This window comes from Coleofasciculus sp. A1-SPW-01 (assembly GCF_040217205.1).
Classification (GTDB): Bacteria; Cyanobacteriota; Cyanobacteriia; order Cyanobacteriales; family Coleofasciculaceae; genus Coleofasciculus; species Coleofasciculus chthonoplastes_A.
Genome location: NZ_JAVJNP010000159.1, coordinates 1 through 57,671 on the forward strand (window position 1 = coordinate 1; position 57,671 = coordinate 57,671).

At 46.2% G+C, this 57,671-nt stretch carries 45 protein-coding genes and 1 tRNA gene (1 of these 46 running past the window's edge); 27 read left to right on the forward strand and 19 right to left on the reverse strand.

Translation table 11 applies throughout. The annotated features are described in order from the left end of the window. Nucleotides 1-198 precede the first annotated feature (198 nt). Complete coding sequence (locus RH949_RS23790) at nucleotides 199-1,680, reverse strand: M16 family metallopeptidase (RefSeq protein ID WP_446356616.1); 1,482 nt, start codon at nucleotides 1,678-1,680, stop codon at nucleotides 199-201. A 176-nt stretch (nucleotides 1,681-1,856) separates the two neighbouring features. Further along, nucleotides 1,857-3,449 (reverse strand): M16 family metallopeptidase, encoded by a 1,593-nt coding sequence (locus RH949_RS23795; RefSeq protein ID WP_446356618.1) that lies wholly within the window; start codon nucleotides 3,447-3,449, stop codon nucleotides 1,857-1,859. 341 nt (nucleotides 3,450-3,790) lie between these two features. On the opposite strand from RH949_RS23795, the gene RH949_RS23800 reads away from it, so the two are divergent. The 6 genes from RH949_RS23800 to RH949_RS23825 all read left to right on the forward strand — a co-directional run bounded on the left by RH949_RS23800 (nucleotide 3,791) and on the right by RH949_RS23825 (nucleotide 13,620). Then, entirely contained in the window at nucleotides 3,791-4,405 is a 615-nt protein-coding gene (locus RH949_RS23800) for a TetR/AcrR family transcriptional regulator (RefSeq protein WP_006098675.1), read from the forward strand. 129 nt (nucleotides 4,406-4,534) lie between these two features. Beyond that, nucleotides 4,535-4,843 carry a type II toxin-antitoxin system RelE family toxin gene (locus RH949_RS23805; RefSeq protein WP_446356620.1) on the forward strand — a complete coding sequence of 103 codons (309 nt, stop codon included), beginning with the start codon at nucleotides 4,535-4,537 and terminating at the stop codon, nucleotides 4,841-4,843. Continuing rightward, complete coding sequence (locus RH949_RS23810; RefSeq protein WP_006098725.1) at nucleotides 4,840-5,076, forward strand: type II toxin-antitoxin system Phd/YefM family antitoxin; 237 nt, start codon at nucleotides 4,840-4,842, stop codon at nucleotides 5,074-5,076. The genes RH949_RS23805 and RH949_RS23810 overlap by 4 nt, the downstream gene beginning before the upstream one ends. A 38-nt stretch (nucleotides 5,077-5,114) precedes the next feature. Beyond that, entirely contained in the window at nucleotides 5,115-6,428 is a 1,314-nt protein-coding gene (locus RH949_RS23815; RefSeq protein WP_446356623.1) for a P-loop NTPase fold protein, read from the forward strand. Between the two features lie 215 nt (nucleotides 6,429-6,643). Further along, nucleotides 6,644-12,133 carry an nSTAND1 domain-containing NTPase gene (locus RH949_RS23820; RefSeq protein ID WP_446356625.1) on the forward strand — a complete coding sequence of 1,830 codons (5,490 nt, stop codon included), beginning with the start codon at nucleotides 6,644-6,646 and terminating at the stop codon, nucleotides 12,131-12,133. 998 nt (nucleotides 12,134-13,131) lie between these two features. Further along, on the forward strand, nucleotides 13,132-13,620 hold the full coding sequence (locus tag RH949_RS23825) for a hypothetical protein (RefSeq protein WP_006098553.1): 489 nt from the start codon (nucleotides 13,132-13,134) through the stop codon (nucleotides 13,618-13,620). A 634-nt stretch (nucleotides 13,621-14,254) separates the two neighbouring features. Here the strand turns inward: RH949_RS23825 and RH949_RS23830 are convergent. Beyond that, the gene (locus tag RH949_RS23830) at nucleotides 14,255-14,698 is read right to left on the reverse strand and encodes a DUF4332 domain-containing protein (protein WP_446356627.1); all 444 of its coding nucleotides are present in this window, start codon (nucleotides 14,696-14,698) and stop codon (nucleotides 14,255-14,257) included. 145 nt (nucleotides 14,699-14,843) lie between these two features. Between RH949_RS23830 and RH949_RS23835 the strand changes: the two genes are divergently transcribed. Together RH949_RS23835 and RH949_RS23840 are read left to right on the forward strand one after the other, a co-directional pair. Next, complete coding sequence (locus RH949_RS23835) at nucleotides 14,844-16,931, forward strand: thioredoxin domain-containing protein (RefSeq protein ID WP_446356629.1); 2,088 nt, start codon at nucleotides 14,844-14,846, stop codon at nucleotides 16,929-16,931. Nucleotides 16,932-17,087: 156 nt separating this feature from the next. Continuing rightward, entirely contained in the window at nucleotides 17,088-18,077 is a 990-nt protein-coding gene (locus RH949_RS23840; RefSeq protein WP_446356678.1) for an Rpn family recombination-promoting nuclease/putative transposase, read from the forward strand. A gap of 75 nt (nucleotides 18,078-18,152) precedes the next feature. On the opposite strand, the gene RH949_RS23845 is transcribed toward RH949_RS23840, so the two are convergent. The 3 genes from RH949_RS23845 to RH949_RS23855 all read right to left on the reverse strand — a co-directional run bounded on the left by RH949_RS23845 (nucleotide 18,153) and on the right by RH949_RS23855 (nucleotide 22,944). Then, nucleotides 18,153-18,623 carry an N-acetyltransferase family protein gene (locus tag RH949_RS23845; RefSeq protein WP_446356631.1) on the reverse strand — a complete coding sequence of 157 codons (471 nt, stop codon included), beginning with the start codon at nucleotides 18,621-18,623 and terminating at the stop codon, nucleotides 18,153-18,155. Nucleotides 18,624-18,634: 11 nt separating this feature from the next. Continuing rightward, entirely contained in the window at nucleotides 18,635-21,130 is a 2,496-nt protein-coding gene (locus RH949_RS23850) for a CPBP family glutamic-type intramembrane protease (RefSeq protein WP_446356633.1), read from the reverse strand. 143 nt (nucleotides 21,131-21,273) lie between these two features. Further along, the gene (locus tag RH949_RS23855; protein ID WP_446356635.1) at nucleotides 21,274-22,944 is read right to left on the reverse strand and encodes an alpha-glucosidase; all 1,671 of its coding nucleotides are present in this window, start codon (nucleotides 22,942-22,944) and stop codon (nucleotides 21,274-21,276) included. A gap of 193 nt (nucleotides 22,945-23,137) precedes the next feature. Between RH949_RS23855 and RH949_RS23860 the strand changes: the two genes are divergently transcribed. Together RH949_RS23860 and RH949_RS23865 are read left to right on the forward strand one after the other, a co-directional pair. Then, nucleotides 23,138-23,500 (forward strand): hypothetical protein, encoded by a 363-nt coding sequence (locus tag RH949_RS23860; RefSeq protein ID WP_446356637.1) that lies wholly within the window; start codon nucleotides 23,138-23,140, stop codon nucleotides 23,498-23,500. A 219-nt stretch (nucleotides 23,501-23,719) separates the two neighbouring features. Beyond that, entirely contained in the window at nucleotides 23,720-25,771 is a 2,052-nt protein-coding gene (locus RH949_RS23865; protein WP_446356639.1) for an NACHT domain-containing protein, read from the forward strand. 75 nt (nucleotides 25,772-25,846) lie between these two features. Here the strand turns inward: RH949_RS23865 and RH949_RS23870 are convergent, their stop codons facing one another. From RH949_RS23870 to RH949_RS23895, 6 genes are all read right to left on the reverse strand, one after another. After that, nucleotides 25,847-26,080, reverse strand: coding sequence for a DUF433 domain-containing protein (locus tag RH949_RS23870; protein WP_006098613.1), 234 nt, complete (start codon nucleotides 26,078-26,080; stop codon nucleotides 25,847-25,849). Between the two features lie 206 nt (nucleotides 26,081-26,286). Next, the gene (locus tag RH949_RS23875) at nucleotides 26,287-27,018 is read right to left on the reverse strand and encodes a TVP38/TMEM64 family protein (protein WP_446356642.1); all 732 of its coding nucleotides are present in this window, start codon (nucleotides 27,016-27,018) and stop codon (nucleotides 26,287-26,289) included. A 136-nt stretch (nucleotides 27,019-27,154) separates the two neighbouring features. Next, complete coding sequence (locus RH949_RS23880) at nucleotides 27,155-28,129, reverse strand: hypothetical protein (RefSeq protein WP_446356644.1); 975 nt, start codon at nucleotides 28,127-28,129, stop codon at nucleotides 27,155-27,157. 334 nt (nucleotides 28,130-28,463) lie between these two features. Continuing rightward, entirely contained in the window at nucleotides 28,464-28,982 is a 519-nt protein-coding gene (locus tag RH949_RS23885) for a phage tail protein (RefSeq protein ID WP_446346802.1), read from the reverse strand. Beyond that, nucleotides 28,983-29,141 carry a hypothetical protein gene (locus tag RH949_RS23890; protein WP_157453020.1) on the reverse strand — a complete coding sequence of 53 codons (159 nt, stop codon included), beginning with the start codon at nucleotides 29,139-29,141 and terminating at the stop codon, nucleotides 28,983-28,985. 3 nt (nucleotides 29,142-29,144) lie between these two features. After that, the gene (locus tag RH949_RS23895) at nucleotides 29,145-30,845 is read right to left on the reverse strand and encodes a CHASE2 domain-containing protein (protein WP_446356647.1); all 1,701 of its coding nucleotides are present in this window, start codon (nucleotides 30,843-30,845) and stop codon (nucleotides 29,145-29,147) included. 527 nt (nucleotides 30,846-31,372) lie between these two features. Between RH949_RS23895 and RH949_RS23900 the strand changes: the two genes are divergently transcribed. Together RH949_RS23900 and RH949_RS23905 are read left to right on the forward strand one after the other, a co-directional pair. Further along, entirely contained in the window at nucleotides 31,373-32,260 is an 888-nt protein-coding gene (locus tag RH949_RS23900) for a DUF928 domain-containing protein (RefSeq protein WP_157453019.1), read from the forward strand. A gap of 155 nt (nucleotides 32,261-32,415) precedes the next feature. After that, a complete protein-coding gene (locus RH949_RS23905) occupies nucleotides 32,416-33,255 on the forward strand; it encodes a DUF928 domain-containing protein (protein ID WP_006098403.1) in 840 nt (279 codons plus the stop codon). Nucleotides 33,256-33,350: 95 nt separating this feature from the next. On the opposite strand, the gene RH949_RS23910 is transcribed toward RH949_RS23905, so the two are convergent. The 3 genes from RH949_RS23910 to RH949_RS23920 form a co-directional block, all read right to left on the reverse strand. Continuing rightward, a complete protein-coding gene (locus RH949_RS23910; protein WP_006098716.1) occupies nucleotides 33,351-34,337 on the reverse strand; it encodes a 3'(2'),5'-bisphosphate nucleotidase in 987 nt (328 codons plus the stop codon). Between the two features lie 557 nt (nucleotides 34,338-34,894). Further along, nucleotides 34,895-35,701 (reverse strand): inositol monophosphatase family protein, encoded by an 807-nt coding sequence (locus tag RH949_RS23915; protein ID WP_446356650.1) that lies wholly within the window; start codon nucleotides 35,699-35,701, stop codon nucleotides 34,895-34,897. A gap of 136 nt (nucleotides 35,702-35,837) precedes the next feature. Then, nucleotides 35,838-37,322 carry a BCD family MFS transporter gene (locus tag RH949_RS23920; RefSeq protein ID WP_446356680.1) on the reverse strand — a complete coding sequence of 495 codons (1,485 nt, stop codon included), beginning with the start codon at nucleotides 37,320-37,322 and terminating at the stop codon, nucleotides 35,838-35,840. A 261-nt stretch (nucleotides 37,323-37,583) separates the two neighbouring features. Here RH949_RS23920 and RH949_RS23925 point away from each other — a divergent pair, with 261 nt between their 5' ends. The 8 genes from RH949_RS23925 (at nucleotide 37,584) to RH949_RS23960 (ending at nucleotide 48,393) form a co-directional block, all read left to right on the forward strand. Further along, the gene (locus tag RH949_RS23925) at nucleotides 37,584-37,835 is read left to right on the forward strand and encodes a hypothetical protein (RefSeq protein WP_044204771.1); all 252 of its coding nucleotides are present in this window, start codon (nucleotides 37,584-37,586) and stop codon (nucleotides 37,833-37,835) included. Further along, on the forward strand, nucleotides 37,832-38,062 hold the full coding sequence (locus RH949_RS23930; protein ID WP_006098479.1) for a hypothetical protein: 231 nt from the start codon (nucleotides 37,832-37,834) through the stop codon (nucleotides 38,060-38,062). The genes RH949_RS23925 and RH949_RS23930 overlap by 4 nt, the downstream gene beginning before the upstream one ends. 139 nt (nucleotides 38,063-38,201) lie before the next feature. Then, on the forward strand, nucleotides 38,202-39,149 hold the full coding sequence (locus tag RH949_RS23935; protein ID WP_446356652.1) for an aldo/keto reductase: 948 nt from the start codon (nucleotides 38,202-38,204) through the stop codon (nucleotides 39,147-39,149). A gap of 281 nt (nucleotides 39,150-39,430) precedes the next feature. Continuing rightward, nucleotides 39,431-43,933 (forward strand): ribonucleoside-triphosphate reductase, adenosylcobalamin-dependent, encoded by a 4,503-nt coding sequence (nrdJ, locus tag RH949_RS23940; RefSeq protein WP_446356654.1) that lies wholly within the window; start codon nucleotides 39,431-39,433, stop codon nucleotides 43,931-43,933. Nucleotides 43,934-44,081: 148 nt separating this feature from the next. Beyond that, nucleotides 44,082-44,306: a DUF167 domain-containing protein gene (locus RH949_RS23945; RefSeq protein ID WP_006098428.1), complete on the forward strand. Its 225-nt coding sequence runs from the start codon at nucleotides 44,082-44,084 to the stop codon at nucleotides 44,304-44,306. Between the two features lie 781 nt (nucleotides 44,307-45,087). Next, on the forward strand, nucleotides 45,088-46,011 hold the full coding sequence (locus RH949_RS23950) for an NF038130 family PEP-CTERM protein (RefSeq protein ID WP_446356656.1): 924 nt from the start codon (nucleotides 45,088-45,090) through the stop codon (nucleotides 46,009-46,011). Nucleotides 46,012-46,464: 453 nt separating this feature from the next. Further along, complete coding sequence (locus tag RH949_RS23955; protein WP_446356658.1) at nucleotides 46,465-47,481, forward strand: NF038130 family PEP-CTERM protein; 1,017 nt, start codon at nucleotides 46,465-46,467, stop codon at nucleotides 47,479-47,481. Between the two features lie 201 nt (nucleotides 47,482-47,682). After that, entirely contained in the window at nucleotides 47,683-48,393 is a 711-nt protein-coding gene (locus tag RH949_RS23960; protein ID WP_044204764.1) for a hypothetical protein, read from the forward strand. Between the two features lie 88 nt (nucleotides 48,394-48,481). Here the strand turns inward: RH949_RS23960 and RH949_RS23965 are convergent, their stop codons facing one another. Next, nucleotides 48,482-49,753, reverse strand: coding sequence for a lipid-A-disaccharide synthase-related protein (locus RH949_RS23965; protein ID WP_446356661.1), 1,272 nt, complete (start codon nucleotides 49,751-49,753; stop codon nucleotides 48,482-48,484). Between the two features lie 287 nt (nucleotides 49,754-50,040). Here RH949_RS23965 and RH949_RS23970 point away from each other — a divergent pair, with 287 nt between their 5' ends. The 7 genes from RH949_RS23970 (at nucleotide 50,041) to coaBC (ending at nucleotide 54,303) form a co-directional block, all read left to right on the forward strand. Then, complete coding sequence (locus RH949_RS23970) at nucleotides 50,041-50,217, forward strand: hypothetical protein (RefSeq protein WP_157453018.1); 177 nt, start codon at nucleotides 50,041-50,043, stop codon at nucleotides 50,215-50,217. Nucleotides 50,218-50,527: 310 nt separating this feature from the next. Then, on the forward strand, nucleotides 50,528-50,989 hold the full coding sequence (locus RH949_RS23975; protein WP_006098661.1) for a hypothetical protein: 462 nt from the start codon (nucleotides 50,528-50,530) through the stop codon (nucleotides 50,987-50,989). A 475-nt stretch (nucleotides 50,990-51,464) separates the two neighbouring features. Continuing rightward, nucleotides 51,465-52,058 carry a hypothetical protein gene (locus tag RH949_RS23980; protein ID WP_446356663.1) on the forward strand — a complete coding sequence of 198 codons (594 nt, stop codon included), beginning with the start codon at nucleotides 51,465-51,467 and terminating at the stop codon, nucleotides 52,056-52,058. Further along, nucleotides 52,055-52,426 carry a DUF1818 family protein gene (locus tag RH949_RS23985; protein ID WP_446356665.1) on the forward strand — a complete coding sequence of 124 codons (372 nt, stop codon included), beginning with the start codon at nucleotides 52,055-52,057 and terminating at the stop codon, nucleotides 52,424-52,426. Before RH949_RS23980 ends, RH949_RS23985 begins: the two co-directional genes overlap by 4 nt. A 190-nt stretch (nucleotides 52,427-52,616) precedes the next feature. Beyond that, nucleotides 52,617-52,690: transfer RNA gene (locus RH949_RS23990), tRNA-Pro, on the forward strand. A 204-nt stretch (nucleotides 52,691-52,894) separates the two neighbouring features. Next, the gene (gene isiD, locus RH949_RS23995; RefSeq protein WP_044204758.1) at nucleotides 52,895-53,107 is read left to right on the forward strand and encodes a protein IsiD; all 213 of its coding nucleotides are present in this window, start codon (nucleotides 52,895-52,897) and stop codon (nucleotides 53,105-53,107) included. Continuing rightward, on the forward strand, nucleotides 53,104-54,303 hold the full coding sequence (coaBC, locus tag RH949_RS24000) for a bifunctional phosphopantothenoylcysteine decarboxylase/phosphopantothenate--cysteine ligase CoaBC (RefSeq protein ID WP_446356668.1): 1,200 nt from the start codon (nucleotides 53,104-53,106) through the stop codon (nucleotides 54,301-54,303). The genes isiD and coaBC overlap by 4 nt, the downstream gene beginning before the upstream one ends. A 55-nt stretch (nucleotides 54,304-54,358) precedes the next feature. Here coaBC and RH949_RS24005 read toward each other — a convergent pair whose 3' ends face one another. The 3 genes in view from RH949_RS24005 to RH949_RS24015 are tightly spaced (at most 10 nt apart) and all read right to left on the reverse strand, a layout consistent with a single transcriptional unit that may run on beyond the window. After that, the gene (locus RH949_RS24005; RefSeq protein WP_006098669.1) at nucleotides 54,359-55,126 is read right to left on the reverse strand and encodes a response regulator; all 768 of its coding nucleotides are present in this window, start codon (nucleotides 55,124-55,126) and stop codon (nucleotides 54,359-54,361) included. Nucleotides 55,127-55,136: 10 nt separating this feature from the next. Further along, entirely contained in the window at nucleotides 55,137-55,583 is a 447-nt protein-coding gene (locus RH949_RS24010; protein ID WP_006098453.1) for a response regulator, read from the reverse strand. Beyond that, nucleotides 55,567-57,671 carry the 3' end of a protein kinase domain-containing protein gene (locus tag RH949_RS24015; protein ID WP_446356671.1) on the reverse strand. The gene runs 3,871 nt beyond the window's last position, so the window shows 2,105 of its 5,976 coding nt (coding positions 3,872-5,976); its start codon lies beyond the right edge, outside the window; it ends in the stop codon at nucleotides 55,567-55,569. The genes RH949_RS24010 and RH949_RS24015 overlap by 17 nt, the downstream gene beginning before the upstream one ends.

Genomic DNA, 57,671 nt, shown 5'->3' on the forward strand with positions numbered 1-57,671 from the left:
AAACCAATTTACTTCTTGTGATTACAGGCTTCGTAGTGAGGGAACTTTAGCCCTCTCCGGCTAGGCGTTGAAGCACTAAAGTGCTCACTACAAACCAATTTACTTCTTGTGATTACAGGCTTCGTAGTGAGGGAACCTTAGCCCTCTCCGGCTAGGCGTTGAAGCACTAAAGTGCTCACTACAAACCAATTTACATCACTAACTGCTTTGTTCGGGAATGGTGATATCTAACGATGTAACATTGTTCGACAGACTGGTTAAGGGAGGCTGAATCGCATCCGTATTCCCAACGACTAATGTAACCAGTTGATTGGGTTGGAGATATTTTTGCGCCACCCGTTGCACATCTTCAATTGTCGTCTCTTTCACCTTCTGCTGATAGCGGAAAAGAAAATCTTCGGGGTACCCATAATATTCATACCGCATCAGCCGCGATAAGGTTTGGCTGGGATCTTGGAAGTTAAACACAAATGAGTTCAAAACTTGGTCTTTAGCAGACTCAAGTTCTTCCGGGGTGACAGGCGTGGTGCGGATTTTCTCTATTTCTGAACGAATCGCTTGAATCAAGGATACAGTAGCTTCGGAACGAGTTTGTCCACCCGCAACAAACATCCCAGGATAGTCATGGCGAGGACTCCAGAAGCCATAGACGGAATAGGCTAACCCTTGGCGCGATCGCACTTCATTAAATAACCGCCCGCCAAACCCGTTGAGGATTTGATTCATCACATCCAACGCCGGATAATCAGGGTTATCAAATTCTCCGCCAATATGCCCCAGATACACATAACTTTGGGTGAGTTGAGCCTGATTCACGACAAATAAACCCTCTTCCTTTGCCTGAGACGCAGAGGGTACCGTTATCTCTGGGGGAGGTGATGAGAGGTTCCAGGTACCAAACTTCTCCTGAATCCGCGATCGCATCTCATCGGAATCAAAATCTCCCACGATACCCAAAATCATCCGTTCGGGATGGAAGTAGTTCTGATAAAATTCCACCACATCGTCACGGGAGATATTGGCTAGCGTCTCATATTCAATAGTGCGGGCATAGGGACTCTGATCCCCATAAATCAGTTTAGTAAATTCGCGACTGGCAATATCTTTAGGATCATCATTGCGACGGGCAATTTGTCCCGCTTGTTGCTTTTTCGCCAACTCCAGCTTATCTTCGGCAAAGGCAGGCTTTTGAATTACCTCAGCAAATAAGTCAAACACCATATCCACATCTTCGCTGAGGGCATTGAAACTGGCGCTACCACTTGACGTGCTAATCCCTGTTTCCACAGACGCCGCCCGTTGTTCGAGTAACTGATTTAGTTCATCCGGCGAATGTTCTGTTGTCCCGCCTGTGCGGATGACTTCTCCGGTAATATTGGCTAAGCCAACCTGATCAGGGGGTTCAAGGCGATCGCCTGTCCGAATCATCGCGGTTCCACTCACCAAGGGCAATTCGTGGTCTTCCATTAAGTAGACAACGATGCCATTATCCAGTTGATAGCGAGTATACTCCGGGATCTGAATTTCTGACAGAGGCGGAAAGGTTAACTCGGTATAATGCTTCGCCGTAGCCGCCACAGCAGGCGTGCGCGATACGACAACCAACAGAATTGTGGCAACCAGTAATCCACACCAGCGCCAGACTTTTCGACGGAATCTGTTCAATGTAAGATTGCTCATTAGATAAGTAGAGGGGAAAAATTAAAGTTAACGGCTCTTATTGTCATTGGTCATTGGTGCTTATGTCTTATGTAAGGGTTTGAGGAATATAGCAGCTACCTTGGCAGGTTAGGACATTCTTTACTGTTCCCTGTTCGCTATTGCCTATTGCCTATTCCCTGACATAAGACATAAGACTATTGACTTGATAGCAATCGTCCAATGGTGCGATTGTCGGGTGTAAACGTGGCTTGAGCCACCCGTTGGATATCAGCCGGTGTAACTTTGGCGATTGCCTGGAGTTCATTAAACAGATTGCGCCAGTCGCCTGTTTTCACCTGATATTCCACTAAATTACGTGCCATTCCCATATTAGAATCGAGCGATCGCAATAAGCCAGCACGGGCTTGAGTTTTCACTCGTTCTAACTCTTGGGCTGAAACGGGTTCGGTTTTGAGTTGCTCAATTTCTTCTCGCAGGGCTGTCGCGACTTCTTCAACACTGTGTCCTGGTGCAGTTAGGGCATATAACAGCATCAGATTGGGATACTTATCTCCCGGAAACCCGCTAAATCCGGCAGCGGAGAGGGCGACTTGTTTTTCTTGAACCAACGATTCATACAGGCGAGAGGTGCGACCATCGCTGAGTAAACGCCCGATAATTTCATACACTACATGGTCAGGATGGGTACGAGAGGGTCGATGGTATCCTTCTAAATACCAGGGTTGAGACTGTAGTTCCAACGTCACCTCCCGCGTTTGTTGCTGGGGAGGTTCGACAATGCTGACTTCAGAGGCGGCGGGTTTTGCTTCATAGCGTCCGAAGTACGTTTGAGCCAACTCTTTAACCTCATCGGGATCAACATCACCCACTACCGCCATGGTTAATTCACTGGGAACATAGTGGGTTTCAAAGAATTGTCGCACATCGTCGCGAGTCAGGTTGCGGATGTCTTCGTCATACCCAATCACAGGACGCCGATAGGGATGGACTTGGAACGCGGTATCCAGAAACGCCTCGATCATTTGACCGATGGGCGAGTTGTCGGTTCGCAGACGCCGTTCTTCCAGAATCACCTCTTGTTCTTTGTAAAATTCCCGAAACACGGGTTCCAGGAAGCGTTCCGACTCCAAAGACATCCACAGTTCCAGTTTGTTGGAGGGGAAGCTGTAGAAATAAACCGTCGCATCGGCGGAGGTAGCGGCATTTAACCCCACACCTCCCGCTTGTTCAACGATTTGACCAAACTCATTTTGCTTGACCAAGCTAGCGGCTTGGGCTTCAACTTGGGCAAACTCCTCTTTTAATTCGGCAACCTTTGCCTCGTTCCCAGCTTTTTTCGCGGCTTTAATTTGTGCCGCTAACTGATCCAAGCGGTTTAACAGGGGTTTTTCTGCCTGATAATTTCGAGTGCCGATTTGGTTGGTTCCCTTAAAGGCTAAATGTTCCAGAAAGTGAGCCACACCCGTTTTGCCTACAGGTTCATCAACGCCACCAACATCAGCATAGGTGGCAAAGGAGACAACGGGGGCTTGATGGCGTTCTAGAACGATAAACTTCATCCCATTATCCAGGCTAAACTCCGTCACCTGGTCAAGGACGCCATCCAAGTAAGGTTGGATTGATTGGGCGTTCGTTGGTGGGGTTTCGCTGCGAGCCAAAGCCCCCAACGGGATACTACTCCATACTAGAGTTGCGACTAAGAACGCTCCTAGGATGGAGCGCCAGGGGTATTTTCTCAAGTGAACAGTCCAATGCAGAAAACGCAAAATAGATCGATTCTTTGTCATTTGTCATTCATCATTCATCATTTGTCATTTGTCATTTGTCATTTGTCATACTCGCTCCCTTGAGAAGCAAGCTACGTCATTTGTCATTTTTAATGTTCTGGGTTAGGGGAGGCAAAATATCATAGGACGGACTTTATCTAGTTTAGCTTCCCCATCTCCCTCATCTTCCCCATCTTCCCCTACCATGCGGCTTGTCGTTCATGACAACTAACTTTTTGTAAATTTTCACCCGTTTGGGGGAAGAAATAACCTAGTGTAAAATACGTCTGATCTTAAAGGCGTGCCTTTTCTGGCATAGATAACCTGTCGCCCATAACCCTTGCAGCTCATTTTGGAGTCCAATGCGAATCTTACACCAGCCCCCTCAATCAGAAACAGAGACAAAGCAGCGTATCCTAGATGCTGCCCAACGTTTATTTGCCAGTCGCGGCTATAACGGGACAACAACCCGTGACTTAGCGGCAAAAGCGGGTGTCGCTGAAGGGACTCTATTTCGCCATTTTGAGAATAAGAAAGCCATATTAGTCGAGGTGGCGACTCAAGGATGGGTGGAATTGCTCACGGATTTGCTGACGGAATTGAGCGAAATGGGGAGTTATAAAGCCGTGGCGCAGGTGATGCGGCGGCGGATGATGCGGATGCATGAAAATGCGGATATGATGCGGGTTTGTTTTATGGAAGCCCAGTTTCACCCCGATTTACGCGATCGCATCCAGTCAGAAGTCATTGCTAAAATGTCCGATGTGGCAGAAGCGTTCTTTGAAACAGCAATGGAGCGGGGGATCTATCGGCGGACTAACCCCAAGGTTGTAGCCAGGGTATTTTTAGGCATGTTTGCTGTGGCGGGGTTTAGCGACGAGACGATTATGGAACCAGGAGCCTCCCTCAAAGATGTGCAAGACATGGCAGAAGGCATTGCTGATATTTTCCTCAATGGTGTGTTAGCGAAGGACTAGGTATTAAGCATTAGGGAGAACGCTTGTCAATACTCGTTATACCAAGTTGCAGTCTAATAGAATTTCAAGATTTATAACTCTTGCCCACCCTACAACTACTGGCTGGTATACTCGTTGGAGTTTTCTGTGATGACTTCCTATGTCATTGAAGTGACTGACTTAGCCGTTGAAGAACTTAGGGCAATTCGTGCTTTTGATCGTCGCCCAATCCTTGATGCAATTCGCCAGCAACTCACCCATGAACCCACAGTGATAACAAGGAATCGCAAACGCCTTGAGCCTTTAGTACCCAGGTTTGAGACAGTTCCCCCCATTTGGGAATTGCGGGTGGGAGAGTATCGAGTCTTCTATGATGTAGATGAGGACGGAAAAATCGTTTACGTTCGAGCTGTTCGCCGGAAATCACCGGGACAAACTACAGAGGAGATCGTGGGATGAGACAGTTAACCCTAGAACAACTTTCTGAACAATTACAGGATTATGTGCGAAATGCTCAGGAGGAACAGATCCTGATTACCCAAAACGGTAAACCCATTGCCCTTTTTTTAGGATTGACAAACGTTGATCCGGAGCAATTGAATCTGCAACTCTCAGCAGAATTTTGGCAAATGATTAGTGATCGACGCCAACGTGCCACTATACCTTTGACAGAAGTAGAGGCAATGTTTTAGTCACCTGGATAGGTTGGGTTGAACGACGTTAAACAAAAATGGAATTAGATTTTCTGAGATTCTTTGATGCTTGTGATCCGAGTAAAACTCTCGCGATCGCGAATCCTGAAGATCGTCAGTATTATATTGATTTTGCCTCAGTTCGGGGCGGTAAGATTATTGAGGCACTCTCACGGACGATTGTTTTGCGCTCCCGTCTCAATCAACCCACCTGTCAGTTGTTTACGGGACATATTGGCTGTGGTAAGTCTACAGAGTTACGCCGCTTACAAGCTGACTTAGAGGGACAAGGCTTTCATGTCGTCTATTTTGAGTCTACCCAAGACTTGGATATGACGGATGTGGATATTACTGATATTTTACTCGCGATCGCCCGTCAGGTGAGTGAAAGTCTGGAAACTGTAGGGATTAAGCTTAAACCGGGATATTTTCGCGATCGCTTTCAGGAGATTGCGGATTTTCTGCAAACCCCGATCGAGTTATCCCTGGAGGCGGGATTCTCGTTACCGGGAAGTCTGGCTAAACTCACAGCCAAAACCAAAGAAAGTCCCCAGCTTCGTAGTCGCTTGCGGCAATATTTAGAACCGCGTACCAGTGGGATTCTTGAGTCTTTGAATCAGGAAATCTTAGCCCGGGCAACGGAGGAGTTGAAACGCCAAGGAAAACGGGGATTAGTGGTTATTGTAGATAATTTAGATCGGGTTCAGGATCGGCGCAATGATTCCGGACGGACTCAACCCGAATATCTATTTGTGGATCGGGGTGAACAGTTAGGGAAACTCAACTGCCATCTTGTTTATACTATCCCATTGGCGTTGATTTTCTCCAATGATTATCAGGCTTTAACCAATCGGTTTGGTGGGGGAATCGCGCCGCAAATCTTGCCGATGGTGCCGATTCAGTTACGGGATGGGAGGGATTGTGATCAAGGAATTGCCCTGTTACAGCAGTTGATTTTAGCCCGGGCGTTTCCAGAGGTAGCACCGGAGGAACGGTTGAATTTAGTCACTCAAATCTTTGATCATCAGGATACTTTAGACCGTTTATGTCGCATTAGTGGCGGTCATGTGCGAAACTTATTAGGGATGCTGTTTCGCTGTTTGCAGGAACAAGATCCGCCGATCTGCCGCGATACTGTAGAGATGGCGATTCGGGAATATCGGGATAGTTTAGTCTTAGGGATTACCGATGATGAGTGGGAGTTACTGCGGCGGGTAAACCAAGAGCAACGGGTGAGTGGGGAGGATGGACATAAAACATTATTACGCAGTTTATTTGTGTTTGAATATCGCGATTCCCAAGGGCGATGGTTTGGCGTGAATCCAGTTTTGTTAGAAACCCGCCAATTGTAGAGACGCGCCATGGCGCGTCTGGAACAGTTACCGTAGGGTGGGCAATAACAACTAAGATAATATAAGTAGTTCCAGGTTGATCACTCTTGCCTACCCTACAACTACACTCATACAGTTACCGTAGGGTGGGCAATATACAACCAAGATAATCCAATGAGTCCCAGGTTTATAACTTTTGCCCACCCTACAACCGTTACGAATCAACCCCGAAGGTTATGACTGATTCCGATTATCCCGAAGCAGCGACACCTGATAATTCGCGATCGCTGAATACATTAATTCGGGCGATTACCCTATCCAGTGGGCGGCGGTTTTCGCTGATTTTTGTCCGCTGTAATTATCGGGAATTACAGGAGCAGATTTGCCAAGACTTGCATCAGCACTGTGGGGTAGAGATTCGAGAATTGGTGTTATCGCCGTCAACGAATACCCTCTACGGTGCGATTAAAACTGAAGTTGGAGATGAGCCGTTATCGGCGTTAATGATTTTGGGGTTGGAGAATGTTACAGATTTAGATAATCTCCTCCTAGCCACCAATCACATTCGGGAGGAATTTCGGAAAAACTTTAAGTTTCCCTTGGTTATTTGGGTGACGGATGAGGTATTGAAACAGTTTGTCCGGTTAATACCGGATTTCTATAATTGGGGTGCTCCGCCTATTTCCTTTTTTTTAACTTCAGCGGCGTTGATTGAGTTTCTAAATCGGGGGGTAGAGGCGGTATTTGCTCAGGAGTCGGTGGCGAGTTCAGAATTAGAATTAGCGCGGCAGGATTTACAAGGGCGAGGTGAAGAAGTCGGGGCGGATTTAGCGGCAGGGTTAGAGTTTGTTTGGGGCAGGGAGGCTTATTTTCAGGATAACCTAGATGACGCCATTGCCCATTATCAACGGAGTCTTTCACTGGGGGAATCACCGCCCAACCAGCATCCTGAACGGAAAGGGATGATCTGGGTTCACTTGGGTTTATGTTCTTGGCGTCAAGCCGAGTTGAATCGGGCGGAAAAACGCCGCTATTGGCAGGAGGCGAGGGATTATTTTCACCAGGGATTAGCCGTATTTGAGGGAGTGGAACGTCCGGATTTAGTGGCGCGGTTTATCGGGGAGTTGGGGGAAGTTTTACAACGGTTAGAAGCGTGGGATAGGTTACAGGAATTAGCGGAAAAGGGGTTAAGGTTACATCACGTTTATGGAAGTGAGCGACAACAGGCGCGGGATTATGGCTTTTTAGCAGAAGTGGCGCTGGCGCGAGGGAATTGGCAGGAGGCAAAACGATTGGCAAATCAGGCATTACAATGTAGAGACGCGCCATGGCGCGTCTCTACCAATGTACCGGATCAGGGACATAGTTTATATCTATTCCTCTTAGCTAAAGCCCAGCAAGGATTAAATCAAATTCCGTCCGCGATTGAGACATTGGAACGGGTGAGAGTTGAAACCCATCCCCAGGATAATCCCCAGGTTTATAGTGATAGTTTAAAGGAACTGCAACGGCTCTATTTTAATCAGCAGGAGTATTTAAAGGCATTTGCGATTAAGCAAGAACAAGGATTAGTTGAAAGTCAGTTAGGCTTACGGGCATTTATTGGCGCGAGTCGTCTGCAACCCTTACCGGGAGAGTCTCAGGATAAGGTGGCGTTGGAGATTACGGCGTCGGGAAGAGGGCGGGATGTGGAGCGTTTAATCGGTAGAATTGCCCGTGATGATTGTAAGTTAACCGTAATTCATGGGCAATCGGGTGTGGGGAAAAGTTCGATTGTGAATGGGGGATTGGTGCCAGCGTTACGGCAGAAGCAAATGGTGAAGGGGTTGGATGTTTTACCGATTCCTGTGCGAGTTTATACGAATTGGGTGGAAGAGTTGGGGCGGTTGTTGGTAGCGGGGGAAACCTCTCCCCCAACCCCTCTTTTACGAGGAGAAGAAACCTCTCCCCCAGCCCCTCTCCTACGAGGAGAGGGGGGCAAGATTTCTAGAAATACTTTTAGTAATACTCCTCTAAATACTCCCAGCAATCCTCCTCTAAATACTCCCCCTTCCCTGGCAGGGAAGGGGGCTGGGGGGTTAGGTCTCGTCCTCGAACAACTACAACAAAATGAACAGCGCCATCGGTTAGTGGTATTGATTTTTGATCAGTTTGAGGAGTTCTTCTTTGTTTGTCAGGATACCGCCACGAGAAAACCCTTTTTTGAGTTCCTCAGTGATTGTCTGAATCTCCCCTATCTGAAAGTTATTTTATCCCTGCGGGAAGACTATCTCCATTATCTGTTGGAGTGTGAACGTCTGGCGCGGATTGATGTAATTAATAATGATATTCTGAATAAAAGTAATCGCTATGAGTTGGGGGATTTTGCGCCAGAGGATGCCCAGGGGATTATTGAACAGTTGACGGCGCGTTCTCAGTTTCATCTGGAGTCGGAATTAGTTGAGCAGTTGGTGCAGGATTTGGCGGAAGATACGGGCAAGGTGCGCCCGATTGAGTTGCAAATTGTTGGGGCGCAATTGCAAGCCGAGGAGATAACGACGCTGGCTGAGTATCGCCAACGGGGGACAAAGGATGAGTTGGTGAAGCGGTATGTAGAAGCGGTGATTCAGGATTGTGGGACAGAGAATCAACGAGTTGGGGAGTTGGTGTTGTATTTGTTGACGGATGAGAAGAATACTCGTCCCCTGAAGACTCGCGCGGATTTGGTATCGGAGTTAACCGCTTTACCCTTAGATGGGGTGATGGAGAGTCAGCAGTTGGAGTTGGCGCTGAAGATTTTTGTCGATTCTGGGTTGGTGGTGGAAGTGCCGGAAAAGCCAGAGGATAGATATCAGTTAGTGCATGATTATTTAGTTGAGTTGATTCGCCAGCAAGAAGGGTTTGGCATTGTTGCCGAATTAAAGGCGGAACGGGAGAAACGGCGGCGGAGTGAGGCACAGTTAAAGGTTGTTGAAAAGACTAAGAAGCAGATTGTGCGCGGTGGCGTGGCGGTGGTGGCGAGTCTCTCGGCATTGGCAGTTGGGATGATTGTTTTAGCGTCGAGAGCGAATCAAAATTTTAATCTTGCTAATCGAAAATTAGAGAATGCACAGGCAGATTTAACCCAAGTCAAAGAGAGTGAAGAAATTGCTAAAAACGAGATAAAAAAAATTACTAATGAAGTTAATACGGCAACTCGGCAACTCGAAGCAGCCAATAAGAAAAGACAAGCAGCGGAACAGCAATTTAAGGATACTCAACTGAAACTCACGGACGCGACTAAAAAAGAACAAGAGGCGAAGAAAGTCGCCGCCGCAACTGTTCAACAGGCTCAACAGGCAGAACGAGAGGTCAAGAAAGCCCAGGAACGGGAAAAACTCGCCAATGCCAATGTGAATCAGGCACAGAAAGAATTAGCCGCAGCGCAGGCGGAACGGGATAGAGTCAATCGAGAAGCTGAGGCGAAGATTCAGGATGCAGGGGAACGGGTGGCTAATGCGAGGCAAAGAGAACAGGAGGCAAATCAGAAAGTACAAGAAGCTCAAATTGCCTTAAACCAAGCCAAAGCTGAACGGGAAGAAGCTCAGGCAGGGACTCGGCTAGAACGAGCAGGTGTGGCGGCGATTAAACAATTTGAATATCAGAGTATCGAAGCGTTGATGACAGCGATGGAAGCGGGGCAAGAGTTGAAAGAATTAGTCAAAGATGGTCGCTCCTTAGAAGAGTATCCTGCGGCTAGCCCATTGTTAGCGTTACAGACAATCTTAGATAATATTTGGGAGCGCAATCAACTCCAGCATCAGGGTCGGGTCAATGCCGTAGCCTTCAGCCCCGATGGCAAGCAACTCCTGACTAGCTCTTTTGACGGAACTGCCCGCCTCTGGGATAACCAGGGCAATTTAATCAAAGAATTAACCGGGCATCAGGATTCGGTCATTGCCGTAGCCATAAGCCCCGATGGCAAGCAACTCCTGACTGGCTCAGGAGACAACACCGCCCGCCTGTGGGACAACCAGGGCAATTTAATTAACGAATTAACCGGGCATCAGAATTTGGTCATTGCTGTAGCCTTCAGCCTCGATGGCAAGCAAATCCTGACTGGCTCAGGAGACTACACCGCCCGCCTGTGGGATAACCAGGGCAATTTAATTGAGGAATTAACCGGGCATCAGGGTCAGGTCTGGGATGTAGCCTTCAGCCCCGATGGTAAGCAAATCCTAACTGGATCATTTGACGGAACTGCCCGCCTGTGGGATAACCAGGGCAATTTAATTGAGGAATTAACCGGGCATCAGGGTTGGGTCTTTGCTGTAGACTTCAGCCCCGACGGCAAGCAAATCCTGACTGGCTCATTAGACAACACTGGCTCCTGGGACAACACCGCCCGCCTGTGGGACAACCAGGGCAATTTAATTAAAGAATTAACCGGGCATCAGGGTGGGATCAATGCTGTAGGTTTCAGCCCCGATGGTCAGCAAATCCTGACCGGCTCTTATGACCAAACCGCCCGCCTGTGGGATAATCAGGGCAATTTAATTAAAGAATTAACCGGGCATCAGGATTCGGTCATAGCTTTAGGCTTCAGCCCCGATGGTGAGCAAATCCTGACTGGCTCATTAGACAACACCGCCCGCCTGTGGGATAATCAGGGCAATTTAATTAAAGAATTAACCGGGCATCAGGGTTGGGTCTTTGCTGTAGGCTTCAGCCCCGATGGTCAGCAAATCCTGACTGGCTCCTGGGACAACACCGCCCGCCTGTGGGATAACCAGGGCAATTTAATTAAAGAATTAACCGAGCATCAGCGTGGGATCAATGCTGTAGGCTTTAGCCCCGATGGTGAGCAAATCCTGACTGGCTCCTGGGACAAAACCGCCCGCCTGTGGGATAATCAGGGCAATTTAATTAAAGAATTAACTGGGCATCAGGATTCGGTCACAGCCGTAGCCTTCAGCCCTGATGGCAGGCAAATCCTGACTGGCTCTTCTGACAAAACCGCCCGCCTGTGGGATAATCAGGGCAGTTTAATTAAAGAATTAACCGGGCATCAGGATTCGGTCATAGCCGTAGCCTTCAGCCCTGATGGCAAGCAACTCCTGACTGGCTCTTATGACAAAACTGCCCGCCTGTGGGATAACCAGGGTCAATCAATTAAAGAATTAACCGGGCATCAGGATTCGGTCATAGCCGTAGGCTTCAGCCCCGATGGTCAGCAAATCCTAACTGGCTCAGCAGACACAACCGCCCTCCTGTGGGATAACCAGGGCATTTTAATTAAAGAATTAACCGGGCATCAGGATTCAGTCATAGCTTTAGGCTTCAGCCCCGATGGTCAGAATGCTGTAGGCTTTAGCCCCGATGGTGAACAAATCCTGACTGGCTCAAGAGACAACACCGCCCGCCTCTGGGATAACCAGGGCAATTTAATTAAGGAATTAACCGGGCATCAGGGTTGGGTCATTGCTGTAAGCTTTAGCCCCGATGGTCAGCAAATCCTGACTGGCTCTTCTGACGGAACCACCCGCCTTTGGGACTTGCAAGGACGGCAGATTGCTGAATTTGCCGGATATTATGAGGCTATTAGCCCCGATTGGCGCACTATTGCCCTAAGACAAGAAGATAAAGTCGTGTTAAAGCCAGGTTACCGGGATTTAGATGAACTCTTGGCACAGGGTTGTGATTGGCTCAAGGATTATCTGGCGACGCAGAAGGAGGCGCGGGAGCGGTTGCGCGTTTGTCGAGAGTAGGAGATGGGGATTGGGGATTAGTTTAACCCGTACCGTAGGGGCGCACCGACGTGCGCCCTCAAATCCCGGCTTGCGCCTGTCATGATGTGCGCGTCCAAAACCCAGTACACCCATCTAATCCGGGTAAATCCAGACAACTGGGCGACATTCAAGATAATCAACGTGGGTGCGATCTTGAATGTAGCTAGATTAGGGCACGATATTATCCATTAGTGTCAACTTAAGCTCCACCCCTCTCCCCCAGCCCCTCTCCCACGCCGGGGAGAGGGGAGCAAGAGAGTCCGGAGAGAGTCCGGTTCCCCTTCTCCCGTGCCACAAAAACGAAGTATCCTCTGTCCTCCCCCCTGCCAAAAAAGCGAAGCATCCTCTGTCCTCCCCCCTCTTGTAGGGGGGAACGAGGGGGGTAGGGGGGAACGAGGGGGGTCGGGAGAAGGGGTTAGGGGATGAGGGGGAAAATGTCGAGCCGTAGATAGGCATGGCTAAAAACCTTGCCAGCATTGGTTTTCGACCTTAAGTTGATACCAATGCACGTCGGTGCGCCCCTACGCTCAACTTGATGATAATTTGCTAAATCTGTGTTTATCCGATTCGACAACGACGAATGATCCGGCTAATTCCGCTTCAGAATAGGTTTGTAGAACTCGTTCAGGTTCGTTATGAACCTAATTTTAAGGCACTAAAGTGCCTACTACAAACAGTGCGATCGCATAACTCAAGCCAGCCCGAATATCCTCAGTGTCTAAATCAGGATAATAGTCTTGCCTAATTTCTGCATTTGAGGTGCGTTAGCGAAGCGTAACGCACCCTACGACGCGACTGGACAACCCTGTAAGCCTCGACTGGGCAAATTACCCAAAAAACTGGCATCCTATTAGATAGATGAACTTAACCCCGTCTTCAGTCATCTATCTTTTGGCTTATCTGTGATCACTAAACACTGGCACCGACTGAATCCGGATTGGCTCATCTATCCACAGAACCCTTTCAGGATAACGATTATGCCCTACCAAAATATTAGCGCGACGCTTTCCGACGAAGATAAAGCCGCGATTAAAGCCGCTATCAAAACCATTGAAGAAAAACTCTCGTTCTTAGTCAATCTGAGTGTTGACGAACGCCGCAAGCTGTTTAAAATGGGCGATAAAAGCTTAGGCTTTGTCCAAAATAGTTTAAATATAGCCCAGTCGAATCCAGATATTCTGCCCAATAGCTTTGATGTGAACGAATTTGTCCAAGATTATCAGTTAGCAATGGCGCTGGGGGAAATTTTCTTAGACTTGCGCCAACTGACGGAAAAAGTAGATGATACGCTGCTGGCGGTGGGGAGTGAAACAATGACGAGTAGTTTAGAGGTTTATGACTATGTGAAGACAGCAGCTAAACGCACTCCCGGTTTAAAGGCGGCGGCGGAAGAATTAGGAGAACGGTTTAAGGCGATGAAGACAAAGACACCCAAGTCAGATAAAGAGTCAGAAACAACAACTTAAGCGGCTGAGGGGTATAGTATTACCGATTGAGGTTAGGACAATAAAATTGGGTGAAAAGGCAACAAGCAACAGACAATGGGCAACAAAGGAATGTCCTAACCTATCCCCGTAGTGCTATTTTTGGAAAAGCACAATTATATAAGTAGACAAAAGGTTAAAGAAGTATTGCGGCTTTAGCCTTATTTTTATGTGGTTTAGATTTGACTGCGCTGCATTCCGGTTGTAGAGACGCGCCATGGCGCGTCTCTACAGGATGGGGAGGCGATGGATTCTGTTGACGAGTATTAAAGATTCGTCAGCGAGTACCAAAGACTCGTCAATGAGTATCAAACACTCGTCAGTGAGTATCAAACACTCGTCAGCGAGTACCAAACACTCGTCAATGAGTATCAAACACTCGTCAATGAGTATCAAACACTCGTCAGCGAGTATCAAACACTCGTCAGTGATGAATTAAGCGCAAGCCTTCATCCGGATCAACTTAAGCCAAAACCCTTGCCAATTCTGGTTTACAGCTATTCAATGGAAGCATAGCCTCACCCGAAGCATTTTCTGATTTAAAGTAACGAAAGTATCTTGACTTCCCCCGGTTTCAGACGCGCCATGGCGCGTCTCTACATTGCTTCAGATGATATTATCCCTGAACCAACTGTCGTGCTTGTTGAATCCAGGCGGCGACTTGATCCACTGTCGGACTCAGATCACGCCGTTGCATTGTTGCTACTTGGAGTCGTAAAATTTGCTGGTGTAACTTGTGAGTCGGTGTTTGAGCAAGCTGCTTGACTGAAATAATACCCGCGTGCAGCAATAACCCACAGTAGTCATAGCCAACACTAGGTACGCGAGCTAAATCAGCCAGTGCCACCCATTTATGTACATATTGTGCCTTGATTTGCAGTTGATTGGCTAACGCTTGTTTAGATTGGCGATTATTTGCGACTTTGAGGAGTTGAGCCGTTGTTGTAATTCCCTGTTGCTGAAGTTTAGTCCAATCTTCTTTACTCAATCCAGGAAGATGTTCAATGGCGCGATCGCGAACGGGAATACTACGGTGATGGTTTTTGGGTTGATTAGACATTCTGGGGATTGGAGAACAGGTGCTTAAGATTATAAAACTTTAATAATGAAGGGCTAAAGCCCTGACTACGAACTCCAAACAAAACCGCAAACTGCGATACCGCGATACACTGATCCAGAGAGCATCTAGAGTAATTACAGTTGTCATGACCAATCGCCTTGCCCAATGCCAAAGCCTTTATCTGCGTAAGCATGCGGAAAATCCTATCGATTGGTGGCCCTGGAGTGATGAAGCTTTATTCACGGCTAAGGCAGACAATAAGCCAATTTTCCTGTCCATTGGTTACTCAAGCTGCCACTGGTGTACGGTGATGGAAGGGGAAGCCTTTTCTGATCCGGCGATCGCACAGTACATGAATGCCAATTTCTTACCGATTAAGGTAGACCGGGAAGAACGCCCGGATATTGATAGCATTTATATGCAGGCGTTGCAGATGATGACGGGTCAAGGGGGTTGGCCCCTAAATATTTTTCTGACGCCAGAGGATCGGGTTCCTTTTTACGGCGGGACGTATTTCCCCGTAGAACCGCGCTATGGGCGTCCGGGCTTTTTACAAGTATTACAAGCGATTCGCCGCTTCTATGATGTAGAAAAGACCAAGCTGCAAAACTTTAAAGACGAGATTCTGGGTCATCTACAACAGTCGGTTCTCCTCCCCGCTTCCGGACAACTCACCGCTGAATTACTACGCCAGGGAATGGACAAAACGATCCGGATTGTAGATAGTGGGAGTTATGGACCGAGTTTTCCGATGATTCCCTATGCGGATTTAGCCTTGCGGGGAATTCGCTTCCAGGAGATGACCGAGGTTGATGCGTACCAAGCCTCGCGATCGCGTGGGTTAGATTTAGCTAAAGGGGGAATCTATGATCATGTTGCGGGCGGCTTTCATCGCTACACCGTAGACGCCACTTGGACAGTGCCTCACTTTGAAAAAATGCTCTACGATAATGGGCAGATTGTCGAGTATCTGGCGAATCTGTGGAGTGTGGGGATTAAAGAAGCTGCGTTTGAACGGGCAATATCGGGAACCGTGCAATGGTTGACCCGGGAAATGACCGCCTCGTCTGGTTATTTTTACGCCGCCCAAGACGCCGATAGTTTCACCGAACCCAGCGCCGCCGAACCGGAAGAAGGGGCATTTTATGTCTGGAGTTATGCCGAATTGCAGCAACTCCTCACCGCTGAAGAATTGGCAGAATTGCAAGAACAATTTACGGTGACGTCTGAAGGCAATTTTGAAGGACAAAATGTATTGCAGCGCCGTTATTCGGATCAGTTAAGCGATACCTTAGAAACTGCATTAGCAAAACTATTTACTGCCCGTTATGGTTCCCCTCCCGACAGCTTAGAAACCTTCCCCCCCGCCCAAAACAATCAAGAGGCAAAAACAAAGAATTGGTCAGGTCGCATTCCGGCGGTTACAGATACGAAAATGATTGTGGCGTGGAATAGCCTAATGATTTCTGGTTTAGCTAGGGCGTATGGCGTATTTCGTAAACCCGAATACCTGGAATTAGCCACAACAGCCGCTAAATTTATTCTGGAGAATCAATGGGTAGATCAGCGTTTCCATCGCTTGAATTATGAAGGTGAAGCCTCTATATTGGCACAGTCGGAAGATTATGCGTTATTTATTAAAGCCTTATTAGATTTGCATCAAGCCTCACTAGGATTAGCAACAGCACAAGAGTCTTCCCAATCGCCAATCCCGGATAGTTGGTTAGAGGAGGCGATTAAAGTACAGGACGAATTTGACGAATATTTGTGGAGTGTGGAACTCGCAGGCTACTATAACGCCGCTAATGATAGTAGTGGAGATTTATTGATACGGGAACGCAGTTATACCGATAATGCCACACCTGCGGCGAATGGTGTCGCGATCGCGAATTTGGTGCGTCTGACGTTACTCACGGAAAACTTAGCTTATCTAGATCGCGCTGAACAAGCCTTGAATGCGTTTAGTAGTGTAATGAACCAGTCACCCCAATCCTGTCCCAGTCTGTTTACGGCTCTAGATTGGTTCCGCAATTCTACCTTAATTCGCACCAGCGTGGCTCAGATTTTATCCCTAATGACGCAGTATTTTCCGGCAACTATGTATCGATTAGAACCCAGTCTTCCGGAGAATGCCGTTGGCTTAGTTTGTCAGGGACTCAGTTGTAAACCTACGGCTCATACTCAGGAACAACTATTAGCACAAGTCGAGAAAAGTCAAACCCGGGGCTATTGACGTGAGCAAGTTTAAGCGTTTTTTTGTAGGGAGTAAAGGGCGACCCGATCCAATTGAGTGGAGTAGTCTGTTAATTGATGCAGACGGGTCGCAAAGTCCCCCTTTTTAAGGGGGATTTAGGGGGATCGACAATGTACCGCATAGCAGAGCAAACTGCTGTATGAATTCACATCCCGTGAAATTAAGGAACTGTCATTTCGACTCGATGGGTTGTTTGTGCCGAAGAATGAACAATCAAACGAACCCTTTTATGTGGTCGAGGTTCAGTTTCAACCGGATGAGAATTTATATTATCGTGTATTTACGGAACTGTTCATTTTTCTGAAACAATACAAACCGACCCATCAATGGCAGGTTGTGGTCATTTATCCCACTCGTCGGATTGAACGGGAACAACCGTTACACTTTAGGGAACTTTTCACCCGGGTTACTCGGATATACTTAGATGAGTTAGGAGAGGAGGCATCGGATTCTTTGGGGATTAATGTTGTTAAGCTAGTGATTGAGAGGGAAAAGACAGCCCCGGAACAAGCAAAGCGCTTGATCGAACAAGCCCAAGTCCAGATAACCGATGAGACGACAAAACGAAATCTGATTGATTTAATCGAGACAATCATCGTTTACAAATTACCGCAAAAAAGCCGAGAGGAGATACAAGCTATGTTCGGGTTAAGTGAACTCAAACAAACCAAGGTTTATCAGGAAGCGCAAGAAGAAGGTGAGAAAAAAGCCAAGTTAAAAGCAATACCCCGCCTAATGCAGTTAGGTTTGAGTTGGGAGATGATTGCTGAAGGATTGGATTTGCCTGGGGAAGTGGTTCAACAAGCCGCACGGTTATTTGCCCAACAAAATGTTATGGCTTTTATTGAACTGTTACAGCATCAACGATCGCTTTTTTCGCCGCAAGACTTGGCTGATTTGGCTGAGTTAATTGAACCGTTACCCGATAAGATAGAAGATCTATCTGAGGCGATCGCACAATGGTGTAAGCAGGATGGACATTCCCTACAGCGTCAGGGGTGGCGTGATCTTGTCTCCGGGAAGGTAAATGCGATGGTGGAGGAATTATTGGCGACGAATCTTGCATCCCTGGAAACTTTGGGACTTTCGGTTAATAAAGCAAACCTACAACAGGCGATTGAGTAGGGTGGGCATTGCCGTGTCCTATTCTCTCAAACTCTGTACCGTAATCCGTGTACCTGCGATGCAAAGCTGGAAACGTTAAGGGATGAGGATGAACCGTTCAACCAAATAACGCTGAAACTCCACCCCTTGACGCTCGACAATCTCCGTATTATAAACCTGAAAACCAAACCTTTTAAACAACCCCAAACTAAACTCACTCGCTTCTGCATATAAGCGCTTAATCTTGTGACGTTTAGCATAATCCAAGAGAATTTCCATCAGCCGAGAACCAATCCCTTGATGGATGCGATCGCGCCGCACATAAGCTGAGAGAATATGACCATCATCAGCTATTCCCGCAAAGCCGAGAATCCCAGTTTCATCCACCGCCACAAATGTTGTCCCTGACAAAATGAACTCCCGAAACCCAGCCGTATCCTCAGCAAACGACGCCCAGCTATGGGTTTGAGCATCAGAGTAAAATTGAGGCGCGATCGCGAGTACCGTTTCTTGATACAGTTTGGCTAATTCGGGACTATCCGAGGCTTGAGCAATCCGAATCCTCATAACCGTCAACGTTAGTGCGACTCGTGTAACATCTCTGTCTGTATGACATGGAGTTTACCCTTTCCCCCGAAAACAAATAGCCAAATAATCACCGCTAGCCAGTGTAAACTAACAGCAGACCACAGCGATCGCGTTACGCCATAAGCAACGGCACAGGCAATTCCTAACAATCCCGCCAAGACTAAAAATTTCCAATCCCGGAAGGTTGTATAGCCAGGAGGGTAGAAATAGCGGGCGTTCAAGGGATGATACAGGATAAACAAAATTGTACTCAGGCTCAACCCAAATAACCACGCCCCCGCCGATGCATTTTCTAGGAAACTGGGAAGCAGCAGCCCCCGAAAGACTAACTCTTCGCTGAATGCTGGGAAAACCAAGGTTAAAAAGAACTGATTCCAATTCAAATCCCAACGGAATTGTAAAAAACCCGTCATCAAACCGAAGGGAACCGCGATCGCAGCATACCCCAAACCAATACTCACACAAATCAGCCACCCCCACCCACTCGGTAGCGTTATTAACCCCGTCACTACGCGAATTAACAGCGTTGACAAGACGGGAACCTGTCCCAATAATACCGTTGGCGCCACCGGAAAAATGGACTCCTCTCCCCCAGGGACTTGAAAACTTTGCAACACCCACAGTTTCGCCTTTTTGTCAAGCAACAAATCGGCAATGATATCCTGTCCTCGACGGGGCATAATTGTCCGCCAACTCAAAATCCCGGCGAATAAATCATTATCCTGAATCAAGCGATCACCCACACCTGCCAAGGTTTCCGCGTTTTGCTTCCAGTCGGAACGCACCACCCCCAACGGCGTTAAATTCTGTTCTAATTCCTTCCCTAACGCCACTAACGCCTGAAATCGCTGGGTTTGGGGATGATTAGGATGCTGTTGTAGCCAAGCCTGTATCTGAGGCGTTGTCGCTACCTGCTGCTTAATCTGTTCAATCGCAATATATAAGGCTTGATTAGAATCCTGAACGCAAGACGAAGCAGGTGTAACGATCGCACTTCCGGTTCCATCCCCGGTGCGATAGCGGGACATCATGACATTCAACTGGTACTTTAATGCCTGTAAAGGTGAGAGAATTACGCCATCGAAATTATAGTCTTGAGTGACAGCTTCCAATTTGATTAAAACATCAACAACCGGGCGTGTCCCCAACCATCCCCGGTGCAAATCCCCCATATAATTTGCCCAGGTTACATTTCCAGCAATAATACCGTTCGGGTTATGGGCATAAACCTGTTGATAGACAATTTCCCAGCTTAACTCATTAGTCAACGGATCACGAATAATCTCCGCCACCCCAAAGGAGAAATGACCCGTTACCGTCGCCCATATCGTCTGTTCATCGCCATTTTCACCGCCAATCCCGCCAAACAGATGTAAAATCAAAGCGCGATCGCCTGCTTGCCAAGCGGAAATTGCATCGGGTTTGCTTTTCGCCTCTGGATCAATTAACACTGTCGCCACTGTCCCCTGGCGATCGCGGGTATTCTGCCACAAATTCGGCAGCCGATCTGAACCTAAAATAACCCGATCCGGTTGCAATTGAAATAGCGATCGCGGCGCAATGGCTTGGACGGTAAAAACACCTTGTTTATCCTTCGCCCCGTAAATATACCACCCCGCCTCGCCTGCGGGAGACGCTTCAAGCTGTTGTGGCGTGGAAAACAACCTCCCCTTGCGGAAACGAATCACTTCTTCAACACCGTCAAATCTGTCCGATTCGGGGTTGTAATGACGTACCGTTAACCATTCTCCCTGGGTGCTGACAATCGACACTAAACCATAAAATCGCCCGGAAACTTGAATCGGAGAACGAGCAATTTTCAGCCTATTTTCTGCCCAAATCACCTCCTCTAAGCGGACAATCACATCATTTTTAGGTCTGGCTCCCGCTAAAGATTGTAATGGACCCACCTGTGACCAACCATTCAGGCGATTGGGGTGAATATTACCGTCTTTCTGGCTATTGCGAGTCGTTTGGTTAAATTCAATCGGGGTAGTAACAGCATCCAAATATGCCTGAATTTGGGGCGTTTCCTGCCATTCTAAACGCACTTTATCACCGATTAAATCCTGGGCAGTGTCGGGGGCGTTGTACACCTGAAACCAAACCCAATCACCTGTTGAATTGGCGGTTATTTCTTCCGGATTGGGTAAAATTAATCGTCCCACCCAATCACCGACAGAGTGATAGAAGGTTGGGTCAATGTCTTGCTCAAGTGGATAAAAAGACGGTTGATTTCCTGCTGGTTGACTCAGGGTGTAACTGGACTCCTGAGGAACAGCAGGTTGGGGTTCCGGGGAAAAATAGATTAGCGCGATCGCACAGATTATTCCTAAGAGTCCCCAAATCACCCACTTAAACGTTCTCATGTCCGTTCCATTCCGCGATCGTCGTTTGAGCCAATTTTCCCATATAGGGTTTTCATTTGAGATGTGAAACTCACGATAGTGGACAAAAGCAATAGGCAATAGCAGGAGTGTGAGCATCTTGCTCACTACTGAACTAACACAGTTAAAATTCGGGATTAGATGTGACCATTGAATCGGGCGCAAGTCTTTGCGCCCCTACGATTTTTTCTCACCTTGCTTCCAGGCGTTCCATGGTCACGTCTCTACTACCCCTAAGGGTTTTATAACTTTCTCAAGATAGACACCTCGAAAGGTTGCAACTTTTCGGGTAAATCAATAATTTTGCCCGTTTCCAGCTTAGTAGACAGCAAAACTTCCCACATTGGGATTTCGATGGATTCATCCAATCCTAAATCTTTTTCATAGGAGAAATTAATTACAATCAACACGCTCTCCTGCTTTGTTTCTCTCAGGTAAGCTAAATGCTCATAAGGATAATAGATCAGAGTTCGCCAACGTCCCACCTGTAACGCTTCGCTGTTTTTGCGGACTCGCAGTAAGGATTTATAGAAATTAAAAATTGAATCATCTTGCTTGAGTTTATTTTCAACATTCACATCCAAATAGTTGTCATTAACAGGTAGCCAAGGTTCAACATCTTTGCCAAAACTAAACCCCGCTTGTGGCGAATCATCCCATTGCATCGGCGTCCTCGCACCATCCCGCGACGGTACAGATTCCCCACTTTGAGGATTGGCTACCGCTTTATCCCTGGCTTTTTCTGGGGGAATATTGAGATGATTAACCATGCCAATTTCCTGACCGTAATACAAAAGAGGAATCCCTCGAACCGTCAATAATATAGTAGCGGCGGCTTTGGCAATAGCTTTGGGATTCGTGCAGAGACTACATTCAATCCAGCGCGATAAATGTCGGGGAATATCATGATTATCTAAGAAGTAGGTAGGCGAAGCACCTGCTGGAGTTAAGAGTTCTTTCTTTTCAATTTCTTGTTGCAGATAGGCAGGATACCAAGGACTAAAGGCAAACTCAAAGGTGAAGGGTAAATGAAGTTCATCATTGTTTACCCCATAAAAAACGATGGAATCATAAAGACGATTATCGATGAAGGTTTCGCCAAGAATCACTCGGTCGTCATACTCATCTATTAAGTTCCGGATCTCCTTAATAATTTGATGGTTTTCGGCAAGATTTTTATTGTACAGGTGATGTTGGTTATTGTAGTCCTTTCTATCCGTCGCCCCAAATTTCATCGGATTATCGCGAAAATATTGGTCTTTACTATACACACTCGACGCATCCAGTCTAAAGCCATCCACCCCTTGATCCAGCCAAAACCGGATCATGTCATAAATAGCGGCTTTAACTTCTGTATTTCTCCAGTTAATGTCAGGTTGATTGGTATTAAACGTGTGGTAATAATATTGACCGCGTTGTTGATTAAATGTCCAGCCGCTTCCTCCGAAATAGGAGAGCCAGTTGTTGGGAACTCCACCATCCGGGGCGGGATCTTGCCATAAATACCAATCGCTTTTAGGATTATCTCGGCTGGAACTCGATTCGATAAACCAATTGTGCTGGTTTGAGGTGTGATTAATCACTAAGTCCATAATTACTTTGATGCCGCGTTGATGGGCTTCGTTTAAAAGCTTCTCAAAATCGGCTAATGTGCCAAAGGTAGGACAGATATCGCAATAATCACTCACATCGTACCCATTATCAATCATCGGTGATTGGTTAATCGGGGAGAGCCAAATTGCATCAATTCCTAATGAAGTTTGACTGTCAGGATTGCCATCATTAAGGTAATCTAACCGACTAATAATACCTTTCAAATCTCCTTTGCCATCTCCATTGGCATCAGCAAAGGTAAGGGGGTAGATTTGGTAGATTACACTTGTTTGCCACCATTTAGTTTTTTTAGGATTCATAGTCTTGTTCACCTGCAAAAAATACAGGATACTCGGCTAGCCAGTCGCCAAGGGGGGTTGTAACGGCGAGAAGCCTGTCTAGAGAACGGTTGAGGTTTGCACCCATGACACCAAGCGCCCAGGGTTGTACATACAGGGTATCATTGGCGCGATCGCACCTCGATTAGAATAATGGCAGAGTTGAGGAAATATCATGTCAGAAGGGAAAAAGCAACAGTTCAACGCTCCGGTTGGCAGTGTGGATAATCAAGGAACTCAACATAATGTAGCGGGAGTCAACTATGGGGTTCAGACTAGCACCTCAGATCCTGAACTTCAGGCTACAGTACAAGAGATTCAAGGGTTGGTCTCTAGTTTAGACCTGACTCAGGCAACCACCACGAGCCAACAGATGAGGCTGGCGGAAGCAGTCATTACCAAAATTGAGGATCAGCCAACCTTTAAGGAACGAGCAATCCGTGCGGCGCGGGGTGGACTGGTGGAAGGACTCAAGCAAACTCCAGTGGGGGCGATCGTTGCTGGGGCGATCGAGGGTTGGACAAACGAGAAAGATTAGTCTATGTCAGAGCCAACGAATCAAAATACAGGGAGTCAAGGGAACCAGGGTCAACAAGGGAATGTTGCTGGTGCTAATTATGGTGTTCAAAATACCTACTACAACAGTGGAGGGCGACAGTTATCTAAGCAGGAGTATCGCAATCGTCGAAATTTATTGACTCAGATGCGAACCGAGGTAGAAAGCCGTTTAACCCAGTCTATACACCGGGCGGCGTTCGTGAATTTGGGCAAAGAACAGCAACCCCAGCAGGTGCAACGTCCTTGGGATATGTCGGTGAAGGTGGGAGAACAGCGAAGCGTTCAGTTACCCCCCCAGACAACGATTCTGGATGTGTTTGATAATCCCACGATTTCCGGCAAGTTCCTGATTTTGGGCAAGCCAGGGGGCGGAAAGACCACGACGTTATTAGAGTTAGCGGAAGCCTTGATTGAGCGGGCAGAAGGGGATAGCGATGCCCCAATTCCAGTGATTTTGGAGCTTTCGAGTTGGCAGGAGGTGACAAAACCTAAGTTTTTGCCCTTTGGAGAACGGGAAAAATATGACCCTTCGATTAAGAAGTGGGTTCTATCTCAGCTTATGGGTAAGGGAGTGAGTCAGGAAATCGGGGAACAGTGGCTTCAGGATAAGGAGTTAGTGCTGTTGTTGGATGGGTTGGATGAATTGCAACCGGAACGTCAGGCGAAGTGTGTCCGGGCAATTAATCAGTTTTTAAGCAGTGAATTGTCGCCGTCGCATTTGGTAGTGTGCAGTCGTAAGGAGGAATATGAGGACTATGAAGAGATTTTGCTCTTAAATGGGGCGATTTGTTTAGAGGATTTGACGAATGAGCAAATTCGGGATTATTTTACCTCTGTCAATCTAGGGGAATTTTGGGAGAGCATTAAGGGTTCAGAGAAGATTGTCAATTTTATTCGTCAGCCGTTGTTTTTAGCAATTACGAGTATTGCGTATCAGCAGATTGATGTTGAGGAGTGGCGGAATTGTAACGCCGAAAAAAACAGCATTGATTATTTACTGGGTATTTATCGGGTAAAAATGCTAACTAGATATTGCAATAAAATTAGGAAAGAAAAAAGCATTAATAACTTCATGACAAGCCAAAATATTATCATATTTATAGCAAAAAGTTTAACAAACACACGATTTGAGTATGCTCAAAAGCTCGCTAAAAATCGCCGAATAGGTAAAGGAAATAAAGTCAAGTTAAAAGCCATTCGTGTAGACCAAATTGACACCTTAATATTTAATGATTTAGGGTGGGAATTAATAGTCAAAGTAATTTCGTCTTTTGCAGTATTGATATTTTATTCAGGGTTGCTGTACTTGGCAATCAGCTTAGATATAAATTCAAAGCATGAAAATATCATTGATATAACACATAGCTTTAGTAACATTTTAATTGAGTTGGTTCCGCTTCTATTAATAATGTTTCCATCCGTAGGTACATCTTTTGATTTTTTTGAACAATTAAAATCTTCAAATGTTATATGGAAAAAAAGATTTGGCGATATTATTGAATTTCAGGGTTATCTTACAGTTTTATTGTTTTTTATTCAGTTCGGATTATGGGTTTTATTTGGTTGGGATGATTATGGGTTCAATACTTGGTCAAACTGGATTCATAGAAGTGTGATTATAGATAATGCAATACTAATAACATGGTTTATGGTGGATATACATTATTTTTGTGGAGAATCTTCTGCTCTGCCTCAATACTGGGTAAACATTAAACTTGATTTAAAGTATATGTCGGGATGGACATTTATAACTTTGTTTTTGGGCATACCTTTGACAATATTATTTGCAATAATCGCTCTAGATATTAATATGCTGCTTATTAGCTTTTCTGCTTGTATAGCAGTGTATTTTTTAGGGTTTATATGTCAATTTAATAAAATACTTTCGGGAGATATAGGCAACAGTAAAAATATAATATTTAATTCTCTATTGGCTTCTTTAGTTTCATTTATAATTGGATTTATGCCTGTTTTTGTGTGTTCATTGCTGCTTCAAGAATCAACACAAGTTAGTGCTGGTTATGGTATTACAGTGGGATTAATAGTTAGCTTTTGGGCAATGGTATCTGTAATTGAGTATTTTGTTTTGCGTCTAACCCTCTGGCTAACAGGTCAAATGCCCTGGAATATCACCCGCTTCCTCGACTACTGCACAGAACGCCTCATCCTGCAACGAGTCGGCAACCGCTACCGCTTCATCCATCGCCTTGTTCAAGAACACTTCGCCAAATTGGAAATCCAGAAAGAGTAAAGCTGACTCAAAAAAACCGGGTTTCTGTCAGCCAATTTGCCAGGGTGGGCGGAAGTTGAGCATCGATCCAAATCTTCATGCGGTTAGTCGAGGAAAATCAGTACGTCGTGCTGCAAAGACTAAACAAGCTTGGATATCTGCTAGTTCTAAATCAGGGAAGTCTTCTAGAATTTCAGAAATGCTAACATTTTCTGCCAACATCTCTAAAATATCGGTGACTCGAATTCGCATTCCTCGAATACAGGGACGACCGCCACATTGACCCGGATTTTGCGTAATTCGGTTTAGTAATTCAGGAGTTAAACTCATAACCTTTTTGAGTCTTAATTAGTTGTTTTTTTCTAATTAATCATAGCATATAACAACCCCCCAACGGTTTGATATCGCGGTACTCAATCAACTCGCCCGGTTTAGCCATCCACCTATTGCTGTGGTTGTACGCGAACCCCTTGCTAATTGCCAATTCCCCCAATTCGTGGAAAGCGATCGCAATCTCATTACCAAGTTTCAGCGGGTTAGACTTCTTCCTGTACAACAGTTTCAGCTAAAGCTTTCTTGGCAAGATAGGTGAGGTAGACTGTTACCGCAATCGTCGCAATTAAACCAATGATCCGAATCACCCATTTAGCGATTTGAGTTTCCTGTGTGGTGGGTTGATTAGACATATTGACTGTGGCTAAATTGCTAGCCAAGGAACCGATGTAAACGTACACCAGGGTGGCTGGAATCATGCCAATGGAACCCAAAACATAGTCTTTTAAGGAAACTTGGGTAACGCCAAAGACGTAATTAAGGAGGTTGAACGGAAAGATAGGAGAAAGGCGAGTCAGCAGGACAATTTTCCATCCTTCTGTCTTCACTGCTTGATTAATCGCTTTGAATTTGTCATTGCTCTCAATCTGTTTACAAACCCAATCCCGCGAGAGATAGCGTCCAATCAGGAAAGCAAAAATGGCTCCAAACATTGCCGCGATCGTAACATAGATTGAACCCCAGAACAAGCCAAACAAGCAACCCCCTTTTAATGTCAAGAGAGAACCCGGTATAAATAGCAGTGTTGCTACGTTATAGATGATCATATACACAATAGGGGCTAAGACACCCAGACTGTCAACCCAAAGTAAGAAGGCTTGCAAAAGTTCCCGAAGGTCAAAATGTTTAGTGGCAATAATCAGAAGAACAACTAAACCCCCGATTAGTACCAGTTTCAGCTTTGAATTTAAGCGATATTTACTGAGTTGAGCCATTTTATTTTCCTTAATTTTACCATTGTTTTCTCTGCTTCCCTTCTATAGAAATGGAGGTAGTTAACCTAAATCTAGTATCAGCTATAGATTGTTTTTGATTAAATAATTATAGTTTAAATTGCATGTTATAAAAAACTTAACGGCGATAACGTTCTCGCTCAATTTGCAACCGCTGTCGGACTAACTGGTAGACTTCCTGTGCCAACATCCGCAAATTGGATTCACTGGCGAGTTCTGGTTCGGTGGATTGGGAGGGTGGAACAACTGTTGATGAAGGTTGAACCGTTACTCTAGGAGTTTGATAGGTTTCAGAAACTGTTTTTGCTTCCGCTTCAATTGAATCCGCCACATCACCAGATGTTTTTCTGGGATTAGCATAAATAGGACGAAATCCTTCTGGGGTAAACATGAACCCTTCGATATCTTCATCATCGCTATCCTGACTAGAAACAGAACTATCTTCACCAATTAATTCAGCCAAACTCTCCCAAGCGGTTGGTGTAGTTTGACTAGAGGATTGACTATCTAGATTTAAATCTGAATGACTCTTGTCTAAAGAGATTGAGTTCAATCGTGAGAAACTTAACTCAGGTAAACGATTCTGATCATTCTCAGAACGGCTTAAGGACAATTCACCTAATTCCTGATCGATTGAAGTTTCAAAAGTAAGGTTTAACACCTGCAAAGATTGAAGAGAAGACCGACCTAAACTATGAAATTGACCTAAAGGAATTATGGTGTTTAAATCTTGCCAATTCAAAGGAAGTTGTGGAAAAGATTTGGCTTGATTAACCTTTGGGTAAAATGCCGATATTTCGTTGTTGTCCTCACCAGAAACCCGGTTTCTGGGAATACTTGACCGTTGGGTGTCGTTCCTCAATCCAACGCCATCGTTAGCTTGAGCATTTTCTGCCAACCTGACAGATTCCTTTTCCTCTGTTTGAGAGATAGCCGCTAATACAGTTCTACCCGTGGAAGAAAGTATGTCTAAGTTATGAACATTTGAGTTAGCCAATAGCCCTAGAGTGGGCAATTTACCGGGCATTTGTCCAAGAGGTTTAGCCGACAGTAATGGCTTTTTTATCCCCAGTGATAGTTCTGAAAATTTCATCAATTCTTTTAAGCTTAAAATTTAGTCAGAGCAAGTTTGAGGTACAATTATCACGAACAGTCCTAAACCGAATGGCACTAAAATAAGCATTTCATTTAGGGAGTGCCAAAACCCTTGATATACCGTAGGGTGGGTTGAGCGAAGTCGAAACCCACCAGCCTTAAGTCAGTGACATTCTTCCTAAACCTGTCCTTCAAAACGTGCCATGGCACGTCTCTAAGTAGGTTGGTGGAAATACCAAATTTTTGTCAATATTCCTCAAACCCTTACAAATGACAAATGACAAATGACGATTCTCTCCATTAACTTTACCTTTTCCCACCAATTGACCTAGTTAGTTACTGGGGAAATAGCCAGTGTTAGCACGTTGTAAATTGGTACTGGCACCGCCGCCACCTTGCTCGGCGACAACCTTTAAGCCTTCGTAGGCAAGGGTTAATTCCTCAATCGCCACGGTGCTAGAACTCGCTTGTAAGGCTGGCGTTTTCCAACCGACTGGAATCGCACCAATTAATGTCCAACATTGCATGGTTTCTCCGGCTTGATTAAAGACCAAGATGTTGACATTACGTCGTTCTTTTTTACCAGGATTGAGCGTCTTGTTAATCCAATCCCAAAACACTAAATCTTCGGTAATTCCCCGCTTCAGAGTAACATCATCAAATTTGGCTTGCTTGAGAAAGATGCGTTGCTGTTCGTTGACTCCTCCCTCAAAATAGACTTCTTTATCAATCTGAACCCCCAAACCAGAACACTCGCTAAATGAAGCCGTAATCTGACTTTCAATTTCGATGTAAAATCGATTAGCGGTGACGTAGTTGAGTTCGTGGGTGATATTACCGTTGTCAGCCATTTATAGTAACCCTCTGTAGTTTTTATGGCGTTCGCGTTGCTTCCGTAAATCCTCTTGCATAAGCTGATACACTCGATCGCTGAGTTTCCGCAAGAGTAAAGGATCTTGGGATACCTTGGCAGCAAGTTTTAAGAGAATCGTTCGTTGTTCCTGGTTCATCGTTTATCTGTTTCTCATCCGTCTTCCCCGACTTTGTAATTGTGAGAGATAACTTTCGTCTTCTGGGTTAAATGCTTGTTTTTTAACCGTGGGCATTCTCCCGGACGAACCGTTCGTTGTCTGCTCAACATCTTCAACCTCGTCCCGTTCCACCTCCACCCGGTTGAGCTGATGTCTTAATACTCTCGCTCGTTGCAGGACTTGTTGGTATTGACCGAGTTCTGGAACTTCTTCCCAATTGAGTTCTACTTGATCCGTGACTGTATTGTTATAGGTTTTAGGCTTGGTGATTTGGCGGCGACGTCTGAGTTGATCAGCTCTGATCTGAATGTCTTGAAAGCTATCAGTTTCTAAGATTTGGGCGACTTGCTCTTCTTTTTGAGTTTCGTCGATTTCAATGTTGATTCTCAGCAGTTTCTTAACTGTTTTTGCCACAACTTGACCGTAGCGGTCAATAATGACAACGCTAAAGGTGCTTAAGACTAAGCCGACGGCTGGCGGAACTAACGGTATCCATCCCGACTGCTGGACAAATAGAGCATAGCAAATACCATACAAAATACCACTGCCTACTATTGCAGCCGGAAGCAGAATCCAAGGACGGCGAATTTTCCAAGCCAAGGTTCCGCCAACAACTGACCAGAGAAAAATCCAGAGAATTTCAGTTCCTTGTGACCAATACCAAATTAAAGGACGACCCTCTAAAACGGTAGTCATAATTTGACTGACAACTTGAGCATGAAGGACTACCCCAGGCATTAACACTCGATCCTGAGCGGCTGCACTAAAGGGTGTGGCAAAATCATCATTCGCTGTGCTGGCGGTGTACCCGACCAAAACCACTCGGTCTGTGACGAGATTGGGATCAATGTTGTCTTCTAAGACATCGGTCAGGGTTACTTGTTTAATGGCATTCTCACCTGACCAATTGATCATGATTTGGTAGTCAAACGCACCTGTGTAACTATAGTTACCTGATTGGTCTTCTAGAGGAAGGAATATCGTGGAATCCAACTTGATGAATTCCTCTGGGGTGGTTAATTCTTCTTCGATTCCCTCTTGTTCCAGATATGACGTAGCTAACCGAAACGGTAAGGAATAGAGGAGGCTATCCGGATCTTGACACAGATGGGGATTTTCTGGGAGTGGTTCCACAAACGGAGGAAATGAAACTAACGCCGTGCGGCGAATGACTTGATCCCGATCAAGCTGCATATCGGCAAAACCAACCCGTTCTGGGGGAGTTCCAGGGGCAGGTGGTGTTCCGGGTTCAGTCGCAGAACTCATGACGCAGGCGGCGACCATGTTATCGTTTTGCTCAATAACCTGAATTAAATCCTCACGACCTTCGCCAATAGGCACATCCCGTCCAATGTCAATCCCGATCGCACGGGGTTGATAGTCTGCTAGTTTCTTGAGTAGCGTCGCTAATGTGGCATCCGTTATCGGAAACTGGTTATAGTTTCGGATATCCTCTTCGCTAATCCCCACTACTAACACGCGATCGCTTGGCTCAGATTCTGGACGCGATCGCACGAGTTGGTCATACGCTTTCAATTCAGAGCCTTCTAACGCCCCCAACTGTCGCAGTCCCACAATCACCCCTGTAACAACAACACTCGTCAGAACGACTGTGCCGCCAAATGCCATGATTCCCTTACCTACGGGATGTTGGGTGAAAAATGAACGCATTTCAGACATCATCTTGGTATTGCCTCCTGTTTCCCTGAGGGTTAATTCACTGACAACGCCTACTTTACGGCGGAGTTTTTTTGAATTCTGAACCTTGGATTCGGATAATCAAACTTAATATAAATTAACGTGAAGTTAAAACACTATAGCCACTTTCAAAGTGTCTCCAGATATTCATCACTTTTTTTAAAGAACTGTAATGATACTAGAGTTTACAGACGAATCAGATAGAATATTAGTATATAATATAGTACCCAGGCAGTTTATTGTTGTCATAGGGTTTAAATTGTACACTGAGTTAGCTGAGACGGTGAAGACGCTGATTGCCCATCACCTTGGCTGAGTCGCTATAAATAAAAAAATGAGGTAACCTGGTTTAGCGTCACTATACACTTTACCGCTACAACAGGAAACTTTGCCGAATAGAGAGGAGTCGGTCTGTAAATGAATACGCTAGATAAATACACAGACTTGGCTCTAGCTCTCTACTACCGCGTTAATGAAAATTGTATCCATTACTGCCACTGGCAAGGAGTAACATGAAAAAGCCCTCTATATATCTTAAAACGTTTTCCCTGATGTTGTCTCTGGGATTAGTGATGAGTGCCAGTACCCTGGCGATCGCTGGTCTCAAACCGAGTTCCTCTAATCAGGAAAATCAGAAGCTTTCAGAAACGTTAGTCGCGGGGAATAAAGGTCTACGCTTCCGACGGCGGAGAATGCGAGCCTCTCGGCGCAGAACTGGAGGGTTCTCGCGGGGAGTCTGCAAAATAGGGGATGAAGAAAAGCAGGTTAATGTAACAGCATTATTACCACAACTTCAAAGTAAGGAGTTGCCAGAAGATACCCAAGAATCGTCCACCAATGTTCAGATTCCCGTTGAATTAACAGTCGAGGAAACTCCGACGTTCTTAGTTCATATCACTGAGACTGAGGCAGAGGAAGCAGTATTCACGCTGATAACTGAAGACGGGAGTGAGGTTGTTTATGAAACAACTGTTTCTCTGGACAATCAAACTCCCGGAATTGTCAGCATTAGCATCCCAGAGTCAGATCCGGCTAATCCAGATAATGAGTTGTTACAAGTGGATCAAACCTACAATTGGTTTGTAACCATTCCTTGCTCTCTGGCTGATTGGAGTCAAAATCCTACAGCAGAAGGCTGGGTGAAGCGAGTTGCCAAGGAAGAGTCTTTGCAGCAAGAGTTAGCCAAAACCCCAGACATTGATCACCCGAAAGTATTTGTGGAGCATGGCGTTTGGACAGAAGCAGTGAGTTCACTGGCGAAATTGCGAGAGCGTTATCCGAATAATCCTCAAGTTCAAGCGGATTGGAAAGATCTCTTAGAATCGGTGGGGTTAGAAAATCTCGTTGCAGACCGTTCTGTTAATAGTCCTGAGTCAGCTGAATCTGGGGTTGAAAATTAACACCCTCCAAACACTGATTCCTACAAGGATATGACATACACCTTAAAGGGAAAAGCTTATCCTCTTTTCCCGACCTAGAGACGTTCAGCCGGAACGTCTCTACATACATATACAGAATAGATTTGTCTCAAGTGCTGCCATTGGCAAAACGTAACATGAAAAAGCCCTCTATCTATCTGAAAACATTTTCCCTGATGTTGTCTCTGGGATTGGTGATGAGTGCCAGTGCCATGGCAATCGCTGGATTCAAACCAAATTCTTCCAGTCACAATCATCAGAAGCCTTCAGAAACCCTCTTCGCTGGAAATAAAGGTCTGCGATTTCGTAACCGAAACATTAGAGCGTCTCGGTGGAGAACCGCAGGATTCTCGCGAGGTTCGGGTATGTGTTACGGAGAGGAAGTCGAAGTCACACCGTTAGTACCAGAAGTTGCGGAAAAAAACACAATTCCAGTTGAAGTAACGGCATTACCGAATCCGACATTCTTGGTTTACGTGGGTGAGACTCAAGCCAAGGAAGCAGAATTTGCATTGCTGAGTCCAGACAAAGAGATTATTTATCACGAAATGGTTTCTTTAAACGAAACGCCAGGAATTGTCATGTTCACTCTGCCAGAACCGATGACAGAGGAAGAGGAGCTACTCAAGGAATCGGAAAAGTACCAGTGGGTATTTTCCCTCAGTTGTGAGCAGGGGGGTGATGCTTCTGGAAATTTGACGGTTGAAGGGTGGGTTGAGCGTGTTTCTCCAGAAACCGAACTTGCTCAAAAGTTAGCCAATGCATCAGAACGGGAAAAGCCAGCTATTTTTGCTGAATATGGCTTCTGGATGGATGCAGCAGGTATATTGGCTCAGTTACGTCAGGATTATACTAATGATCCTCAAGTTCAAGAGAATTGGCAATCTGCCTTGAACTTTGCCGGTCTAGATCAACTGATTGAAGCACCGTTGGTGAGTCATTCTGGGTCACCTGTTGAAACCAATGCTGAAAATTAAGCTGTTTGACTCAAGGTTGTGAGTCATCGGTTCCAGGGAAAAGGTTTAACCTTTTCCCTTTTTGATCGCTAACAGACGTTATATCAGCAACCTTTTTACACGCTCGCCGTTTCTCGCAAGGCGTCCAGCACGGTATCGTGAATCACACCATTGCTGACAATGACCCCCTGATTATCAGACAGTTTGGCACCCAGAGAAAAGTTGAGGGCTTTCCCGTACATATCGGTCACCCGTCCGCCAGCTTCCTCAACCACAATCGTTCCCGCCGCGTGATCCCAAATCTTTTCCCGATAATCTGGAGACTTGGGTGATGGCAAACGCAGGTAAAGCGATGCACGACCCGATGCGACTGCACCATACTTGGCTTGAGAGTCCATCCGCAACGAAGGCGTCGTAATGCCTACGGCTTTGGCAACTGCATCCTGTCGTGAGTGATCCCCGTGACCGGATTCCACGCTCTCGACAAAGCGCATCGCCTCCTGACTATCAGCCTTTGTTACCTGAATCGGCTGAGGTTCTCCGCCCGATATAGGAACCATGGTTGCTCCCTGACCCCGTACCGCTACAAATAAGACACCCTTTTCTCCATCAGGTTGATCTGGGGAAACGGGTAGGGCGGGACAAACTAGAACACCCAGTTTCACTTCACCCAATTCTACTAGTGCTAAAGCCACAGCATATTGGTCTTGACGCAGAAACCCTTTTGTGCCATCGATGGGGTCTAATGTCCAATAGCGCCCACCAATCTGACTATTACCGCGATCAATCCAGTCCAATACCTGATCCGGTGTCGCATCACCAACGACAGATTTGACGTAGTGACTTACCCGATTCAATTGGTCAGCCATTTCGGGTTGACGCAACTGGGACGCATCTTCTTCACCCACCACTAGGTCATCAGGAAACGCCATCGCTAACGCTCGACAGATAACCGCCTGGGAACCCAAATCCGCCACTGTGACTGGACTCTTATCGCTCTTTTCCATGGCTTCAGTCACCTGTTCTTGGCGAACTTGCTCACACAGTTTGGCTGCTGTCAGCGCTGCCTCAATAGCTACCTGTTTTTCTTGCTCGTAAGACATGATAAATCTCTATTGCTCCATAATACTCTCAAAAAACCTGGCTAAGGACGGGAAGGTAAAACACCCAATTAAGCGGCTTTAACCCGTCCTTACCCCCAGACCACTATTTTTTATGCGGGTAACGAGGGCAATCGCCATCGTGGGGGCTTGCGTAAAAAACTCTTATTCGTGAGCCTTTCAACGTTGATACCCTGCTACTGGTAGAGAAGCCGCTTCCCGTATTACCTTAAGTACCGTTTGGTTGCACCCTTGGGCTAGGTTTAACTGTCCCGATGTCACCACTGATCACGATCTGCCCTTTCCCTGTAGCCGGATTAATCTGTACAGTAGCAAATGGCTAGGAGCGATCGCTGTAACGTATTGCCGCTTCCATAATGACCTCTCGGCAGAGTGATCATCAAGGTTCTCGCCAAGATTTCAGGGGAGCAGGGGGTGATGGGATGAGGGGGTGATGGGGAAGCAATGTTCCTTTCCGTGCCATGGCACTATGGCGAGCGTGGGTTGTAGAGACGTAGCATGCTACGTCTCTACTCCGGTAAAACGTCTGGGTGGGGGAGCTAATTTTGTTGGATATAGGATTTAAATACATCCACTAATTCAGCACGGCTGACAATTAACGTAGGAAACGATCGCCCACCATAATCTTGACCTGCTTTCAACGGGAAAATTGGGTCTGACTCCAACGACACCCAAACCGCACCTGCGGCTTTCACAATCACCCACGCCCCAGCAATATCCCAAATTTTGGGTGTTGCTTCCATCCCGCCCAGAACCGCTCCTGTGGCAACGGTGATGAAGTTATAACTGGCAACCCCTAACATGCGAATTTTACAGGGGAAGGGTTGCTGTAAGAGGGAGGTACTGCGAGAGCAAAGGTTGAAAAAGTGGTTACTACTGAGTTCATCCGGACTACTGTGGATAGAAAACTCATTCATAAACGCGCCAGGGATAATATCGGGTAATCCAGATTCTCCCGCCCAAAAGCCATGAAAGGATTGCCCAATCGGGGGGAAATGGACATATCCAAATACAGGTGTGCCATGATACAGCAAGCCCAGAGAGATCCCCCAAATCGGAATGCCTCGGGTAAAGTTAGTCGTACCATCTAAGGGATCGATAATCCAACACCACTCTGTATCTGGAAAGCGATGTTCCCCTTCCTCACTGAGGATTCCGTGACTAGGAAACCGAGACGCGATCGCCCGACGAAGTGTCTCATCCGCCCAATGATCTGCTTTGGTTACCAAACTCCCATCCGCTTTCTGCGACGCCTGTACCTGGCGAAAATCAGGCAGGAGTTGGATACCGACATGGTTAGTAATCTCTTTAGCAAAGTCAAGTACAGACGCCCAAAATTCCTTCATTGGTTAAACATCCATTACATAATCCCTCATCCGGAGTTCCAGGACAGAAATTGTCACACCCCAAATTAGGTCAGGGCGGGTTTCGTTACATCTGGGTCAACCCAAACCGATAATCGTCAAACCCGCCCCTACAATATTATCCGTCTAAATCGTTTTCCATAACCGTCGCGATCGCTTGCTTGGTATTATCCCGAAATTCTTGCACGTTCACTCGTCCCAAAAACCAAATCGCGGCAATCATGCCTACGGCTTGCAAGGCAAATACCAAACCATACGCTAACACAGGTGCGGTAAACAAGGCTTCTCCAATGGACAACACCCAACCGCCGATAAAGGTGGCTAACCCCCGCGCCATCGCTTGGGCTAATCCCCATGCGCCAATAAAGGTTCCGGCGGTTTCCGCTGCTGTTAAATCCAGCATCAGACTTAATCCTCCCGTGGTGGTGATTCCCGCCGCTAGACCAAATAACAGCATCGCCAGCTTCAAAATCTCCCCCTGTTGCGTAAATCCGGCTAGAATAATCAGGCAGAAGCTAATGGCTACGGATAGACATCCCAATTTCGTCGTATTCTGCTTACCGATACGAGGTACGACTAAAAACCCGGTGGTACTCACACCGATTAATGTGCCTAAGCCCCAATAGGAGTTGAGCCGAGTCGTTTCACTAATGGGCATGCCAAAGACATCAGCGCCATAAGGTTCTAACACGCCTTCCTGCATAAATAAGCTAATTGTCATCACCAGTAAAAAGGTGAAAAATAAACCCGTTTGGCGACTGGCGGTTAACACTTTCAGCGCTCTACCCAACGTAACTTGGTCTTCTCGCTCCACTAAACTTGAACGGGAGGCGTAGCGGGAGTATTTTTTCTCAATTCCCAGAGTTGCCAGCAGGGTTAATCCGATCACCACCAGTGGCACGATGATAAACAGGCGATTGAGGGGAGTCTGTAATGTGGCTAAGGGTGATGAGAGAACCTCTGCACTAACCTGTGAGCCTGTTTCTGCCGGATCAAGGCTTTTGAGCAAGATTCCCCCAGTAATCCCGCCAATAATAATACCCACCATTAGCATTGACCAGGTTGTGCCGATTAACTTGGAGCGATTGTCCTCATCCGAAACATCCACCAGCATGGCAGTAAATGGGGTAGAACTGGCACTCAGGGCTAAACCATAGAGGGTAAAAATTAATCCCAATATCCCTGTCCAGCCTAATATTTCGGTATTTAATGTCCAGCCTCCAGCGGTTTGTACGGCTGCACCCAGTTGCCACATCACCTGAACCGCCAAAAAAGCCGCGATCGTAAATCCGGCGGTGCCAAGCCAAACATAACCACTGCGGTGATATCCAAATAGGGGTTTAGCATCAGAAAGTTGACCAAACCAAATTCTAGCTGGGGCAACCAGTTGATGCATGGCTAATACCCCCGTAGCATAAGCGGGATTAATCCCCAGTTCGCTAATCATTACCCGGTTGAGGATACCCAAGGTGAGAATCGCCATAATCCCTAACCCCATCTGGAATAAACCCAGGCGGAACATGGTTAAAATACTGATTCTGGGCAGGGGTTTGTCTGGGGATGAGGGAGTGGACGAAGACTGAGTAAAATCACTGGTTTCCATAGCCGTTAAGACGCGATCGCTTTTTCTGGATGACCTTATAAAACTATACGTTTCCTGAGGGTCTGTAACCAATAAACCCGATAAAATCCAAGAAATATGCACAAATGTAACAAACTCAGAAATCTCTGGTGCGGGGAGGTTATCGGAATCCTCTAGGCTTTCAACTGGGAAAATGTGGTTAATGCCCCTTAGTTGACAATAGTCCGACGAGCAAGGATAGAGAAAGATAGAATAAACGTAAATTTTGGCTCGGCAAAGACTATGGCAACCTCCATCCTTGACCTATCTCCAGAACTTGAACAACAACTTCTGGGTCTCCCACCCAGCGACAAACTTCGCCTCATCCAACTGCTTGCCCAAAGTCTCAACGATATTTGGAATAGCCCTTCCCCAGAATCCTCCACCCAGCTTTCCGAGTTTTTTCGCTGCTCTCCCTTGGCTGAAGTCGCTGCGACTGGAGAACTCGACCTCAGTCGCGATCGCTCTGTCCCAGGCGATCGTTTTGTCCTATGACCTATCTCCTTGATACCTGCCTCATTTCCGAACTGGTTGCTAAACAGCCCAATCAGCGAGTTGTAGACTGGCTTGATGCCCAACCCCTCGGGAGCATCCCAATTTGGCAGCAGTATCACGCCGGGGAGAGGGGAGTAAGAGAATCCGATCCCCCTTCTCCCCACGGACCGGAGTTGGGGTTAGGGGATGAGGGGGAAAATGTCAAGGAGTATATAGACACAGCTTAAAACCTTGTCAGTATTAGTTTGCACCTTAAGTTGACACCAATGAGCAGTGCTGTTCCCCTACAGGCAGCGCCTGTGCCAACTCGCTATCTAACCCGATACAATAAACATTAAGAAATGTAACAAACTCAGAGCGCAGGGAATGACAATACAGACAACCACCTTGGCTGAAAATGGTCCCACCCTAACCAGTGTTGGCATCGGCACTTGGGCGTGGGGCGATACGCTGTTTTGGGGCTACGGCAAAGATTATGGAGTATCTCAGGTAAGAGACGCCTTTGCCGCTACCTTAGATGCAGGAGTCAGCTTTTTTGACACAGCGGAAGTGTACGGATTAGGAGAATCCGAGTCGCTGTTGGGACGATTTATGAAAGAATTCGGGCGTCCAGCCCAGATTGCCACAAAATACTTTCCTGTACCCTGGCGGTTTACATCACAGTCAGTATCGGACGCTTTAACGGCTAGCTTAAAACGGTTACAGGTTGAGCAAATCGAACTGTATCAGGTTCATTCTCCCTTCAGCTTCTTCATGAGTCAAGAAACCCTAATGAATGCCTTGGCGGATGAGGTGCAACGGGGGAGAATTGCCACGGTGGGGGTGAGTAATTACTCCGCTGAACAAATGCGGGAGGCACACGGTTATCTAGCCGCCAGGGGAATTCCTTTAGCAGTGAATCAGGTGCAATATTCCCTACTGGAGCGGAAAATTGAACGGAATGGGGTTTTGGATACAGCGCGGGAGTTGGGGGTGACGATTTTGGCGTATAGTCCTTTAGCCCAAGGATTATTAACTGGGAAGTATACCCCAGAAAATTACGTGAAACCCACAGGGGCGCGTAGTCTTGATCCGCGTTTCAGTAAAGGGGGGTTAGAGAAAATTGCCCCTGTGATTAAACTGTTGCGCCAATTGGGGGAAAAATACGATCGCACGCCTGCACAGGTGGCGTTAAATTGGTTAATTGCCCAAGGCGTCGTACCAATTCCGGGGGCGAAAACAGCCCAGCAAGCCCAGCAAAATGCCGGGGCGTTGGGGTGGAGTTTAACGCCTGAAGAGGTGGAACAGTTGGATCAGGTGACTCGCGGTTTTTGATGGTGCAGGGGAGATGGGGTGATGGGGAGATGGAGAGATGGGGGAGTTCACTCAAAATTGAATAAGGGCGGGTTTTGCCAAAAAATTTAGGTAAAACAATTCAAGTTTGTCCCTAAACCCGCCCCTACAAACTATATCCCTTGAGCGAAGCGAAGGATCAAAACTCAAAACTTCCCAGACGTACTACACATAGCGCAAACGGATTAATTTTTCAAGCTTTGACGCTATATCTGACATAACCTATAGTCAAGGTTTAGCAACAATTAACAGCAGATTATCAGATGGTAAGAGAGCTTGAACGGGAACGCATCAATGGTGATTTTCCGGAAACGGCACCGACGGCAAATCCGGTGTTTTTCCGAACCTACAGCCGCCGCACCGCTAAGGGTAGAGAGACGTGGAAGGAGGTGTGCGATCGCACTATCCAAGGCTTAAGCAAACTGGGTAAGCTGACTCCCGCAGAAACCGCCCTGCTGGAGAAGATGATGCACCAGATTAAAAGTTTACCCTCCGGGCGCTGGTTATGGGTCGGAGGCACCGATTGGCTGGAAAATCCGGAGAATTTCTCTGGCGCTTATAATTGTACGTCTACGAATGTGTTAGACTGGCGTGCCTTTGGCTTAATGATGGATCTCGCCATGATGGGCTGCGGCACAGGGGCGGTTTTGGAACCCCAATACATTAACCAGTTACCCCCAATTCGTAATCATCTGCATGTAATCTTAGAGGGGGAAATTGGTACAACACCATCGGAGGAACGCCGGGAAAAAACCGAGGTCAAAATTGATGGAAATCAGGTGACCATTTATGTCGGGGACTCCCGTCAAGGGTGGGTTCAGTCCTATCAAAGTCTGTTGGAATTATCCACAGATGAACGATTTTCTGGTGAAGTTCAGGTATCCATTAATGTGAGTGATATCCGTCCCGCCGGAGAATCCCTAAAAGGCTTTGGCGGGGTGGCAAATCCGGTTAAATTACCAGAACTGTATCAGCGATGTGCGGCGATTTTAAATAAAGCCGTGGGACGGCAATTAAATTCAGTCGAATGCTGTCTTTTAATTGATGAAGCCGCTGTCGTGGTTGTCGCCGGAAACGTCAGGCGTTGTTTACCCGAAGGTTCCCTGGTTCACACGGAGTCGGGATTAGTCGCCATTGAAAAAATTCGGATTGGCGATCGCGTTTTAACCAGTAACGGGTTTTATCCGGTAACCAACTTCTTTGATCAAGGCGTTCAATCCCTCTGTCGAATTAAAACCGAGGATGGTTATTTAGACTGTACCCCTGACCATAAAGTTGCTGTATTAACCGACATTTATGGCAACTACACAATGGTTAAAGCCAAAGACTTGAAACCAGGCGATCGCTTAGTCTTTGTCCCCCAGACAATTCCGGGAACCCCAACAGAGTTACCGGAATTAAAAGGGAAACGAAGTTCCCATGATAAACCAATCACCGTGCCAGCGTTAACGTCAGAGGTGGCATATTTCTTAGGGTATTTACAAGGAGAGGGTTTAGTCAGTTCTGATGGTTGGCGGGTTCCCTTGCGGATTCACCAAGATAGTCCGCAAATTCTAGAACGCTTGATTGCGGTGGCTGAACAGTTTGGGTTACCCACTCATACGTTAAGAACACCAGAACAGGGAAAAACAAAGACCTTTGAATTACAACTCAATTCTGCCGCCCTGAATCAGTATCTTTCCCAGTTTAAGCAGCCGTTTACCTCACCCTCTGTACCCGACTGTATCTTATTGGGAACTCAGACGATTCGGGAAGCCTATTTAGCCGGTTTAGCGGATGCTGATGGATGTCATTCTCAAGGAGTTTTAGTCACTTCCGTTCATCCCGACTTTTTGCGGCAAATCCAGACTCTCTATGCCTCTTTGGGAATTGCCACACGGTTGTGTGCCTCAATTCGTAAGCGCACAGGGAAATGGGAAGGTGAGTTAGTGACTGTCGGTGAATCGGCTGATTTAGCTGTACAAACCTTCATGTCTACTGACTCCAGTACCTTTAGTGAACGACAACGACAACGCCCCAAATCGTTTCACGATCATGGATTTCCCCTAGACATAGTGGAACCTTTGGTCAGTACCTATCGCGATAATTATGGAACAGGTGAAACGCAAGTCATTACCCCAACCGTAAAGCGATTGGTTCCGGAATCTACGGAGTTAATTCCCGTCAAAGTTAAGTCTGTAGAAACTAACGTTCGCACCGCACCAACCTATGACATTGAAGTGGCAACGATTCATGAATTTGTCTGCGAAGGGATTCTGGTGTCTAATAGTGCGGGGATGCGCCAAGGGGTTAGTGATGATGAAAAGTTTGTTAATGCTAAGGATAACCTTTGGCAACAAGATGAACATGGAAATTGGCGGATTGATCCGGAACGTGATGCGTTGAGGATGGCAAATCATTCCCGTGTTTTTCATCATAAGCCTACCTTAGATGAATGTATTGCTGCCGTTCGCAAACAATATTATTCCGGTGAAGGTGCGATTCAATGGGCGGGAGAAGCCGTAGCACGAGCAAGTTGTGATTTGCTAGATACTCAAGCCTTGAGAAAAGAGTTTCTGCAAGCCTACGAACAAGGAAAAGCGAGTCACTGGTTACAGGAAAAGTATCCGAATTTGACCCCCGATGAAATTGAGCATCGTTTGCAGCGGTTTGGCTTAAATCCCTGCGTGACGGCTGATACTTGGGTGCATACGGAATTTGGTCCCCGCCAAGTTAACGATTTAATCGGGAAACAACATGGAACTTACGTGAATGGGGAACTGTTTAGCACAACAGCCGATGGCTTTTTCTATACGGGCGATCGCGCCGTCTTCACCCTAGCCACAAAAGAGGGGGTTTCCCTACGTCTGACAGGAAACCATCAAATTTTGCGTATTAGCGCCCAAACCCAAAAGCGTCAATATACCGAATGGGTAGCGGCTGAGGAATTGAAACCAGGCGATCGCGTCTGCTTGCACAATCACCGAGGAATTCAGCCTTGGCAAGGTGTGGGAACATTTAACCAAGGATGGTTATTAGGGAGTCTCGTTGGTGACGGATCACTCGCCCAAACTCAAGCAATCGTGCGATTCTGGGGTGACTCTCATGTCAAAATGGCAGAGTCTGAAGTAGCAACCCTCCAAAACAATGGTGTTTGTACTGTAAATTTAGGGGGTGATTCTGATCGCCAACCGGATTTACAGCAAGTGGCGTCAAGTGGGTTAGCGAAACTAGCCGCCCAGTTCAAGATTCATCGCGGTCAAAAAATAGTGACGCCAGAAGTTGAACAAGCCAGCTACGAGTTTTATCAGGGATTCCTACAAGGCTTATTTGATGCCAATGGTAGCGTGCAAGGAACGCCAATCAAAGGCATTAGCGTGCGTTTAGCCCAACATAATCTTGAATTACTGCAAGCCGTACAGCGGATGCTGCTGCGCTTGGGAATTGTTTCTACGGTTGATCAAAATCAGCCCAAATTGGTAATAGCTAACGACAACCTGATTGAATTCCGCGATCGCGTGGGTTTCCGTCAGCCGGAAAAACAGCAAAAGTTGGATAATTTACTCAACGGATACAAGCGTCAGCTAAACCGGGAACGCTTTGTTGTCACCGTTGAGTCGGTTTCTCCTACTGGTATCGAATCCGTTTACGATTGCACCGTTCCAGGTGTCTCTCGCTTCGATGCCAATGGCATTGTCGCACACAATTGCGGTGAAATTATCGGCTCAGTATTCCATTGTAATTTAGCCGAAATTCACCTGAATCAAATTGATCCGAATAACGAGAAGGAACAAGAGGAAGCCTTTAGTGCGGGGGCGCTTTCCGTTGCCATTTTACTCAACCATGAATTTGTTGAGGAACGATATCAAAAATCACGGGAATTAGACCCCATTGTCGGCGTATCCTTCACCGGATTATTCGATTTCTTTGTCAAGGCGTTTGGCGCAGACTGGTTACACTGGTGGGCAGAAGGGCGCCCCGATACGGATCAAGGTGTACAGTTTAAGCAACAAGAAAAAGCCTATTTAACCCGGTGGCGCGATATTGTGCATCGGGTAGTGTGGGAGTATTGCGATAAGCATGGGATTAAACGCCCCAATCGCTGTACAACCGTGCAACCGTCTGGAACAAAATCGCTACTCACAGGCGCATCTCCGGGTTGGCATCCTCCTAAGGCACAGCGATTTATTCGCCGAATTACATTCAGAAAGAATGATCCGGTGGCGTTAGCTTGTCTGGAATACGGGTACAATGTCACGCCATCCCAATCCGATAAAGATGAAAACGGGAATCTATTAAATGATCCCTTTGCTGAAGCCTGTTCGGAATGGCTGGTGGAAATTCCCGTGGCTGTATCCTGGGCAGATTTACCCGGTGCTGATGAAATTGATATCAGTCAGTTTTCGGCATTGGCTCAAATGGATTTTGCCATGCAAGTTCAGCGCTGGTATGTGACACACAATACATCGTCCACCTGGGAATTGCGCGTTAATGAAGTTGAACCCTTAGGAGAGCGGATTTACCAAGCGATTCAAAATGATGAAGGGTATATTTCAGCGGCGCTATTGGCGCGGTTTGATGACCATCAATCCTTCCCCCGTTTGCCTTTTGAGCCGATTGATAAAGCCACATACAACCAATTGATGGAAGAAGTACAACAGCGACGAAAAGTCTCTGAGTTCTATTCGGCTTTGGAGAAATATGATGCTGGCGAATTAATGGAAGCCGGACCCGTGGGTTGTGATTCGGATAAATGTATGTTCCCAGAACAGACACCGAATTCATAATTCATCGTTCGGATAAACCTCCCGACTAAAACCATTTGAGTTCCCTCCCCTTGGCAAGGGGAGGGTTAGGGAGGGATAAACTCAAGGTATTGAAGATTTTTGAGCTTAAGTGAACACCAATGCAAGCGGGTTGTCCCTACAGGTGGATATGAAAAAATCGGTAAAAGTTAAACCCAACTCGAAAACCCAATCGATAGAAGAAATGGCGGATGGGACTTTAAAAGTGAACCTGAAGTCGCCGCCTGTGGATGGGAAAGCGAATAAGGAGTTAATTGAGCTATTGGCTGAAAAGTTCAATGTTACCAAGTCTCAAGTTCAGATTAAATCAGGGTTGTCGTCTAAAATAAAATTAATTGAAATTGTTGCAGATTAGAATTGTTTTCAAATTTGAGATCGATTTCGTAGTTGCGCTTTAGTGCTAAAAACGCTTAATTCAGCGTATTCAATCAGATATCCTAGTGCAAGAAGGCAGGAATAACTGAACCGCTAATATCTCCCCCAGCTTCCCAGACGTAGCATGCTACGTCTCTACATGCTCCCCCAGCTTCATCGTATCTACGAAGCTGCTCAAGTATTGTTCCCAAGCGGCACTAGGTTCCCGCGCCAGATTTTGACAAGATCAAGCTGTCATGCATTTAGATTGGAAATGGGTAGCGAGCAAGATGCTCACACTACAAGGTTGCAAGGTAAAAGGAAATGATAACTGACGAGAAGAACATGATCGAATGATTCATAAATCTCAATGTTTTTGCCAGTAAACTGGGGAAAAACGTTACAAAAATTAAATGGACACAATAAAAGTTAACGGTGGAGATTAGGGAACAGGAAACAGGGAACAGTAAGGGTTTGAGGACTATTTACAAGACTTAGTACAGTGCCGTTTTCTTTTGTCCGACTACTTAGTGCAAGAAGGCAGAACGCAGGATACAGAAGGAAAGAAAGCTTGTACAGTAAGCTGTTGCACCTTTTAAAACTGGATAGTTATTTCTGCCGCGCTGCACTAGGTTTTCCTGATCTTCTCAAAATCTTCACAGAAGCCTATAGAAGTTTTACACGGGCTTTACCCATTGGCATAGTTTAGCTTTTTATAATACAAAATATCTGAGAGTCGGCTGGCTTTGTCACCACTCAATAACTAAGTAAGGAAAGAAATCATGAAAAGCAATCTGAATAAATTACTGGTTGGCGCATCAATTCTTGCCAGTGTCACTGGGCTTGCTACTGCCCCCGCTTCCGCAACAACATTTACTCTCTCTGGTTCAGACATTATTAAATATGAGGCGATCGATACGAATAATGATGACATATTGGATACAACGGTAGCCAATCCAAACGCCGATATCAATGCTCTCCTACAAGGAAATTGCAGTGCTTTCGCCTATAGTCCTGATTACGAATGTAACCCTGGTGAACCCGGTGGAAACCTAGAATTATTCGCCAGCAGCGAACAACTCAACCTGAATCAATTTTTGGCGCATGATGAAGTTACCAGTTTAGAAGCGACGTTTGATGATGGTAGAAGCATGACACTGAGTAGCCTTACGGCAGTGGACTGGTTTGGAGAAGACTTAAAAACTGGCTATGGAGCAAATACATTAGCCAATAGATGGTTTAGTGATGCCCTGGATGCCTACAATATTAACGATAGTTTACTTGGCTTGTTGGGTTACAGCCAAGAGAGTTTATACGACACATTCCTGAACAGCGGTGGGTTTCAACGGTTCAGTGACGCGAATATCAGCTACGTCAATAATAATAACGGCACAGTGGATATTGGTTTAGCAGGTCACTTAGACGCGAGACACATGTTATTAGGCGTCTCTTCCGTACAATTTGGGATACCATTGCAAGCCAGTGAGGTCGTTAAAGTAACTCATAACGGTAGAACAAGTTATGCTTACACCTTCAGTGCGGCTGATTCTACCCTTTCGTCCAACGATGGAACCCATTCGCACACTGGAGTCTACGATCCACAGTTTACGCTTGATCCAGTTGACGTGCCAGAACCGTCGATTCTGCTCGGCTTAATTGGCGTAGGTGGTTTAGTCGCCGCCAAACGCCAGAGCAAAAAATCTTAGGTCAAATGTCGCTGAGATAGACGCTTGTAACAATTAGATCAGTTAGATCAGTTTTTAGGGAGCCAACAGGCTCCCTTTGTGGTTTGAAGATCTGATTTTTGTCGGTGAGTATGCATACTTCGGCGGAAATACACCATTTTTTTACAAAATGTTACCAAAGGTATACTGTTTGCTAGATTATTTTATATATATTTAGTTGAGTAGTGATTAGCACATATAAAATAAAATGTCTACAACTTCATCAAAACTTTATCGATTTTTTGCGAAACTTCATGTAAACTTTATAAAGAGATGAGGAAATGTGTGTGCAGGCGACGAAAGCTCAAGGGCTGAAGACATCACCTGTTAGAGGACAACCAGAGGTTATTAGAGCCAAAAGAGGGTTAGCCAAAGCCTAACCCTGTGTATGTGCTGTTAAGAAGGCTCAACCTATAAAGTCACGGAGATACTGCAATGAAAATCAATATCCAGAAACTGCTCGTCGGGGCATCAGTTGCCGTGGGTGTCAGTGCGATCGCCACCAATCCAGCGTCGGCTGCATCTCTGACTAACCCTAAAGTGACGGGTGAAAAGGGAGTGGACTATTTCATCTACGAATACGTCCCCAATCCAGATCCTACAGCGACGGCGGATTTTACCAAGCTCAACAACGATGCTGATTTGGAAACAGTCTTGCAAGGAAGTTGCTCAGTTGGAGGAGCGTTCATACCCAGCAACAGTTGTAACAAAGGTGAACCAGGGGGCAATGTTGAGCTATTCGCAAATAGTGAACGATTATCCTTTGATGAATTCTTGAACTACACCACGGTGACTAGCTTAACGGGTGATCTGGGGGACAAAAGCATTACCCTGAGCAGTTTGACGGCAACAGATTGGTTTGGGGAAACCTTGGATACTAGCTATAACGATAATGGCGATAATTTGAATTTGGCGAACGAGTGGTTTGAGGCGGCTTTAACCTCCTATGGCATCACCAATGGTTTGCTAGAAATGGCAAACATGTTTATGCCCACAATTCCCAATAGTAAAGAGAGTCTGTTCAACGAATTCCGGGATAAGGGTGGATTTCAACGATTCAGCGATCCGAATATCGCCTATGTTGAAATGGATGATATGACGGGAAGTCTAGAGGTTGGGCTAGCGGGGCACTATGATGCCGTTGACCTAATCTTTGATGATTTAACCGATCAGCAGAAAGGTATGTTGTCAATGGTCTGGGGTGACCGACCCGTGCAAGCTGCTGAACTTGTCAAGATTACCTATGAGGGAGAGACTACCTACCATTACAGCTTCAGCGCTGCAAAATCTGGGTTGCTTGAACAGGGGGATATGATGTCTCATACAGGTCTCTACGATCCTGAGCTAACCAGTAATGTGGAAGTGGAAAAGGCTCCTGAACCCTCCTTTATACTAGGAAGCCTGTTGGCGGCGGGTGGCATGTTTGCTGCTAAGCGCAAGCAGAAAAAATAGTCAGCTACAGATAAGAACGTTTGTATTATATCAGAGGGAGATAACTCCCTCTTTTTTTTGTGCGATCGCCTGCCCACGACTTGACGATCCAAAAACTTCATCAAAACTTTATATAAACTTCACGGTTACTTTACCTCATCAGGGTTATACATCTCATAGATTAAGAAGGAACTCGTATATCTACAACAGAGAACACCCAATATGAAAAGGTTATCCATTGTGATCGCTGGAACAGCTATAGCTCTAGGAACAGTGGGTATGGCTCCGGTTGAGGCAGCTACTGTTACCAATCTCAAGTATTCTGGATATCTGAGTGTGCAATCGCAGTATTTGCCTTATCTACCCGGTGTTGATATTACTGGGGATGAGGTAACAATACCCATAGACCAGGATTTCGATATTGACAACCTTAGCGGCAGGCTATCTGATACAGGGGATACTATGTTAACCATTCCTTGGAAAAATGCATCTGACACCTTGTCAGATCTCTTTCCAGAATTCTTGTCATTTTTTTATCAAGATGATTTACTGACTTCTTTTCAGGGAAGTGGTTCTGTTTTTGATATTCAAAACAATAAACTATCGGATTTTAATTTCATTTACGACACACCCACAGGTGAAATGGTTGTGGACGGCTATGATTTTAATGAAATTGAATCCTGTTTGTCAGCTACATGTATCGTAACAGGTCAAGGAGGTATCTCCTTATCCGTTCCTGTCGCTGCCATCGGTATTCCGATTCCAGGAACAATACCGGTTGACGCTGATATAAGTTTTAATCTAACGCAAACGGCAAAACCTCTTTCTTCAACACAAACTCCATCGGCTCCAGAACCCTCATTTTTATTAGCAAGTTTATTGGCGGGGGGAGGTTTATTGAACGCCAAACGCAAACGAGCGAAAGTGAGTTAAATTAAGCGATTAAGCTAGGTTTTCTTCAAATCAAGCCAATCGCTACACATATAAGGAAAATTTATCACCTTATGTACGGGAGAGCCAATTATTTCTCAAACCGTTCCATCAAACAATCGGCAATGCGTCGCGCTGCACCCGATTGACCCATACGACGGCGACCATTGTCGGCAATCAGTTGTAAGCGATCTGGGTCTCGCAACAACTGCTGTAGGACTTGGGCGACTCGATCTGGTTGTTCGACTAAAATTAAGGATGGTCCTAATAGTCGGGTTTGGGCTTCAGCAAAAGCGGGGGTGTATTGAGGACCCATTCCCGGAATCGCGATCGCAGGTTTTCCTAATCCGACAAATTGTTCGGTTGCGGTTCCCGCCATGGCAATGGAGCAGTCTGCTTTGAGCAGACAAAGGGTATAGTCGTCTTGGGTTAATATCAAGATGCCATTCTTTTGGGTAAAGGCGATCGCACTCGGATCATTCAACTTCAGATTCACGTCGATGGCTTCCAGAGGCTGCTGAAGCCAGCCATACCCTATCAACGTTTCTTGTAAGGGGTCAAGACTTAAAGCGGGTGCGATCGCGCCGAGAAACACCACAGATCGTTGCTTATAAGCATCCAATAGCCCATTTGCGGCTAGGGCGATTTTCTGCCAATTCTGGTAGGCTTCTGGCATTCTCGAACCAGGCAATAATGCAACAATCAAAGGACGCTGCATTTCTTTTTGTTCGGCATCGGGTTCATAGAATATCGGTTCTGGCTGTTCCGGTTCAATCCCATCCATCATCGGGTTCCCTAAATCCAATGCTGGAATTGACCATTTTTGCAAAATTTCTGTTGTCAGTTTATCTCTAGGAAACACCGCATTGCATCGCTTGCGACTCATCAACCAACGTTCCCATGGCAAATACACAGAACCAGCCCATCCTTCGCGACGCTTACGATTCGGTAACCATCCGGCTTCATCCCGCAGATAATACTCCGATTTAGCCGTTCCCACAAAGGCGTAGGGGGCACCACTTAACCACGCAAACAAAAGCGGGACAATATCTCCCACCGCTAAAATAACCCCGCCGCGTTTCGCCCAACGGCGAACCGCTTTCAATTGCGCCCATGTCAATTTCAACAAACCACTCTGCACATCGCGCAGCAGGTGACGCCCTTCCATATAGATAAAACCACCAGAGGGCATGGTTTGCACGGGTCCAACAATCGGAATATCCAATTGTCGATAGGCTGCACCTTCACCCACTAATGGCAATGCGGCTAATTCGGGCGCATCTGGGCTAGCGTTGAGTTCCTGTAAAATTCGGACAGCAATGACATCTTCTCCGTGCCCGTTGCTGATGCACAGCAGTTGCATAGTTTGGTTATCGGTGATTTGGTAATATCACTATTAATTTACCGGAAATAATGGGTCTAAAGTCCCCTCCTTCTAGGGCGGCTTTTTCTCCAGAGAAATCATCCTATTATAGTAGGATGAATAGTAGTCTGCTGTGATGGCATGAGTTCCGGTCATTGTGTGAGTACGTGCAGTTAATACTGTTCGACTGGTAGGGAATCACCGTCCTTGTAGGGCGGTGAGGATGTCAAAATATAGCAGAGGCACAATTTCCAACGGCAGCAGAACGGATTCGATGCATTGGACAAGTGGCTGGATGGAAGGGTGAAGTCGTAATTGCGTCGCCATCCCTGATGCCAGACAGTTGGAGTTTGCCCTACAATTTAGAACAGCATTGGGTGGTCGATTCTACCCGCATCCGCCAGGAATTGGGTTATGTTGAACCCGTCCTCTTAACAGAAGCACTGAAGTGTACCATTGAGTGAGAACGAATTCACTTGCCTGAAACCGTTTCCTCAGCAGCAGCACCAGAATTGCTGGACTATGATACTGAGGATGCAATCCTAGCTCAATTGGCAACGATTAGGAGTTTGTAGGATAAGTACAACGGCGATTGCGTTAAAACAGGAGTAAACCCCTGCCCTAGTAACAATGAACCAGCCCAACAATCTCGGTCTGGAGAGTTCCAATCATTTTTTGATAGTGAATCATTCGCCTAAATTATCCCCGGAGTCGGACCAACTAAGCACAGAGACATTAGATTCAGGTGTCTCGCCTGAACCATCCAAATCATCAATGACATCGGCTTTAGATATCCCATCCGAAAAGCCAAAATTATCAATGACTGAAAAATGTGGGTTAAATAATCAGTTATCAATTGTTGATCCGCGTCGTCGGAATGGTTTAATTATCTATAAACGTTATCACGCCGAGTTTGCTGGACCTGGTGCCGCCGTCGGTGGAATATTTGATCATGATTGTCGGCAAGTGATACCTGTGGGGGATATGAGGTTGCTCACTCCCGAATCAGCCGATGAGCGAAAACGTGCTTGTTTAATTCGCCGCCAGTGGGCGCAACTGACGATACAAATAACCAATCATCCCACATCAGCCAAACGTGCCCAGAAGATTCTGAGTCAGTTTGAGGGCTTTTTTGATGCCGAAACAATTGCCAAAATACCTGACGAAGCCTTTGCCCTATTGGTGGGTGTATTTCCTTATACAATTCAGATGATTCGAGATTCGCCAAGGAACTAATTAGGGTCTGCGGAATAAGTGTTGTGGTGGGGAGAGGGAATAGGGAACACCTCGACTTCGCTCGGTGTGGAATAGGCAACACCTCGGCTTACCTCGGCTTACCTCGGCTTACTTCGACTTACTTCGACTTCGCTCAGTAAGCTGTCATGCATTTAAATTGGGTATTAGTAGCGAGCAAGATGCAAAGCCTGCGGCATGGCTTCGCTTAACGCACTACAAGGCTTTCGCCGTTATTGATATTAAGGTTTAAATGCCGAACAGCTTAACACGCTCGGTGTGTCTTATGCAATGGTTTCAACCTTCTGTCGTCAACCCTCTGTCGAGGGAAAATTCGGCGCTGACGGTGCAAGTCCCTTAATAATGCTCCAGAGGAGGATATTACGTTTTGTGAATATTTGACTCATCCGAAGCAAACACCAATGATACAACTTACTGGCTGAGTTAAAACAGTGAGTAAACTCATGACAGAGTAACCATGAACCATTCCCCCAATCCAGTTCTAGAGAGTTCCAATCCTTCCTGGATAGTAAATTCTTCACCTAATTTATCCCCGGAATCGGAAACTCTAAGTACAGAAGCATCAGGTTCAGGTTATCCACCCAAACCCCCTAAATCATCAATGATTGAAGAGTTTGGCTTCAATAATCAGTTATTAGTTGTTGATCCGCGTCGTCGAAATGGTTTAATTCTCTGGAAACGTTATCATGCCGAGTTTGCTGGACCCGGTGCTGCTGTGGGGGGCAGATTTGATCAGGATTGTCGGCTCGTGATATCTGTGGGAGATCTGAATTTACTCACTCCAGAATCAGCTGATGAGCGAAAACGTGCTTGTTTAATTCGCCGCCAATGGGTGCAGTTAACTATACAAATAACCAATAACCCAATACCTGAACAACGAGTTCAGACAATTTTGAATCAGTTTTTGGGCTTCTTTGGCACCGGAACGATTTCCCGAATGCTAGATGAAACCTTTGCCCTGTTAGTAGAAGCCTTTGCCCTGTTGGTTGGGGTATCTCCTCATACCGTTGAGATGGTAACCCGAGATTGGTTGGAAAAGAATGACCAATGACCACGGAACGAATTGTCAAAAGTGGCTCAGGTTGGCGTCTAGGTTGGAATCCTCAAGCCACTCATTATCAGGGGTTAGTGGGTACTGATGAGTGGGCAATCGAGCTGACTCAGACGGAGTTAGACGATTTTTGTCGATTGTTAGCACAGCTTGCTCAAGCTATTGAAGACATCGCTGATGAGTTAGTCGATGAGGAGAAAATCACCTGTGAAGCCGAAAGTGATTTGCTCTGGATGGAAGTCGAAGGTTATCCTTCTGCCTATACACTACGCTTTATTTTGAACCAGGAACGTCGTTGTGAGGGGAGTTGGCAAGCCACAGCCGTTCCCGGTTTACGGCAAGCGGCTCAGTCTCTACAAGTATTTTGAGAGAGTTCCAGAGGGGGCTATGAATGAAAGAGATATAGCAACCGCCATGGCTGTTAGGACACATCATTTATGTAGAGACGCGCCATGGCGCGTCTCTACAATGGTGCTTCCCCTCCAACCCTTGTGTCAGAACGTGTTTCGGGAAAGTTGTTAAAATGATGAATCTTATGATAATCTAGGAAAGGTTTCACGGGGCGTAGCGCAGCTTGGTAGCGCACCACTTTGGGGTAGTGGGGGTCGTGGGTTCAAATCCCGCCGCTCCGATCGCAAGATAAGAATTGACCCTGGAGATATTTATTTCTCTAGGGTTAATTCATGGTTAAGGATTCATGACTCAAACCGAAAAATCTTACCAGAACCTTAACAAAAAAAGTCCCCAGTTCTGTCCTTGAATGGCGATAATAGAAACGCGGCGGTAATAGCGCTCTGTGCAATGTACATCAATCCGATTCAAGAGAGGCGTGAACAATGGCAACGTTAACCATGTCCCAGCGTGATTTGTCGGCTTTCACGAAACAGGATGTTGCTGAATTAGCAGGACGTTTAGAACAGGACGAATATGAAAATGCGTTTGCGGGACTAGATGACTGGCATGTACTGCGGGCGCTAGCCTTCCAACGTCCGGATTTGGCAGAACCCTACCTCTACTTGCTAGACCTAGAAGCGTATGATGAAGCGTGAATGAGTCGCGGCGAGTATTGATAGGTATAGGCGGTGGTATCGCCGCCTATAAAGTTTGTCAGGTTATTTCCACCCTGTTTCAGGCTGGGGTGCAAGTTCGGGTGATTCTCACCCAAGCGGCTCAAGAATTTATCACCCCCCTGACTATTTCCACCCTCTCGCGCCATCAGGCGTATACCGATCGCCTATTTTGGCAACCGATTCATAATCGCCCCGTTCATATCGAGTTGGGCGAATGGGCTGATTTATTCGTGATTGCCCCCCTTACCGCCAACACTTTGGGTAAGTTAGCTCACGGTTTAGCGGATAATTTATTAACTAATACCGTTCTCGCCTCCCATTGTCCCGTACTCCTTGCCCCAGCGATGAACACGGATATGTGGGAACAGCAGGCAGTACAACGGAATTGGCAACACCTATTGAGCGATTCCAGGTATCATACGGTGGGACCCGATGCCGGACGATTGGCGTGCGATCGCGTGGGTGCAGGGCGCTTGGCAGAACCCTCCGAGATTCTCGCTGCTATTTATTCAGTGTTATACACAGGTGGTAAGCGGGATTTACTCGGCAAACAGGTATTAATTAGTACAGGTGGCACCAGAGAACATTTAGACCCCGTGCGCTTTATTGGCAATCCCTCTACAGGTAAAATGGGATTGGCATTGGCACAAGCCGCCAAGCATCGCGGCGCCAAAGTGGTGTTAGTTCATGCGCCTCTAACCGAACCCATTCCCCCCGATATTCAGGCAATTTCCGTTGTCAGCGCTGCTGAAATGCGTCAGGTCATGTTATCTTATTTCCCTGAAGCGGATCTGGTAATCATGGCAGCCGCCGTCGCCGATGTCAAACCTGCTGATCATACCTCAGAGAAATTACCCAAAGCCCAGCTTCCCACTGCCTTAGCTTTAGAACCTGTACCCGATATTTTGGCAGAACTCGGACAGCGCAAACAAAGTCATCAGCAGTTAATTGGGTTTGCAGCACAAACTGGCGATATTGTCAAGCCTGCATTAGCAAAATTAAACGCCAAGAATTTAGACGCGATCGCCGCCAATCCCATTGATCAGCCGAATGTGGGATTTGCCAGCGACACCAATCAAGCCATTTTCATTAATAAACAGGGACGCCAGGAGTCGGTTCAACCGTGCAGCAAACTTGAACTCGCCCACGCCTTGCTTAATTTTATACGTTTGTAGTAGGCACTTAAGTGCCTGAAAATGCTAGCACGCTTCGTGCTGACTACAAACAGCCTTATTCATGAATATCTCGTCCTTCAGCAATAAGTAAAATAACCCGTTCCTCCTCATCTTTTAACGGTTTAAGCGAAAAATCCATGCGAACCATGACGCTTTCCTGTTTGCGAAACTGAACGTCCTGTCGCACCAAATCACCATTAGCCGCCTTTTTAATCGCCGCTTTCAACCACTCCTGTATAGAGGGGCAATGATTCCAACACTCCAGTTTCCATACGGGCAAACCGAGTAAATCATCTAATTTATAGCCACTTGCATTTAATGCCGTTTCATTGATATCCACAATCAGCCCTTCTGGAGTCAGCAACATCATGGATTGAAAGGTTTGATTGAAAATTCCCCGGAAACGTCGTTCACTATCCTGGAGTTTTTTGAGAATTTGTCCCCGTTCAATCCCGTACCGAATCGTTTTCACTAATAAGGGAATTGTAATATCATCCTTAAGTAAATAATCTTGCGCCCCATGCGCCATTGCTCCTAGGGCTAATTCTTCGTCATTGGCTCCCGTTAACACAACAATGGGCAGATAGGGAATCGCCTCTCGGAATTCGGTAACGGTTTCTAAGCCATCAGCATCAGGAAGATTCAGGTCTAACAAAACTACATCAATGGGAAAATTCGTACAACTCTCAATCGCATCAGCGAGTCGTTCAACATGATGAAGTTGCCATTCGGTTGGGTCTAAACGTGAAAATCGATGACGCTGCAAGCGAGCATCACTAGGGCTATCCTCCACTAACAGGACATGAATTAGGTGTTTGTCCATAGGACTGGTATCACTCCGAGGGCAATTGAACCGCCGCTAACCAAAATTCCTCCAATAGCTGAACCATTCGCATAAACTGTTGAATATCGATAGGTTTGGTAATATAGCAGTTGGCATTAAGTTCATAAGACTTGAGTATATCCTCTTCATCCTCTGAAGTTGTGAGAACGATCACGGGAATCCGTTTGAGCGTGGGGTCTGATTTGACCGAGGTTAATACTTCTTGACCATCCATTCCCGGTAAATTCAAATCCAACACAATCAAATCTGGACGGGGAGTGTTAGCATAATCTCCTTGCTGGAGTAAGTAGTCTAGGGCTGTTTCCCCATCTTCCACCCAATGTAGGTTGTTGGCAATTTTAGCTTGCTTAAAGCTGATCTGGATCAGATTCGCGTCACTGGGGGAGTCTTCCACCAGTAAAATTTCAATGGGTCTAAATCTATAATGGCTGCTCATCGGAGGATATCAAATAGGGAAGGGTGAAGAAAAATGTGCTACCAACTCCAGGTTGAGATTCCACCCAAATCTGTCCACCGTGGCGTTCGACAATTTTCTTACAAACGGCTAAACCGATACCTGTACCCGAAAACTCGCGCCGGGTATGGAGACGTTTGAAGATGACAAAGATACGGTCGAGGTATTTGGGTTTAATCCCAATTCCATTATCCTTGACCTGAAACAGCCATGCATTCTCTCTTAATTGTGCCTCAATCTGGATGTGAGGGGGGCGATCGCGGCAGAATTTGATCGCGTTGGCGATGAGATTTTGAAACAGTTGGATCACTTGAGTGGGATCAGCCTGAACCGTGGGGAGGGAATCGTGGCTAATCGTCGCTTGGCTTTCTGCGATCGCGATCTGTAAATTCTCAGTCACCTGATGTAGGATGGCATTACAATCGGTCGGTTTCCCTTCGGGGGGACGAGTCCCCAAACGAGAATACATCAGCAAGGCTTGAATTAACTGGCGCATTCGGGTTGCACCATCAATGATAAATGCCATATAGTCTTGGGCGGATTCATCGAGTTGATCCAGGTAGTCTTGTTGCAACAGTTGGGTATAACTTGCCACAGCGCGTAAGGGTTCTTGTAAATCGTGGGACGCTATATAGGCAAACTGTTCTAATTCTTGATTCGATCGTTGGAGTTCCTGGGTGAGTTCTTTAAGTTTTGTTTCCGCCTCGCGACGTTCAGCAATTTCCGTCTGTAAGACGTTATTCATGGCGCTTAAGGCTTGGGTGCGTTCTTCGACTCGCCGTTCTAATTCTTCTCGTGCATTTTGTAAGATATGTTCTGCTTGTTTTTGCAGGGTGATATCTTGGGACATCACCATCCCAGCAAAAATCTCACCTTGCTCATTTTTCACCGGAAGCGTATACACTTGATGGGTGCGATCGGCAAATATCATTTCCGATACATTGGTTTCTCCGGCTAAGGCTGACTGATACAGAGGTTCGATGATTTTACAAACATCAGGTGATAAGACATCTGTAATTGTTTTTCCTTTTAACTGTTCCGGCTCAAAGCCGCCAGCCCTTATTCCCTCCCCTTCTGCTAACAAGAAGCGTAACTCTCGATCAAATAATAAAACACTGCCATTGGGAAAGTTTTGCGTCAGGGTTCGATAAAGTCCCTCACTTTTACGTAAAGCAGTTTCTGTGCGTTTGCGTTCGGCAATTTCCGCCTGTAATGAATGATTAAGTTCCGCTTGTTTTTGCCACAGACGAGAATTTTTAATCGAAATCGCAGCTTGGGCTGATATTAGATTTAACAGTTCAACTCGTTCGGGCGTAAATGCCGCGATCGCTAAATTATTTTCTAGATAAAACAGTCCAATTAATTGTCCTTGATTTAGCAGGGGCGCACAGACGATAGATTTGGGTTGATTTTGCTGAATATAGGCATCAGTAATAAATCTATCCTCAGACGTGGCATCGTTTAAGACTAAAATGTCTTGCGTCCGGCTGACATAATGGATAATCGTGGTGGGAATATCTTGGCTGGTTTCTAAGGGAATTGATTGCAAGACAGCAATACTATCTAAATCTCCCCGACACGTTGCTTCAATCCGTAACTGCCCATCCCAATCCAATAGTAAAGCGCCTTGTGTCGCCCCAGCATTTTCGATTAAAATTTTTATTAAGCTAATCAGCAACTTATCGAGGGCAATTTCACTGGAAAGCGCTTGGAATGTTTTAATGATCGTGGTCAAGTCTAGCACAGCGGCAAGATGACTCCCCGAAACTGAGTTCGTATGGGAATTGGTAAGTGTATCTTTGATATTAACCGAGGTTAAGGCGTCGGTAAATAAGCCAGGATAAGTCTTCTCTAAATCTTCAACTTTTCGCTTGGCACCCCAATGTTGATAGCTATGGCGTGCTTTTTGCATGTAGAGTTGAGCAAACTTTACTTTACTTTTACTCAACCAAAACTTTGCGGCTAGTTCATTTGCTAAAGCTTCATGGTGAATAAACCCATTGGTTTTAGCTAAATCAATGGCTTGATCATAGAGATCCATTGCTTTTTCCGTTTGACCAGAAATTCGTG

Excerpts from the sequence above, each read along its gene's own strand:
- RH949_RS23790 (WP_446356616.1), bottom strand. The coding sequence starts at position 1,680 with ATGAGCAATCTTACATTGAACAGATTCCGTCGAAAAGTCTGGCGCTGG.
- RH949_RS23795 (WP_446356618.1), bottom strand. The coding sequence starts at position 3,449 with ATGACAAAGAATCGATCTATTTTGCGTTTTCTGCATTGGACTGTTCAC.
- RH949_RS23800 (WP_006098675.1), top strand. The coding sequence starts at position 3,791 with ATGCGAATCTTACACCAGCCCCCTCAATCAGAAACAGAGACAAAGCAG.
- RH949_RS23805 (WP_446356620.1), top strand. The coding sequence starts at position 4,535 with ATGACTTCCTATGTCATTGAAGTGACTGACTTAGCCGTTGAAGAACTT.
- RH949_RS23810 (WP_006098725.1), top strand. The coding sequence starts at position 4,840 with ATGAGACAGTTAACCCTAGAACAACTTTCTGAACAATTACAGGATTAT.
- RH949_RS23815 (WP_446356623.1), top strand. The coding sequence starts at position 5,115 with ATGGAATTAGATTTTCTGAGATTCTTTGATGCTTGTGATCCGAGTAAA.
- RH949_RS23820 (WP_446356625.1), top strand. The coding sequence starts at position 6,644 with ATGACTGATTCCGATTATCCCGAAGCAGCGACACCTGATAATTCGCGA.
- RH949_RS23825 (WP_006098553.1), top strand. The coding sequence starts at position 13,132 with ATGCCCTACCAAAATATTAGCGCGACGCTTTCCGACGAAGATAAAGCC.
- RH949_RS23830 (WP_446356627.1), bottom strand. The coding sequence starts at position 14,698 with ATGTCTAATCAACCCAAAAACCATCACCGTAGTATTCCCGTTCGCGAT.
- RH949_RS23835 (WP_446356629.1), top strand. The coding sequence starts at position 14,844 with ATGACCAATCGCCTTGCCCAATGCCAAAGCCTTTATCTGCGTAAGCAT.
- RH949_RS23845 (WP_446356631.1), bottom strand. The coding sequence starts at position 18,623 with ATGAGGATTCGGATTGCTCAAGCCTCGGATAGTCCCGAATTAGCCAAA.
- RH949_RS23850 (WP_446356633.1), bottom strand. The coding sequence starts at position 21,130 with ATGCTCACACTCCTGCTATTGCCTATTGCTTTTGTCCACTATCGTGAG.
- RH949_RS23855 (WP_446356635.1), bottom strand. The coding sequence starts at position 22,944 with ATGAATCCTAAAAAAACTAAATGGTGGCAAACAAGTGTAATCTACCAA.
- RH949_RS23860 (WP_446356637.1), top strand. The coding sequence starts at position 23,138 with ATGTCAGAAGGGAAAAAGCAACAGTTCAACGCTCCGGTTGGCAGTGTG.
- RH949_RS23870 (WP_006098613.1), bottom strand. The coding sequence starts at position 26,080 with ATGAGTTTAACTCCTGAATTACTAAACCGAATTACGCAAAATCCGGGT.
- RH949_RS23875 (WP_446356642.1), bottom strand. The coding sequence starts at position 27,018 with ATGGCTCAACTCAGTAAATATCGCTTAAATTCAAAGCTGAAACTGGTA.
- RH949_RS23880 (WP_446356644.1), bottom strand. The coding sequence starts at position 28,129 with ATGAAATTTTCAGAACTATCACTGGGGATAAAAAAGCCATTACTGTCG.
- RH949_RS23885 (WP_446346802.1), bottom strand. The coding sequence starts at position 28,982 with ATGGCTGACAACGGTAATATCACCCACGAACTCAACTACGTCACCGCT.
- RH949_RS23890 (WP_157453020.1), bottom strand. The coding sequence starts at position 29,141 with ATGAACCAGGAACAACGAACGATTCTCTTAAAACTTGCTGCCAAGGTA.
- RH949_RS23895 (WP_446356647.1), bottom strand. The coding sequence starts at position 30,845 with ATGATGTCTGAAATGCGTTCATTTTTCACCCAACATCCCGTAGGTAAG.
- RH949_RS23900 (WP_157453019.1), top strand. The coding sequence starts at position 31,373 with ATGAAAAAGCCCTCTATATATCTTAAAACGTTTTCCCTGATGTTGTCT.
- RH949_RS23905 (WP_006098403.1), top strand. The coding sequence starts at position 32,416 with ATGAAAAAGCCCTCTATCTATCTGAAAACATTTTCCCTGATGTTGTCT.
- RH949_RS23910 (WP_006098716.1), bottom strand. The coding sequence starts at position 34,337 with ATGTCTTACGAGCAAGAAAAACAGGTAGCTATTGAGGCAGCGCTGACA.
- RH949_RS23915 (WP_446356650.1), bottom strand. The coding sequence starts at position 35,701 with ATGAAGGAATTTTGGGCGTCTGTACTTGACTTTGCTAAAGAGATTACT.
- RH949_RS23920 (WP_446356680.1), bottom strand. The coding sequence starts at position 37,322 with ATGGAAACCAGTGATTTTACTCAGTCTTCGTCCACTCCCTCATCCCCA.
- RH949_RS23925 (WP_044204771.1), top strand. The coding sequence starts at position 37,584 with ATGGCAACCTCCATCCTTGACCTATCTCCAGAACTTGAACAACAACTT.
- RH949_RS23930 (WP_006098479.1), top strand. The coding sequence starts at position 37,832 with ATGACCTATCTCCTTGATACCTGCCTCATTTCCGAACTGGTTGCTAAA.
- RH949_RS23935 (WP_446356652.1), top strand. The coding sequence starts at position 38,202 with ATGACAATACAGACAACCACCTTGGCTGAAAATGGTCCCACCCTAACC.
- nrdJ (WP_446356654.1), top strand. The coding sequence starts at position 39,431 with ATGGTAAGAGAGCTTGAACGGGAACGCATCAATGGTGATTTTCCGGAA.
- RH949_RS23945 (WP_006098428.1), top strand. The coding sequence starts at position 44,082 with ATGAAAAAATCGGTAAAAGTTAAACCCAACTCGAAAACCCAATCGATA.
- RH949_RS23950 (WP_446356656.1), top strand. The coding sequence starts at position 45,088 with ATGAAAAGCAATCTGAATAAATTACTGGTTGGCGCATCAATTCTTGCC.
- RH949_RS23955 (WP_446356658.1), top strand. The coding sequence starts at position 46,465 with ATGAAAATCAATATCCAGAAACTGCTCGTCGGGGCATCAGTTGCCGTG.
- RH949_RS23960 (WP_044204764.1), top strand. The coding sequence starts at position 47,683 with ATGAAAAGGTTATCCATTGTGATCGCTGGAACAGCTATAGCTCTAGGA.
- RH949_RS23965 (WP_446356661.1), bottom strand. The coding sequence starts at position 49,753 with ATGCAACTGCTGTGCATCAGCAACGGGCACGGAGAAGATGTCATTGCT.
- RH949_RS23975 (WP_006098661.1), top strand. The coding sequence starts at position 50,528 with ATGACATCGGCTTTAGATATCCCATCCGAAAAGCCAAAATTATCAATG.
- RH949_RS23980 (WP_446356663.1), top strand. The coding sequence starts at position 51,465 with ATGAACCATTCCCCCAATCCAGTTCTAGAGAGTTCCAATCCTTCCTGG.
- RH949_RS23985 (WP_446356665.1), top strand. The coding sequence starts at position 52,055 with ATGACCACGGAACGAATTGTCAAAAGTGGCTCAGGTTGGCGTCTAGGT.
- isiD (WP_044204758.1), top strand. The coding sequence starts at position 52,895 with ATGGCAACGTTAACCATGTCCCAGCGTGATTTGTCGGCTTTCACGAAA.
- RH949_RS24005 (WP_006098669.1), bottom strand. The coding sequence starts at position 55,126 with ATGGACAAACACCTAATTCATGTCCTGTTAGTGGAGGATAGCCCTAGT.
- RH949_RS24010 (WP_006098453.1), bottom strand. The coding sequence starts at position 55,583 with ATGAGCAGCCATTATAGATTTAGACCCATTGAAATTTTACTGGTGGAA.